The 57,671-nt window shown below is 34.4% G+C and carries 64 protein-coding genes, 4 pseudogenes and 1 riboswitch (1 of these 69 running past the window's edge); of the genes and pseudogenes, 20 read left to right on the top strand and 48 right to left on the bottom strand.

Annotated features, from left to right (window positions below; genetic code table 11):
- Positions 1-493: 493 nt before the first annotated feature.
- Positions 494-1,729: a dicarboxylate/amino acid:cation symporter gene (locus tag CQZ94_RS02180; protein ID WP_105584105.1), complete on the top strand. Its 1,236-nt coding sequence runs from the start codon at positions 494-496 to the stop codon at positions 1,727-1,729.
- Positions 1,730-1,750: 21 nt separating this feature from the next.
- Here the strand turns inward: CQZ94_RS02180 and CQZ94_RS02185 are convergent, their stop codons facing one another.
- Positions 1,751-1,906: a hypothetical protein gene (locus tag CQZ94_RS02185; protein WP_002149538.1), complete on the bottom strand. Its 156-nt coding sequence runs from the start codon at positions 1,904-1,906 to the stop codon at positions 1,751-1,753.
- A gap of 153 nt (positions 1,907-2,059) precedes the next feature.
- Positions 2,060-2,479: a MarR family winged helix-turn-helix transcriptional regulator gene (locus CQZ94_RS02190; RefSeq protein ID WP_000081440.1), complete on the bottom strand. Its 420-nt coding sequence runs from the start codon at positions 2,477-2,479 to the stop codon at positions 2,060-2,062.
- A 162-nt stretch (positions 2,480-2,641) separates the two neighbouring features.
- Between CQZ94_RS02190 and CQZ94_RS02195 the strand changes: the two genes are divergently transcribed.
- Positions 2,642-3,073 (top strand): regulatory YrvL family protein, encoded by a 432-nt coding sequence (locus tag CQZ94_RS02195; RefSeq protein ID WP_105584106.1) that lies wholly within the window; start codon positions 2,642-2,644, stop codon positions 3,071-3,073.
- A gap of 33 nt (positions 3,074-3,106) precedes the next feature.
- Complete coding sequence (locus tag CQZ94_RS02200; protein ID WP_105584107.1) at positions 3,107-3,694, top strand: thioredoxin family protein; 588 nt, start codon at positions 3,107-3,109, stop codon at positions 3,692-3,694.
- Positions 3,695-3,723: 29 nt separating this feature from the next.
- On the opposite strand, the gene uppP is transcribed toward CQZ94_RS02200, so the two are convergent.
- A complete protein-coding gene (uppP, locus tag CQZ94_RS02205; RefSeq protein ID WP_070141441.1) occupies positions 3,724-4,515 on the bottom strand; it encodes a bacitracin resistance undecaprenyl-diphosphatase in 792 nt (263 codons plus the stop codon).
- A 181-nt stretch (positions 4,516-4,696) separates the two neighbouring features.
- Between uppP and CQZ94_RS02210 the strand changes: the two genes are divergently transcribed.
- From CQZ94_RS02210 to CQZ94_RS31055, 3 genes are all read left to right on the top strand, one after another.
- Positions 4,697-6,055, top strand: coding sequence for an MATE family efflux transporter (locus tag CQZ94_RS02210; protein ID WP_105584108.1), 1,359 nt, complete (start codon positions 4,697-4,699; stop codon positions 6,053-6,055).
- A 76-nt stretch (positions 6,056-6,131) separates the two neighbouring features.
- Positions 6,132-6,305 (top strand): hypothetical protein, encoded by a 174-nt coding sequence (locus tag CQZ94_RS02220; protein ID WP_000343684.1) that lies wholly within the window; start codon positions 6,132-6,134, stop codon positions 6,303-6,305.
- A gap of 18 nt (positions 6,306-6,323) precedes the next feature.
- Positions 6,324-6,473 (top strand): hypothetical protein, encoded by a 150-nt coding sequence (locus CQZ94_RS31055; RefSeq protein ID WP_105584109.1) that lies wholly within the window; start codon positions 6,324-6,326, stop codon positions 6,471-6,473.
- Positions 6,474-6,499: 26 nt separating this feature from the next.
- On the opposite strand, the gene CQZ94_RS02230 is transcribed toward CQZ94_RS31055, so the two are convergent.
- On the bottom strand, positions 6,500-7,024 hold the full coding sequence (locus CQZ94_RS02230; protein WP_105584110.1) for a biotin transporter BioY: 525 nt from the start codon (positions 7,022-7,024) through the stop codon (positions 6,500-6,502).
- An 89-nt stretch (positions 7,025-7,113) separates the two neighbouring features.
- On the opposite strand from CQZ94_RS02230, the pseudogene CQZ94_RS02235 reads away from it, so the two are divergent.
- Positions 7,114-8,009: pseudogene (locus CQZ94_RS02235) on the top strand (aminoglycoside phosphotransferase family protein).
- A gap of 2 nt (positions 8,010-8,011) precedes the next feature.
- Here the strand turns inward: CQZ94_RS02235 and CQZ94_RS31060 are convergent.
- The 5 genes from CQZ94_RS31060 to CQZ94_RS02260 all read right to left on the bottom strand — a co-directional run bounded on the left by CQZ94_RS31060 (position 8,012) and on the right by CQZ94_RS02260 (position 11,149).
- Positions 8,012-8,173 carry a hypothetical protein gene (locus CQZ94_RS31060; RefSeq protein WP_105584111.1) on the bottom strand — a complete coding sequence of 54 codons (162 nt, stop codon included), beginning with the start codon at positions 8,171-8,173 and terminating at the stop codon, positions 8,012-8,014.
- 166 nt (positions 8,174-8,339) lie between these two features.
- Entirely contained in the window at positions 8,340-9,113 is a 774-nt protein-coding gene (locus CQZ94_RS02245; RefSeq protein ID WP_105584112.1) for a hypothetical protein, read from the bottom strand.
- 24 nt (positions 9,114-9,137) lie between these two features.
- Positions 9,138-9,584 (bottom strand): flavodoxin, encoded by a 447-nt coding sequence (locus CQZ94_RS02250; protein WP_105584113.1) that lies wholly within the window; start codon positions 9,582-9,584, stop codon positions 9,138-9,140.
- Positions 9,577-9,747 carry a hypothetical protein gene (locus tag CQZ94_RS31065; protein ID WP_181149418.1) on the bottom strand — a complete coding sequence of 57 codons (171 nt, stop codon included), beginning with the start codon at positions 9,745-9,747 and terminating at the stop codon, positions 9,577-9,579. Before CQZ94_RS31065 ends, CQZ94_RS02250 begins: the two co-directional genes overlap by 8 nt.
- Before the next feature lie 223 nt (positions 9,748-9,970).
- Positions 9,971-11,149, bottom strand: a complete 1,179-nt coding sequence (locus CQZ94_RS02260; RefSeq protein WP_105584115.1) for an amidohydrolase — start codon at positions 11,147-11,149, stop codon at positions 9,971-9,973.
- A 359-nt stretch (positions 11,150-11,508) separates the two neighbouring features.
- On the opposite strand from CQZ94_RS02260, the gene CQZ94_RS02265 reads away from it, so the two are divergent.
- The 5 genes from CQZ94_RS02265 (at position 11,509) to dltD (ending at position 15,824) form a co-directional block, all read left to right on the top strand.
- A complete protein-coding gene (locus CQZ94_RS02265; protein WP_002011626.1) occupies positions 11,509-11,655 on the top strand; it encodes a teichoic acid D-Ala incorporation-associated protein DltX in 147 nt (48 codons plus the stop codon).
- 12 nt (positions 11,656-11,667) lie between these two features.
- The gene (dltA, locus tag CQZ94_RS02270; RefSeq protein WP_105584116.1) at positions 11,668-13,182 is read left to right on the top strand and encodes a D-alanine--poly(phosphoribitol) ligase subunit DltA; all 1,515 of its coding nucleotides are present in this window, start codon (positions 11,668-11,670) and stop codon (positions 13,180-13,182) included.
- Entirely contained in the window at positions 13,179-14,345 is a 1,167-nt protein-coding gene (gene dltB / locus CQZ94_RS02275; protein WP_105584117.1) for a D-alanyl-lipoteichoic acid biosynthesis protein DltB, read from the top strand. The genes dltA and dltB overlap by 4 nt, the downstream gene beginning before the upstream one ends.
- Positions 14,346-14,412: 67 nt before the next feature.
- Positions 14,413-14,652 carry a D-alanine--poly(phosphoribitol) ligase subunit DltC gene (gene dltC / locus CQZ94_RS02280; protein WP_002011622.1) on the top strand — a complete coding sequence of 80 codons (240 nt, stop codon included), beginning with the start codon at positions 14,413-14,415 and terminating at the stop codon, positions 14,650-14,652.
- A complete protein-coding gene (gene dltD / locus CQZ94_RS02285; RefSeq protein WP_105584118.1) occupies positions 14,649-15,824 on the top strand; it encodes a D-alanyl-lipoteichoic acid biosynthesis protein DltD in 1,176 nt (391 codons plus the stop codon). The genes dltC and dltD overlap by 4 nt, the downstream gene beginning before the upstream one ends.
- 17 nt (positions 15,825-15,841) lie before the next feature.
- Here the strand turns inward: dltD and CQZ94_RS02290 are convergent.
- Positions 15,842-16,937 (bottom strand): annotated as a pseudogene (locus tag CQZ94_RS02290) (NAD(P)H-dependent flavin oxidoreductase).
- Between the two features lie 115 nt (positions 16,938-17,052).
- Between CQZ94_RS02290 and CQZ94_RS02295 the strand changes: the two are divergent.
- Complete coding sequence (locus tag CQZ94_RS02295) at positions 17,053-17,973, top strand: S66 peptidase family protein (protein WP_105584120.1); 921 nt, start codon at positions 17,053-17,055, stop codon at positions 17,971-17,973.
- Between the two features lie 27 nt (positions 17,974-18,000).
- Here the strand turns inward: CQZ94_RS02295 and CQZ94_RS02300 are convergent, their stop codons facing one another.
- The 3 genes and pseudogenes from CQZ94_RS02300 to CQZ94_RS02310 all read right to left on the bottom strand — a co-directional run bounded on the left by CQZ94_RS02300 (position 18,001) and on the right by CQZ94_RS02310 (position 18,992).
- Positions 18,001-18,399 carry an SseB family protein gene (locus CQZ94_RS02300; protein ID WP_105584121.1) on the bottom strand — a complete coding sequence of 133 codons (399 nt, stop codon included), beginning with the start codon at positions 18,397-18,399 and terminating at the stop codon, positions 18,001-18,003.
- A gap of 79 nt (positions 18,400-18,478) precedes the next feature.
- A pseudogene (locus tag CQZ94_RS02305) lies at positions 18,479-18,574 on the bottom strand (cysteine hydrolase family protein); the annotation flags it as partial.
- A gap of 4 nt (positions 18,575-18,578) precedes the next feature.
- Complete coding sequence (locus CQZ94_RS02310) at positions 18,579-18,992, bottom strand: carboxymuconolactone decarboxylase family protein (protein WP_105584122.1); 414 nt, start codon at positions 18,990-18,992, stop codon at positions 18,579-18,581.
- Positions 18,993-19,115: 123 nt separating this feature from the next.
- On the opposite strand from CQZ94_RS02310, the gene CQZ94_RS02315 reads away from it, so the two are divergent.
- Both CQZ94_RS02315 and CQZ94_RS02320 read left to right on the top strand, forming a co-directional pair.
- Positions 19,116-19,568: an Lrp/AsnC family transcriptional regulator gene (locus tag CQZ94_RS02315; RefSeq protein WP_105584123.1), complete on the top strand. Its 453-nt coding sequence runs from the start codon at positions 19,116-19,118 to the stop codon at positions 19,566-19,568.
- A gap of 101 nt (positions 19,569-19,669) precedes the next feature.
- A complete protein-coding gene (locus CQZ94_RS02320) occupies positions 19,670-19,852 on the top strand; it encodes a DUF3913 family protein (protein ID WP_000707108.1) in 183 nt (60 codons plus the stop codon).
- A 37-nt stretch (positions 19,853-19,889) separates the two neighbouring features.
- On the opposite strand, the gene CQZ94_RS02325 is transcribed toward CQZ94_RS02320, so the two are convergent.
- From CQZ94_RS02325 to CQZ94_RS02415, 18 genes and pseudogenes are all read right to left on the bottom strand, one after another.
- Positions 19,890-20,906: a CPBP family intramembrane glutamic endopeptidase gene (locus tag CQZ94_RS02325; protein ID WP_105584124.1), complete on the bottom strand. Its 1,017-nt coding sequence runs from the start codon at positions 20,904-20,906 to the stop codon at positions 19,890-19,892.
- Positions 20,907-21,349: 443 nt separating this feature from the next.
- Entirely contained in the window at positions 21,350-22,126 is a 777-nt protein-coding gene (locus tag CQZ94_RS02330) for an ABC transporter permease (RefSeq protein ID WP_105584125.1), read from the bottom strand.
- Positions 22,126-23,028, bottom strand: a complete 903-nt coding sequence (locus CQZ94_RS02335) for an ABC transporter ATP-binding protein (protein WP_105584126.1) — start codon at positions 23,026-23,028, stop codon at positions 22,126-22,128. The genes CQZ94_RS02330 and CQZ94_RS02335 overlap by 1 nt, the downstream gene beginning before the upstream one ends.
- Before the next feature lie 14 nt (positions 23,029-23,042).
- Complete coding sequence (locus CQZ94_RS02340; protein ID WP_105584127.1) at positions 23,043-23,834, bottom strand: ABC transporter permease; 792 nt, start codon at positions 23,832-23,834, stop codon at positions 23,043-23,045.
- Positions 23,831-24,529 (bottom strand): ABC transporter ATP-binding protein, encoded by a 699-nt coding sequence (locus CQZ94_RS02345; protein WP_105584128.1) that lies wholly within the window; start codon positions 24,527-24,529, stop codon positions 23,831-23,833. Before CQZ94_RS02345 ends, CQZ94_RS02340 begins: the two co-directional genes overlap by 4 nt.
- Positions 24,526-24,906: a GntR family transcriptional regulator gene (locus CQZ94_RS02350; RefSeq protein WP_105584129.1), complete on the bottom strand. Its 381-nt coding sequence runs from the start codon at positions 24,904-24,906 to the stop codon at positions 24,526-24,528. The genes CQZ94_RS02345 and CQZ94_RS02350 overlap by 4 nt, the downstream gene beginning before the upstream one ends.
- Before the next feature lie 193 nt (positions 24,907-25,099).
- The gene (locus tag CQZ94_RS02355) at positions 25,100-26,482 is read right to left on the bottom strand and encodes a putrescine aminotransferase (RefSeq protein WP_105584130.1); all 1,383 of its coding nucleotides are present in this window, start codon (positions 26,480-26,482) and stop codon (positions 25,100-25,102) included.
- Positions 26,483-27,976, bottom strand: a complete 1,494-nt coding sequence (locus CQZ94_RS02360; RefSeq protein WP_105584131.1) for an aldehyde dehydrogenase family protein — start codon at positions 27,974-27,976, stop codon at positions 26,483-26,485. It abuts the gene before it with no gap.
- 269 nt (positions 27,977-28,245) lie between these two features.
- Complete coding sequence (locus tag CQZ94_RS02365) at positions 28,246-30,375, bottom strand: sigma 54-interacting transcriptional regulator (RefSeq protein WP_105584132.1); 2,130 nt, start codon at positions 30,373-30,375, stop codon at positions 28,246-28,248.
- A 297-nt stretch (positions 30,376-30,672) separates the two neighbouring features.
- On the bottom strand, positions 30,673-30,921 hold the full coding sequence (locus CQZ94_RS02370; RefSeq protein ID WP_105584133.1) for a biotin/lipoyl attachment domain-containing protein: 249 nt from the start codon (positions 30,919-30,921) through the stop codon (positions 30,673-30,675).
- A gap of 27 nt (positions 30,922-30,948) precedes the next feature.
- Complete coding sequence (locus CQZ94_RS02375) at positions 30,949-31,239, bottom strand: SAV0927 family protein (protein WP_105584134.1); 291 nt, start codon at positions 31,237-31,239, stop codon at positions 30,949-30,951.
- Between the two features lie 330 nt (positions 31,240-31,569).
- Positions 31,570-32,919 (bottom strand): APC family permease, encoded by a 1,350-nt coding sequence (locus tag CQZ94_RS02380; RefSeq protein ID WP_105584135.1) that lies wholly within the window; start codon positions 32,917-32,919, stop codon positions 31,570-31,572.
- Positions 32,920-33,339: 420 nt separating this feature from the next.
- Positions 33,340-34,308, bottom strand: coding sequence for a class 1b ribonucleoside-diphosphate reductase subunit beta (nrdF, locus tag CQZ94_RS02385; protein ID WP_070141409.1), 969 nt, complete (start codon positions 34,306-34,308; stop codon positions 33,340-33,342).
- Between the two features lie 94 nt (positions 34,309-34,402).
- Positions 34,403-35,353, bottom strand: a complete 951-nt coding sequence (locus CQZ94_RS02390; protein ID WP_308727541.1) for a ribonucleotide reductase large subunit — start codon at positions 35,351-35,353, stop codon at positions 34,403-34,405.
- A gap of 382 nt (positions 35,354-35,735) precedes the next feature.
- Positions 35,736-36,863 (bottom strand): annotated as a pseudogene (locus CQZ94_RS02395) (ribonucleotide reductase N-terminal alpha domain-containing protein); the annotation flags it as partial.
- The gene (nrdI, locus tag CQZ94_RS02400; RefSeq protein WP_105584136.1) at positions 36,850-37,209 is read right to left on the bottom strand and encodes a class Ib ribonucleoside-diphosphate reductase assembly flavoprotein NrdI; all 360 of its coding nucleotides are present in this window, start codon (positions 37,207-37,209) and stop codon (positions 36,850-36,852) included. The gene nrdI and the pseudogene CQZ94_RS02395, both read right to left, overlap by 14 nt.
- Positions 37,210-37,686: 477 nt before the next feature.
- Positions 37,687-38,004, bottom strand: a complete 318-nt coding sequence (locus CQZ94_RS02410) for a hypothetical protein (protein ID WP_105584137.1) — start codon at positions 38,002-38,004, stop codon at positions 37,687-37,689.
- A gap of 25 nt (positions 38,005-38,029) precedes the next feature.
- Positions 38,030-38,224 carry an abortive phage infection protein gene (locus CQZ94_RS02415; protein ID WP_105584138.1) on the bottom strand — a complete coding sequence of 65 codons (195 nt, stop codon included), beginning with the start codon at positions 38,222-38,224 and terminating at the stop codon, positions 38,030-38,032.
- A gap of 264 nt (positions 38,225-38,488) precedes the next feature.
- On the opposite strand from CQZ94_RS02415, the gene CQZ94_RS02420 reads away from it, so the two are divergent.
- Positions 38,489-39,067, top strand: coding sequence for a GNAT family N-acetyltransferase (locus CQZ94_RS02420; RefSeq protein ID WP_105584139.1), 579 nt, complete (start codon positions 38,489-38,491; stop codon positions 39,065-39,067).
- Between the two features lie 60 nt (positions 39,068-39,127).
- Here CQZ94_RS02420 and CQZ94_RS02425 read toward each other — a convergent pair whose 3' ends face one another.
- Both CQZ94_RS02425 and CQZ94_RS31070 read right to left on the bottom strand, forming a co-directional pair.
- Positions 39,128-39,730: a histidine phosphatase family protein gene (locus CQZ94_RS02425; RefSeq protein WP_105584140.1), complete on the bottom strand. Its 603-nt coding sequence runs from the start codon at positions 39,728-39,730 to the stop codon at positions 39,128-39,130.
- Between the two features lie 81 nt (positions 39,731-39,811).
- A complete protein-coding gene (locus CQZ94_RS31070) occupies positions 39,812-39,970 on the bottom strand; it encodes a hypothetical protein (RefSeq protein WP_181149419.1) in 159 nt (52 codons plus the stop codon).
- Positions 39,971-40,223: 253 nt separating this feature from the next.
- Between CQZ94_RS31070 and CQZ94_RS02430 the strand changes: the two genes are divergently transcribed.
- Complete coding sequence (locus CQZ94_RS02430) at positions 40,224-40,409, top strand: YkvS family protein (RefSeq protein WP_002064385.1); 186 nt, start codon at positions 40,224-40,226, stop codon at positions 40,407-40,409.
- A gap of 53 nt (positions 40,410-40,462) precedes the next feature.
- Here the strand turns inward: CQZ94_RS02430 and queF are convergent, their stop codons facing one another.
- Genes queF through queC form a run of 4 tightly spaced genes read right to left on the bottom strand, consistent with a single transcriptional unit; the run spans position 40,463 to position 42,841 of the window.
- Positions 40,463-40,960 (bottom strand): preQ(1) synthase, encoded by a 498-nt coding sequence (queF, locus tag CQZ94_RS02435; RefSeq protein ID WP_064476718.1) that lies wholly within the window; start codon positions 40,958-40,960, stop codon positions 40,463-40,465.
- Between the two features lie 18 nt (positions 40,961-40,978).
- Positions 40,979-41,695: a 7-carboxy-7-deazaguanine synthase QueE gene (gene queE, locus CQZ94_RS02440; RefSeq protein ID WP_105584141.1), complete on the bottom strand. Its 717-nt coding sequence runs from the start codon at positions 41,693-41,695 to the stop codon at positions 40,979-40,981.
- Positions 41,688-42,179: a 6-carboxytetrahydropterin synthase QueD gene (gene queD / locus CQZ94_RS02445; protein WP_002011526.1), complete on the bottom strand. Its 492-nt coding sequence runs from the start codon at positions 42,177-42,179 to the stop codon at positions 41,688-41,690. The genes queE and queD overlap by 8 nt, the downstream gene beginning before the upstream one ends.
- The gene (gene queC / locus CQZ94_RS02450) at positions 42,179-42,841 is read right to left on the bottom strand and encodes a 7-cyano-7-deazaguanine synthase QueC (protein ID WP_105584142.1); all 663 of its coding nucleotides are present in this window, start codon (positions 42,839-42,841) and stop codon (positions 42,179-42,181) included. Before queC ends, queD begins: the two co-directional genes overlap by 1 nt.
- Before the next feature lie 93 nt (positions 42,842-42,934).
- Positions 42,935-42,978: riboswitch (PreQ1 riboswitch) on the bottom strand.
- Positions 42,979-43,186: 208 nt separating this feature from the next.
- Here queC and CQZ94_RS02455 point away from each other — a divergent pair.
- Complete coding sequence (locus CQZ94_RS02455) at positions 43,187-44,395, top strand: ATP-binding protein (protein WP_105584143.1); 1,209 nt, start codon at positions 43,187-43,189, stop codon at positions 44,393-44,395.
- Positions 44,396-44,404: 9 nt separating this feature from the next.
- On the opposite strand, the gene CQZ94_RS31495 is transcribed toward CQZ94_RS02455, so the two are convergent.
- From CQZ94_RS31495 to CQZ94_RS02475, 4 genes are all read right to left on the bottom strand, one after another.
- Positions 44,405-44,521 (bottom strand): DUF6254 family protein, encoded by a 117-nt coding sequence (locus CQZ94_RS31495; protein WP_000038354.1) that lies wholly within the window; start codon positions 44,519-44,521, stop codon positions 44,405-44,407.
- Between the two features lie 180 nt (positions 44,522-44,701).
- The gene (locus CQZ94_RS02465) at positions 44,702-45,235 is read right to left on the bottom strand and encodes a DinB family protein (RefSeq protein WP_002149622.1); all 534 of its coding nucleotides are present in this window, start codon (positions 45,233-45,235) and stop codon (positions 44,702-44,704) included.
- 137 nt (positions 45,236-45,372) lie between these two features.
- Entirely contained in the window at positions 45,373-47,067 is a 1,695-nt protein-coding gene (locus CQZ94_RS02470; RefSeq protein WP_105584144.1) for a M3 family oligoendopeptidase, read from the bottom strand.
- 160 nt (positions 47,068-47,227) lie between these two features.
- Complete coding sequence (locus CQZ94_RS02475) at positions 47,228-47,674, bottom strand: MarR family winged helix-turn-helix transcriptional regulator (protein WP_105584145.1); 447 nt, start codon at positions 47,672-47,674, stop codon at positions 47,228-47,230.
- 194 nt (positions 47,675-47,868) lie between these two features.
- Between CQZ94_RS02475 and CQZ94_RS02480 the strand changes: the two genes are divergently transcribed.
- Positions 47,869-49,365: a DUF3149 domain-containing protein gene (locus tag CQZ94_RS02480; RefSeq protein WP_105584146.1), complete on the top strand. Its 1,497-nt coding sequence runs from the start codon at positions 47,869-47,871 to the stop codon at positions 49,363-49,365.
- A gap of 29 nt (positions 49,366-49,394) precedes the next feature.
- On the opposite strand, the gene CQZ94_RS02485 is transcribed toward CQZ94_RS02480, so the two are convergent.
- A complete protein-coding gene (locus tag CQZ94_RS02485; RefSeq protein WP_002149628.1) occupies positions 49,395-49,676 on the bottom strand; it encodes an aspartyl-phosphate phosphatase Spo0E family protein in 282 nt (93 codons plus the stop codon).
- 336 nt (positions 49,677-50,012) lie between these two features.
- On the opposite strand from CQZ94_RS02485, the gene CQZ94_RS02490 reads away from it, so the two are divergent.
- Positions 50,013-50,783 (top strand): divergent polysaccharide deacetylase family protein, encoded by a 771-nt coding sequence (locus CQZ94_RS02490; RefSeq protein ID WP_105584147.1) that lies wholly within the window; start codon positions 50,013-50,015, stop codon positions 50,781-50,783.
- Between the two features lie 67 nt (positions 50,784-50,850).
- Here the strand turns inward: CQZ94_RS02490 and cbpA are convergent, their stop codons facing one another.
- The 6 genes from cbpA to phnW form a co-directional block, all read right to left on the bottom strand.
- Entirely contained in the window at positions 50,851-51,474 is a 624-nt protein-coding gene (gene cbpA, locus CQZ94_RS02495) for a cyclic di-AMP binding protein CbpA (protein ID WP_105584148.1), read from the bottom strand.
- A 125-nt stretch (positions 51,475-51,599) separates the two neighbouring features.
- The gene (locus tag CQZ94_RS02500; RefSeq protein WP_105584149.1) at positions 51,600-52,229 is read right to left on the bottom strand and encodes a class II aldolase/adducin family protein; all 630 of its coding nucleotides are present in this window, start codon (positions 52,227-52,229) and stop codon (positions 51,600-51,602) included.
- Between the two features lie 250 nt (positions 52,230-52,479).
- Positions 52,480-54,762: an NEAT domain-containing leucine-rich repeat protein gene (locus tag CQZ94_RS02505; RefSeq protein ID WP_105584150.1), complete on the bottom strand. Its 2,283-nt coding sequence runs from the start codon at positions 54,760-54,762 to the stop codon at positions 52,480-52,482.
- 452 nt (positions 54,763-55,214) lie between these two features.
- Complete coding sequence (locus tag CQZ94_RS02510; RefSeq protein ID WP_105584151.1) at positions 55,215-55,997, bottom strand: DeoR/GlpR family DNA-binding transcription regulator; 783 nt, start codon at positions 55,995-55,997, stop codon at positions 55,215-55,217.
- Positions 55,998-56,037: 40 nt separating this feature from the next.
- Entirely contained in the window at positions 56,038-57,222 is a 1,185-nt protein-coding gene (locus tag CQZ94_RS02515) for a saccharopine dehydrogenase family protein (protein ID WP_105584152.1), read from the bottom strand.
- Positions 57,219-57,671, bottom strand: the 3' portion of a protein-coding gene (gene phnW, locus CQZ94_RS02520; RefSeq protein ID WP_105584153.1) for a 2-aminoethylphosphonate--pyruvate transaminase. Its footprint extends 645 nt past the window's final position; only the last 453 of its 1,098 coding nucleotides appear in the window; its start codon lies off the right edge, out of view — the gene reads right to left on this strand; its stop codon occupies positions 57,219-57,221. Before phnW ends, CQZ94_RS02515 begins: the two co-directional genes overlap by 4 nt.

The raw sequence follows: 57,671 nt of genomic DNA on the forward strand, positions 1-57,671 counted from the left end.
GTATCGGAGCTGTTCCTCCCTAATTTATAAGACATTCCCCAGTGTCTTTGAATAGCTTCCATCCCTAATTAAATTGACATAAATTGTCCCCTTCCCTAGGCCATCCTATATGTGATGGTCTTATTTTTTTGTTCTTTCTATCTTTTATTTAAAACTCCCTCGCTCTTTCACTCTATGTTCACATCTATCTTTTATAGTATATGTATCGGAGCTGTTCCTCCCTAATTTATAAGACATTCCCCAGTGTCTTTGAATAGCTTCCATCCCTAATTAAATTGACATAAATTGTCCCCTTCCCTAGGCCATCATGTGATGGTCTATTTTATTTTCCAAATACATAATTTAACTCTCTTCGCTTATTTCAGCAAAATCGGTCTATCTATATTCAAACAGATATTTTTATACAAAATATTCAGAAAATATTGTCAAAATAGGTATTTTTTCGGTACAATTAACTTAGAAAGTACTTTTACAAAAACAAGGGGGGCTTTTATTGAAACAAACAAAAGCAATCTTAATTGCATTATTTCTCGGCCTAGTAGTTGGACTCACTTTAAATTTAGCTGCTCCATCCATTTTCGAGCCACTAAATCAATATGTGTTCAATCCACTTGGTCAATTGTTTATTCGACTCATTAAAATGCTAGTTGTTCCTGTTGTATTCATTTCTATCGTACTTGGGGCTGCTGGTCTTGGAGATCCGAAACAGCTTGGAAGAATCGGCTTAAAATCAATTTCATTCTTTCTCGTAACAACAGCAGTTGCCATCTCCATTGCGGTTACATTCGCACTTATTATAAAACCAGGGGCTGGCGGTAATTTTAAAACAGAAGGGCTTAAGTATGAAGGTGCAAAAACTGAAACATCTTTCGTCGATACATTGCTGAATATTGTACCGGATAATCCAGCAAAAGCGATGGCTGACGGAAACATGTTACAAATTATTGCCTTTGCCGTATTGATCGGACTCGGTATAGCTGTTTTAGGAAAACGAGTTCAAGGTATCCATTCATTACTTGAACAGGGCAACGAATTAATGATGTATCTTGTTAATCTCGTTATGAAATTAGCTCCAATCGGAACATTTGGGTTGCTCGCTTCATCCGTTGGTAAAATGGGTCTTGCAGGTGTCGCTGCGATGTTCAAGTATATGATTGTCGTTATGTTGGTACTCATTATTCACGGTGTCTTCGTATACGGCGGCTTATTAAAGGTATTAGCCAAAGAAAGTATTATTCGTTTCTTTAAAAATTTCGGGCCGGTAATGGCAATTGGATTTAGTACATCTAGCTCTAATGCGTCCCTTCCATTTGCCATGAAAACCGCCCAAGAAAAACTCGGAGTTCCAAAAGCGATAAGCTCTTTTGTACAACCACTAGGTGCAACGATTAATATGGATGGTACTGCCATTATGCAAGGTGTAGCAACTGTATTTATCGCTCAAGTATACGGCGTTGAACTTACATTACCGCAATTAGCTATGGTCGTATTAACTGCTGTACTAGCTAGTATTGGCACTGCTGGTGTACCAGGTGTTGGACTTGTAATGCTTACGATGGTTTTAAATCAAGTAAATCTACCAGTAGAGGGTATTGCTTTAATTATTGGTATTGACCGCATTCTAGACATGTCTAGAACAGCTGTAAATATTTCTGGCGATGCAATTTGCGCAATGATTGTTTCAAAATCAGAAGAAAAATATAATACGGATCAATCTGCAGCATCCTAAATCAAAAAGGAGTGAAATGATTCACTCCTTTTTTGACTTGCTTCCTTTTTTCGAACGATATTCTTTTCCTTTGTTATCATTACCTGTTTCAAATTCAGCACTAAACTCCTGCTGAAATTGCCCTGATTTTGGTGAACCTTGATTTCCACTTCCTTGACTACCATTACGATTCGTCATATTTCTCCCTCCTTCCTTTATTAGTAGTATGGCGCTCTATCTTTTTTCATACACATTTTATTTTTCATCATCTATTACACACAGAAGAAGACCTTCCGTATATGAGGAAGGTCTTCTTTGTTATTAAGTAAGCGTTTTCTTATTTATAACTACTTAAATAAGTTTTTTAGAAATAGATATCATTACATTCATTTCGTCTTCTGAAAGTGCGGAGAATCTTTCTTGTAAATATTTCTTTTTCTCACCTTCCATTTTCGCAACTAAATCTTTCCCTTGTTCTGTAATCTCTAAATATACAACACGGCGATCTGATGTAGAACGTGAACGGGTTACAAAGCCTTTATTAATTAGTTTTTCTGTGACAGCTGTAATATGGCTATTCGATACATTTAACTCATTAGCTACACGTGATACCATTTCTTTATTCGTGCGATTCAATATTCTAAGGACAATGAACTCATTCCACGGTATGTAACCACCAAATATTTTTCCAATATCATTACGCAACGTGCGAAACATTGCAAAAACATTTGTCGATAGTTCTTCCATTAATTGTTCTCGATTTTGAGACAAATTTGACAGCCCCTTTTATTTAATTTAGTTAAATAAAAACCTTATTAATAATTCTACATGAAATCTTACTTTTTGTCACCTTATTTTCCCATAATTCGTAGTTTTTTAAAATATATTTCATGATACAATGAAATTGATTTCCCAGAAAAAGGAGTGCTTTTAATGAATGATGAGGACAAGTTCTCTAATTTCAGCCTAAAAGATAAAACAATTATCATTAGTATTATTGCTCTTTTTCTCATTATATTTTTTGCATTTATATTTTTTGTATATGTAGGAATCTTTCAAATTACAGGTATAGAATACTCATCACGAACTGCTTTACTACTCTTTTTTTTATTTATCCTCCTCTTAGATGGCATTACATACTTTATCTTAATCTTCTTTAAAGTACTGTTATATCCAATGACGACAAATATGCCAAATTGGCTCTCACTTGCACTTTTCTCACTCATTGAAATTACGCTAGATTGGTTCGTCATTCATACTGCCGATGATTGGATAGAAAGCGTGCAAATGTCCAACATAGCTGAATTATGTGTCGTACTATTCTTGTTCGTCTTAAATAAATTATTAAGCGATAAGAAAGAGTAAGAATACAAGCTTTTCTATATAAAAATTGGTACAATGAAAGCAAATCATACTAAAGAGGTGTTAATTATGAATTTAAAACAATGGGCTGATAAAGGCATGTCCTTTGATACATATGTAAATGAAATGCAAGTAAACCAATATGAGCTATTACACATCTACAATAACTTTTTAATTCCAAATGAATTACTTCCCGTTCTAGAAGAACGTCAAAATGATGGCTGGCGTGTTATCGTATTAACAGCTGACTGGTGCGGCGACGCTCTTTTATGTGTACCTGTTATGAAACGAATTTCTGAAGTTGCAAACATTGATATGAGATTATTAATTCGTGACGAAAACTTAGAATTAATGGATCAATACTTAACAAATGGAACAGCACGTGCAATTCCAATCTTTATTTTCATTGATAAAGACGGAAATGAACAAGCCGTCTTTGGACCACGCGCTCCAAAGGTACAAGAATTAGTAACTTCCATGCGCGCTACATTGCCTGAAAAAGAAGATCCAACATTCGAGGAAAAACAAAAAGAAATGTATGCTAACTTCCGTGCTACATTAGCTGATGATACTTCTCTTTGGGAACATGTAATGGAAAGCATGATTGAAAAAGTAGTAAAATAAAAAACCTGCCGAGTTCGGCAGGTTTTTTATTACATAATGAAGAAATAGAATACCGCAGCTAAAATGAAACGGTAATAAGCGAACGGTGTTAGTTTTACACGACCTAATAATTTTAAGAATGAAACAATTGCAAGCATCGCAACAACGAATGCTGTAATAAATCCAGTTGCAAATAACGGTATATCTGCTGCACTTAATATATCCCAGCTTTTAATTAAATCTAAACCACTTGCAGCTACCATCATTGGTACTGCTAAAATAAACGTATATTCAGCTGCCGCTGTATGCGAAACGCGAGCTAATAAACCACCACTTATTGTAGACCCAGAACGAGAAAATCCTGGCCAAAGTGCTAAACATTGGAACATTCCGATTGTAAATGCTTGCTTATATGTGATTTCATCTAACGTTCTTGCTGTACTTGGTTTTGAAAACTTCTCAGCAACAATCATTAAAATACCACCAGCTACTAAGCTAATAACAACCGGTCCTGGGCCGAATAAAACTTCTTTAATTGCACTATGGAATAATACACCGAGTATGCCGGCAGGAATCATCCCGATAATAATATGTAATAAATTTAACGATGGTCCATCAGTTACTTTCCCTATTCCAACTAATGACCATAGACGTTTCCAAAATATAACAACAACTGCTAAAATCGATCCCAATTGGATTACAACTTCAAAAACTTTCGCTCTATCGTCTTCAAATCCAATTAAGTGTCCTGTTAAAATCATATGTCCTGTTGATGATACTGGTAAAAACTCTGTTAACCCTTCAACAGCACCCATGATTAAACCAATTAACCAATCAGCCACAAGTAGTGCCTCCTTAATAACGAATATGTAATTTTTTCACACCTTATCATAATACCTTATCCCTTTTCAAAGCGCATCCTTTTTTATTGATTTCATTTATTGTATACGCGTATTTCTTTTCTATTTTTTGATTAAATTGTATGATAGTAAGAGTTTGTTTTTTACGTTGAAAGGGGATTTTATGAAAGAAACTACTTCATTCTCACAAAAGTTAAAGCAATTTTTATTACTCTTTTTCCCGATTTTTGTAACGCAAATGTCATTATTTGCGATGAGTTTTTTTGATACGACAATGTCAGGGCACGCGAGTCCTATTGATTTAGCGGGTGTTGCTATCGGAACAAGTATATGGCTTCCCGTTAGTACCGGCTTAACCGGAATTTTAATGGCTACTACTCCTATTATTGCACAGCTCGTTGGATCAAAGAAAAAGGAGGACGTTCCCCACATTGTCATACAAGCAGTATATTTAGCAATTTGTGCTAGTTTTGTTGTTATCCTTATCGGATTCTTCGCTGTTTCACCTATTTTAAATGGCATGCAATTAGAAGAACCCGTGGAACATATTGCAGCACAATTTTTAAGTATTATCGCGATTGGAATTATCCCTTTATTTACTTACACCGTCTTACGTGGATTTATTGATGCATTAGGAAAAACTCGAACAACGATGATTATTACATTACTATCATTACCAATTAACGTAGTATTAAATTACTTATTAATTTTTGGTCACTTTGGCTTTCCAAAACTCGGTGGTGTTGGTGCGGCAATCGCTTCTGCAGCAACATATTGTTGTATTTTAATTATTACCGTCATTATTATTCGTACGAAAGAGCCCTTCGCTTCTTTCAATATCTTTAAACAGTTATACCGCCCTTCCTTTACGAGCTGGAAGGAATTCCTGAAACTTGGCGTCCCTATCGGATTTGCTATCTTTTTTGAGACGAGTATTTTCGCTGCGGTAACACTTATGATGAGTAATTTTAGTACGACAACAATAGCAGCACATCAAGCAGCTATGAACTTTGCTTCCTTGTTATATATGACTCCTTTAAGTTTAGCAATGGCAATGACGATAGCAGTTGGATTTGAAGTTGGAGCAAAACGATACAATAATGCGAAACAATATGGATTTATCGGAATTGGATTAGCTCTTGCTTTCGCTCTTTTATATTCAATCCTTCTTTATTTCTTTGATGACGAAATTGCTTCTATTTATACGACAAATGCAAATGTCCATCATTTAGCAAAAGAATTTCTTATATTCGCGATTTTATTTCAAATTTCAGATGCGATTGCAACTCCCGTTCAAGGAGCACTACGTGGCTATAAAGATGTAAATGTTGCCTTAATTATGACATTAATCGCTTATTGGGTAATAGGCCTACCTCTTGGATACATATTAGCAACTTATACTGACTGGGCAGCGAAAGGTTATTGGATCGGTCTTATTATCGGTCTAGCATTTGGAGCAATCTTCCTGCTTATCCGTCTCTTTCAAGTACAAAGAAAATATACAACGCAAAACAGCCGCTAATGATATAACGGCTGTTTTCTTCATGCATATTTTTTCTTGTAACGTGTAACATAATGAAAAAGAAAGGTGGATACATATGGACGAAAAACAAAAGAAACAATCATTCGATGAAGAATTCGCCCCTGAAATTTCACCTGGATATCGGCAAGATGTACATAAGCCACCTAAATATAAAAACACTTCTTTTTTAATGGGCATTACCATTTTCGCAGCCGTATTACTCGTACTCATCATTTTCGTTTATTTTTAATGGAAGGTGGTCTATTATATGAAGAAACAAGAATCTAATCGTTCAAAAAGAACTGTTAAAACAGAAAAAGGATATGCAGGAGATTCTGTTCATACACTGAAACAAGTTGAGCAAGGAAACTTATACATTGCTCAAAAAGAACTTGGGCAACAAAATGAAAATCCTTAAAGTCCCTCTTCTCCTTGAGGGATTTTTCATTGTACGTACTGTTTTTGATCTAACACCCTAAATATACTATTAACCTTTACAATTTTCATGTCATAATTTAATTTAATTTCACTCCTCTTACCATTTTCAGTACCAGCAACGTACACTACAGCATGATAGCGAAAACTCTCATCCGTCACTTCACGTATCTCCTCGTTTGTAAATTTATACTCTAAATCTCGAAAACGATTTAGATAATAATTTTTCATTAATTGTTCATACCCTTTATTTACAAATAGCTCTTCGCTTTTTTGCTTTACATCATTTTTATTATTAAACTCAAACACTGATAGCTGCGCTGTCACAAAACATTCTCCTACCTTTTTCATTTCTTTATGAGTTAAAGTTTCTATACTCTTGTTCTTTGTTTTCTGATTTAACTCGTACTGATCTATCGGTTTAAAGGTAGCAAAAGCCGTTTCTTTATATGACCCGAACAAATAAAAAACGATAAATAACGAAATGATTAATATTCTTTTCTTCGTAATACACACCACACCCACCACCTTCATAATGATAGTCATATCTTAACATATAGAAAGAAAATTCTGATATCATAGAGTGGAATATCCTAACTTTAACTTAGAAACGAGGAACGACTATGGACTCTTACGAACAATATATAAAAGAAGCTCTACCAGATCTTTCTATACATTCATATATGCAAAATGAAGAAGGGTGGGATAATATAACGGTTATTATAAATGACGAACTACTATTTCGTTTCCCGCGAAAACTTGAATATGCACAGCGAATTCCGTTAGAAAAAGAATTGTGCATACTTCTCTCTCATTCGCTACTAGAAATCGAGATTCCAAAGTATCACCTATTATATAAAATGATGCTATTCCGCTTTGTAGTTACTATACTCTCATTCATGGTGAACCATTAAAACCAGAAATAGTTACTACGCTAGAGAAAAAAGAAATAAAAGCACTTATTACACAATTAGCGACTTTCCTTGCGGCTCTACATAGTATTCCTCTACAACGTGTTACAACGTTAGGATTCCCTATCGAAAAAACTCTCACTTACTGGAAAGAGCTACAAACAAAATTAAATCAGTATGTTACTAGCAATCTTAATTCATCCGAGAAATCAGCGTTAAATCGTTTATTCAAAAATTTCTTTGCGTGTATAGCTACATCCACTTTTCAAAATACAATTATTCACGCTGACTTTACACATCATCACATTTTATTTGACAACCAAAACAAAACCATTTCAGGGGTTATCGATTTTGGAGATGCCCAAATTGGCGATCCCGCTTTTGACTTTGCTGGGCTATATTATGATTTCGGACGTGAATTTACTACATCTGTATACGAACAATACAGTACACTTAGTTCTCATCATGATCCATTACTCATTCACCGCATCACTACCTTTTATCAATACAGCCCTTTACTACACAATATTATTTATAACTTTGAAACAAAGAATGCGCTTGAATTCATAGCTGGTACAAAACAGCTAAAGGTGATATTACAGGAATGAGATTACATTCTCTCCTTATATTCTCTCTCCTCATACATCATTAACTTTTTATCCATTTCAACAATAACTTTATACAATTGAAACGCCTGTAAAATTTGCAGTTGAATTCCAAAAGGAGCATTTTGTTCTTTTAACCATTGAAATACTTTCGTTTCATCTTTCATTGATTATTCCTCCCCTTATAAAGTGAAACTTTAATCAGCCCTCACCAATAGGGCGTTTACGGACAGCCCGACTCCCAAATAGCGGGATTAAAATCTGCTACAAATATACCGTAAATGATGAAAAGCTTTTCATGTCAATAATAAAAAGGATGCAACATTGCATCCTTTAATGTACGATATTTTTCTTCTGCAGCGTTTTCTCTTTTGCCTCTTCCACTTGGCATTCAGTACGAAAGGCACAGCTCATGCACTCAGAACGAAAATTACGCTCTGTGTAGTGCTCAGGTTGTTGCAGCATTTCTTTCATTCTAAATAAATCATCCATTCCAGTTATAATATCTTCCTGTTTTGGAATGTACTCATACTTAGTTCCTTCTATTAAATTAATCACTTCGATTTTTCCTGGAAGAATGCCGAAAGCTTTATAACTAAACACAGTCATTAACTTCTGACAAAGAGCTAGCATTTCTTCATTTGCATCAATAACATACTTTTTAATTGTAAATGATTCTGTACTCCACTCACCAACTTCAAATGTCAATGAAATATGAACACCTAACTCTTCCATATACGTTTGAAACTTCTCATATAAAAATAACGGCGGCGCCTGACTCTCATCTCTTTCAACAAACTGTAATAAGTGATCTGTTAGCTTCGCTAAAACAATATAACACTCCGCCTTTGAAGCAAACATATTAACCCTTATTTTTTTCCAATACTTTTCTAAAAGTATTAAAAGCAAAATTTTTGTTTGTTGCCCGGCAGGTACCGTGTAATATTCATTAATAATTTGATTTACAATCATTTGTGCTATTTGTTGCCATTCAAATGAAGATGGTTCTCTTCTTTTTATATGACGGAAATAAAATTTGTGTGGACAACGCATAAAATCATACAAATGGTAATCTGTCATCGTTTTGATTGCGATTTTTTCATGCAATTGCTCTTCATCTCCCTTCTGCCATTAAGAAAGGTGTTTTACGAATTCAGCTCCAAACTGTAAACATTTTTCTACATCTTCATCTTCTGGCGTTAATTCTACTTTCAATCCTTCTAACACAACTCCTGCCCCACGCTCTTGTAGCTTTTCTATTAAAATATCAACCGCTACCCCGTATTTCGGATAAGCAGAATCACAAGAGCCGAATGCTGCTGCTTTTTTATCCGTTAAATCAATAGAATCCATTGCATCATAAAAATCTAAGAAATCATCAGGAAGGTCACCATCTCCCCATGTGTAAGCGCCTAAAATAATACCATCATACTGTTCTAATATAGAAGCTTCTGGTGAATCCATAATATCAATGACTTCAATTTCATTTCCTGTTTCACGAATTGCACCTGCAATATGATCGGCCATTTCCTCTGTATTTCCACTCATACTTGCATAAATCATTACTAACTTACTCAACTGAATCTCTCCCTTTACTATGTATCGCTTTTTCTGTTTTAGTTGTGTTCTTCTCACCTACATATTCGGAACGAATTACATTTTGTTGCCATTCAATATGCTTATCTATATCTTTACTTTTATCTTTTAATCCCCTTCGTAGAAGGTGAAATGTTTTTCTCATTAATATTCCTCATTTATTTCATTGATAATAATAATCAATTTCAACTATACACTTAGATTAATTGAAATTGATTATCAAAGTCAATAACTATTTTTTAAAAAATAGTTAAAATGTACAAGCTTGTCCGTTAGCTATTCATATACTATAAATGAGCATAGTTCTTTCTCAGCCCTCTCTGACGGAAGAAATAGAAGCAACTGCGATAGAGCGCAGTTGCCTTTTTTTATTCCTTATGGATTTCTAGTAATCTTATAGTCGTCTCTAAAAACAATTCTACTCCATAAATTAGGGCTGATTCATCTACATCAAATTTGGGATGATGATGCGGATAACAAGTATTTTCCTTTTGATTCCCTGTTCCTAATTTAATGAAACAACCAGGTGCTTTTCTTAAATACGCTGAAAAATCTTCTCCTCCCATAGAAGGTTCAAGATGCACAATACGCTGATTTCCGAACAATTTTATCGCACTTTTTTCTACTATTTTCGTAATGTACTCATTATTAACAACTGGATCATATCCGTAACGATACGTATATGTATAATCCCCTCCATGCGCTTCTGTAATTCCTTTCACAATTTGCTCAATTTTCTCTTTTGCTTCCTCTCTTAATGTTTGATTAAAAGATCGAACAGTTCCCATTAAAGCTGCTTTGTTTGGAATGATATTATCGGCCATCCCCCCATGAAATTGTGTAACTGACACTACTCTATGCATAAAAGCACTTGTATTTCTTGATACGATATGTTGTAAATTTGTAATAATTTGTGCTCCGATAGCGATAGGATCTATCGTTTCTTCTGGTCGTGCTGCATGACCGCCCTTTCCTAAAATTTCAATTGTAAATACGTCTGGTGCTGCCATCATAGGGCCATATACAATCCCTACCTTCCCACTTTCTAATCCAGACATAACATGCAAACCTATTACATAATCGACGCCGTCCATAACACCGGCCTCCACCATTTCTTGTCCGCCACCGGGATACACTTCCTCTGCGTGTTGAAAGAACAGACGGATTTCGCCTGCAAAATCTTCCTTCATATTTGCTATCGTCTCTGCTGTACTTAATAAAATAGCTACATGTGCATCGTGCCCGCATGCGTGCATTACACCTTTATTAACCGATCCATATGGCTTTAGTGTCTCTTCTTGAATTGGTAATGCGTCTATATCCGCTCGAACAGCAACTACTTTTCCTTTTTTCACGCTCCTTTTAATTGCTAGTACACTATGCTTAGTCGGTCTTGTTACTTCAAAATAAGAAAATGAACATAATGTATCGTATATAAATTGCGAAGTTTCTTTTTCATGAAATGATAATTCTGGATATTTATGGAGATACCGTCTCCATTTAATGATATTTTCTTCTGAAATAAAACTCCTCCACTCTCTTTTCATAATAATTACCTCCTTTTAAAAGGCTCTATACCTTGACAATGTACTAAGTACCCAGTGATTATTAGCCCACTCCAATTCAGGAATAACAAAACAAATATTATATTTTTACGTCTTCTCACAATCCACTTTTATGTATTCACACAATCCACTTTCTATTTACATGTCAAACCCATTACAAATTCATGCTGAATGTAATATAATTGCTAAGTTAGGGATTTTCTTTTTTAGTATTTAGTGCTAATATCAGAAAAGAGCCTTCTGTCTTATTTTTACCTAAAATGTGGAATTTTGTTTTTTTCACAATAATGTAGGACATGATACCTACAAAGAGCTATTATTTCATTAAGAGAGGGAAAGACATGGAAAGATTAAAAGAGATATGGTCTCAACCACTCACACAATGGGTTGCAAAGACGGTTTATTACCTTGCAATTTTATTTGCATTGCTTTGGTTGTATGGATTCCATGATACAAACACAAGTACATTTATTTACAACGAATTTTAGGGTGGGAACGTTATGAAGTTATTAGAACAAATTGAAAAGTGGGCTGAAGAAACGCCTGATCAAACCGCTTTTGTTTGGCGAGATGCGAAAATTACGTACAAACAATTAAAGGAAGATTCTGATGCGTTAGCACATTGGATTTCTTCTGAGTATCCAGATGATCGTTCACCAATTATGGTTTATGGCCATATGCAGCCTGAAATGATTATTAACTTTTTAGGATGTGTGAAAGCTGGGCATGCTTACATTCCTGTAGATTTATCTATTCCAGCTGATCGTGTACAACGTATTGCTGAAAGTTCTGGTGCGAAATTACTTTTATCAGGGACAGAAGTAACTGTAACTGATTTACCAGTTCGCATCGTATGTGAAAACAACTTAAAAGATATTTTCTTTACTCATAAAGGGAAAACTCCAAATCCTGAACATGCGGTAAAAGATGATGAAAACTTTTACATTATTTACACGTCAGGGAGCACAGGTAATCCGAAAGGGGTTCAGATTACTTATAATTGCCTTGTTAGCTTTACAAAATGGGCTGTTGAAGATTTCAACTTGCAAACAGGACAAGTATTCTTAAATCAAGCACCTTTCTCATTCGATTTATCTGTGATGGATATTTACCCATCGTTAGTAACAGGCGGTACACTTTGGGCAATCGATAAAGATATGATTGCACGTCCAAAAGACTTGTTTGCTTCTTTAGAGCAATCGGATATTCAAGTATGGACTTCGACACCATCTTTCGCAGAAATGTGTTTAATGGAAGCCTCTTTCTCTGAAAGTATGCTACCAAACATGAAAACATTCTTATTCTGCGGTGAAGTGTTACCAAATGAAGTAGCTAGAAAATTAATTGAGCGGTTCCCAAAAGCAACAATTATGAATACGTACGGTCCAACAGAAGCTACTGTTGCTGTAACAGGTATTCACGTTACAGAAGAAGTGCTTAATCAATACAAATCACTTCCAGTTGGCTACTGTAAATCAGACTGTCGCCTTCTTATTATGAAAGAAGATGGTACAATTGCACCCGATGGTGAAAAAGGTGAAATCGTAATTGTCGGTCCAAGCGTAAGCGTTGGATATTTAGGAAGCCCTGAATTAACAGAAAAAGCATTTACTATGATTGACGGTGAGCGCGCCTATAAAACAGGCGATGCTGGCTATGTAGAAAATGGTCTTCTATTCTATAATGGTCGTCTTGATTTCCAAATTAAGCTTCATGGTTATCGAATGGAATTAGAAGAAATTGAGCATCATCTTCGTGCATGTTCTTACGTAGAAGGAGCAGTTATTGTTCCAATTAAAAAAGGTGAGAAATACGATTATTTATTAGCGGTTGTTGTTCCTGGAGAGCATTCGTTTGAAAAAGAATTCAAATTAACATCTGCAATAAAAAAAGAACTCAATGAGCGATTACCAAACTACATGATTCCACGTAAATTCATGTATCAATCTTCTATTCCAATGACACCAAATGGAAAGGTAGATCGCAAAAAATTATTGAGTGAGGTTACAGCATGACCGCATATGGATCATTTTATTTTTTCGCTATAGTGGGCATTTTATTAATACCTACTATCATAGCTGGATTAAAAGGTAAAATGTTGCGTAAATATAATGCCGTTTTAACATTAGTAATGCTTGCTATTATCTTCTCTGATAAACCGAAGCAAGCAATGATGTTAGCTGTATTTATTATTTGGCAATATGTCCTTATTAAAGGCTATTTATTATTAAGAAAACAAAATAATAATACGTTCATGTTTTGCATGGCTGTTATTTTGTCTATTTTGCCACTTATTTTAGCAAAAATTGCACCGTTTGTACCTGAGCTAAAGTTTGTTGTATTTTTAGGAATGTCCTATGTAACATTTAGAGCAGTACAAATGGTATTTGAAGTTCGTGATAACTTAATTAAAGAACTTTCCTTCTTTAATTTCTGGGAATTCGTTTTATTCTTCCCAGCTATATCAACGGGACCTATCGATCGTTACCGCAGATTCCAAAAAGATATTCAAAAGTCACCTAGTGCAGAAGAATATCAAAATTTACTATATACAGGGATAAACCGTATTTTCCAAGGTTTCTTGTATAAATTTATTATTGCTTACTTAATAAAGCAATATTTTATGGATCCGGCATTCACTCAGCAAGATACAATCCTATCAAATATGATTTACATGTATAGCTATAGCTTATATTTATTCTTTGACTTTGCTGGTTATAGCTCATTTGTAATTGGTGTAAGTTATATGATGGGAATTAAAACTCCAGAAAACTTTAATAAACCATTCATTAGTCGTAACATTAAAGACTTCTGGAATCGCTGGCACATGAGTTTATCATTCTGGTTCCGTGACTTTATTTACATGCGTTTCGTCTTTTTCGCAACGAAGAAAAAGTTAATTAAAAACCGTTACACAATTTCGTATATCGGTGCATTTTTAAACTTTTTCATCATGGGAATATGGCATATTACTGGTGAGCATGTGTATCAATACATTATTTATGGTCTTTATCACGCTGCCTTGTTTATCTTGTTCGATATTTTCGAACGAAAAAACAAGAAGCATAAGTTTTGGCCAAACAATACATTTACACACGTCCTTGCTATTGTAATTACGTTCCACGTTGTATGTTTCGGTTTCCTAATTTTCTCTGGACACCTTAACAGATACTTTTAATGCACCCTTCTTATTCTATTAAGAAGTTGCACATATAATATATTCGGATATAAAGGAGATTTTAAAAATGGCAGAATTCAAAGAGCAAGTATTAGATATTTTAGAAGAAGTATGTGAAAACGATATTGTGAAAGAAAATTTAGATGTTCAATTATTTGAAGAAGGTATTCTTGATTCTTTCGCTGTAGTATCTTTATTAGTAGAATTCCAAGAGCGTTTAGAGATTGAAGTTTCTATTTCTGATTTTGACCGCGATGAGTGGGCTACACCAAATATGGTTATTAAAAAGTTGGAAGAAATCCGATGAACAAAGTAAAATTTGGTCCGATGCTTTTAGCATTGGCCCTTTTTGCTGTATTCTTACTTATTCCTACGCGCTTCCTACTCCCACTTTTAAGTGATGAGAAAGTAGAACAAGCTGCGACTTCTTTAAAAGAAGAAAAGATTCAAAGTATGATTTTACAGCAAAAGATGTTAGCAGACCCGAAATATCTTCCGATGTACGGTTCATCGGAATTCGCACGTATGGATGCTTTCCATCCATCGAATTATTTCAAAGTAAAGCCTGAAGGATTCACACCATTCCTACTTGGACGCGGCGGAACACAAGACCTTGTACATGTATTAAACTTCGCATCTACAATGGATCAATTGAAAGATAAGAAAATGATATTCGTTCTTTCTCCGCAATGGTTTGTACCACAAGGTATTGATGAGACACACTTTGCACCTAACTTTTCAAAACAACAAGGTTACCACTTCATTTTCAACGATGATTTAAAACCTGAAATGAAAAAACAAATTGCAAAACGCTTATTAAACTTTGAGATTGTTAAAAAAGAAACTTTATTAAAAATTTCGCTTGAAGGTATCGCCTACGATGATACAAAGTATAAAGTAAAAGCACTTGCTGCTAAACCTTTCGCTTATATTTATCGTAACATTCTAGATCGTAAAGATTTATTTACAGTTATGTTTGATATTAAGCCGCATAAAGAAAAGCTTGATCCATCATTGAAACAAATGGACTGGGAAGAAGCTCGTAAGCATGCTGATCAAACAGGTGCAATAGAATCAAGCTCTAACGAATATGGTATCGAAGATGATTACTTCAATAGCAAAATTAAGAAGAAATTAAAGCAACGTGAAGGTTACTTAAAAAATGATGCTTATGACCAATCACCAGAATATGAAGATTTGCAAATTGTACTTGATTTATTAAAACAATCAGGCGCAAAACCGCTCTTCATTTCTGTTCCTGTAAAAGGTCCTTGGTATGATTACGCTGGCTTCCCGAAAGAAAAACGCGAATTATACTACAATAAAGTTCATGAGCAAATTGAGAAAGCTGGTTATCCAATTGCTGATTTCTCAAATCATGAATATGATAAGTACTTCTTAAAAGATCATATGCACTTAGGTTGGAAAGGCTGGGTTTACATCGACGAAGCCATCCAACAATTTTATAAAGCAAACTAACGAAAAGACCGCTTGAATTATTCAAGTGGTCTTTTTCTATATACATCTTGTAAATTGTTCAATTACGTTCTCTGCTTCTTTCATGATACGTTTCACTACGTGCTGAGCTGATTCCGTTCGTGCTAATGATGATGCTTGTCCCGCCCAAAGCGACATATACTCTTCCTTATTTTGCTTCGCTGCTTCTTTACGTATTTTTGAAGTTAATACGTTTTGCACTGGATACATCGGTAAATTCTCTTCTCTTCCTTCATGTTTCTCTATAAATTCATTACGAATACCCCGTGCATATTTCCCGGAAAACGCACGAGTTACCGTTGTACTCGTATCTGTACTATGTAAAATCGCTTCTTTATACAGGTCATGCGTAATACTTTCTTCGCTCGTTAAAAAGGCTGATCCCATTTGAACAGCTTCTGCCCCTAACGCAAATGCCGCAACAAGCCCTTGCCCATTCATCACGCCACCTGCTGCGACAATCGGGATATGAGGTACTTCCGCTACTAATTGCGGGATTAATGCAAATGTACCAATCATCGCATCTTGTTCTTTCCCAATAAACGTTCCTCTATGCCCACCAGCTTCACTGCCTTGTCCAACAATAATATCCACTTCTAATTCTGCGAGTGCTTTCGCCTCTGCAACATGAGTAGCTGTTCCGATGACCTTTATTCCTTCCCTTTTTAAAGCATCTACTTCTTCTTTTTCTAACATTTGAAATGCAAAACTAACGACTGGTACTTTTTCTTCTAATAGTACTTGTAATTGCGCTTTATAGCTTTTCGGCAGCTTTAGCGCCTGCTCTTCTTCTATACCCAATTCCTTATTCACTGCCGCAAGTAATGCTTTCGCCTCTTTTATCTTTTCTTCTTCTATCTTCAACTCTTTTGTTAAAAGTAAATTAACACCAAATGGTTTATCAGTTAACTTCCTTATCCTATAAATAGCTTCACGAATTTGTTCTGGGCTCATATATCCAGCTCCAAGCGTACCTAATCCACCGCTATTACTTACAGCTGCAACGAGTTCTGGCGTCGTAATGGCACCTGCCATACCTGCCTGAATGATGGGATACTTAATTTGCAATATGTCTATTACTCGACTTGTAAACATCATTTCCCCTCCTATCCCCCTTATATCTTCTTTATTTGACAAGCTTTCCCCTTCTTTTACAAGGGTTGAACTTCATATGAAACGAATATATTGAAAGAGAAGGAGGCTGAGAACAATGATTTATCCAAATGCGTTAAAACAAGGTGATACAGTAATGATTATTGCACCGTCTGGTCCACCTACAATTGAAAATGTATTAAAAGGTGTGAATGTATTACAAGAGATGGGATTATCCGTAATAATTGGGAAGAGTATTTATGAAAAGTATGGCTATTTAGCTGGAAGTGATCAAGTTCGTCTTGATGATATACATGAAGCATTTACAAATAATGAAGTAAAGGCAATTTTCTGTGCACGAGGTGGTTACGGAAGCGCTCGTCTCCTCCCTTATATTCAATATGAAATCATTCAACAGAATCCAAAGATTTTTTGGGGATATAGCGATATTACGGCTTTACATACTGCCTTTTCACGTTATGCAGAGCTTGTTACGTTTCATGGTCCAATGATTGAAGAATTAGGAAAAGGTATAGATTCTCTCTCTTTATCTTCTTTCAATCAACTATTCCATCCGTATTCATCTATCTTATCTGCATCAGAATGTATTATACCTAGCTCCCCATGTACAGTTACAGGCACATTAGTTGGAGGGAATTTAGCTGTGTTAACGAGTATAATCGGCTCGCCCTATGAAATAAATACAACCAATAAACTTTTATTGCTTGAAGATGTCGGAGAAGAACCGTATCGCATTGACCGGATGTTAAATCAACTACTTTTATCTGGAAAGTTTAATGCATGTAATGGCGTTATTTTTTCAAGTTGTCATGACTGCACTCCTTCTAAACCATCCCAATCATTACAAACAATATTATATGAATATTTCACGCCATATAATATACCTGTGTTATTCGGTTTACCAATTGGACATATAAGTCCAAATATCGGTATTCCCCTCGGAGCTACAGCAACAATAAATACAAATAACAAAACTGTTTCTATTTCTTCTGGTATAGCCACTCCCTGTTCAAATTAAAAAGGAAAAGCTACTAAGCTTTTCCTTTTACTTATAATAATTAAAGATCCGTCCTGATGCTATATCTGTAATTTCTTCTGGAATAAATGTTTTACTCATATCTGTTCCAACATTTAATACAGCTGTTGCATCTTTATCGATACTTCCAAACAGTTCTTTTCCACGTATCGTAATAAGGGGCGTCCCTTCCGGCAACACATCTTTTACAAATTCCAATTGTGTAAAGAACGGAACGATCCATCTACCATCTCCTTGGAAATGGCGTAAACGAAGTGTCCCTTCTGTCGCCGCATCCTCTGCCTCTACCGAACCAGCAACATAAAACTCAGTTGATAAGAGCAATTCATAAAATTCCTTTTGCTTTTGTTCATCATCCCCTGCTAAAACGAGTACTTCTTCTATTTTCTTTACTGGAATTTGCTCCATATGATGACACCCCTATTTTCAAAATGATTATACTTAGATTATACGAAATATTCTTATTTTTTTCTACATAATTCTGCAATTATTTTATCAAAATAGTTTTTAATATTTCTTTCGTCGTCACGATAGCAGCAAATTCATCATGCAAGTTTACAAGCGTCATATTGTGAATATCCTCCTAGTTAATTGGGCTGTAATTGAAACAGAAAACCAAGTTGCTGTGACGCAGTAATAAAACAAATATAGGCACAAAGCTCTACAATTTCTTTTTCAGTCCAATATTGTTTTAATACATGAAACATATTATCATCTATCGCCTTTTGGTCATGAACAAATGCATGTGCAAAAGTAACTGCTACGCTTATCTCCTCTATTTTTTGCACGTCATCTGGTCTTCCCTTTGCCATACAGTACGGACATTCATTCCCAAACGCTAATGTTCTTCTTACTTGCTCCTTTAACTCTGCGGAAAGCGTCCCTGTACTATACAGTGTATTCTCTAACGTACTCCACGAATTTAATATATCCAGATTATGCCCTAATAATTTTTGAAACTTTGTATCTCCTATATTTGATAATGTAATTCTCTCCATCATTTTCCCTCCTATTCCCTTCTTTTTTATTGTAAAATAAATAAAGTTCACTTTACATTTCATATGAATCTTAATTTATATTTTTCCTTTACAAAAATCATCATTTTACTGGAGGTATATTTACAAATGCAATTAGACCGTGTTGATCGAAAAATTTTAAATGAATTATATAATGATAGTCGCCTTTCGATGCGAGAATTGGCAAAACGAGTAAACTTATCCGCTCCGTCTACTACAGAACGTGTTCGTAAACTTGAAAGTGAAGGAATTATTCAAAAATACACAATCGATATCAATTATAAAAAAGCTGGACTTGTTTTAGATTGTATTTTAGAAATCACTTTAAAAAATGGTGATACAACACGTATGCAACAGTTTATTCAGTCTTATCCATCTGCAAGTTTTTGTTACCGAGTAACAGGAAGCTTATGCTACATTGTAAAAATCTCTGTTCCTTCACTCGTTGAACTTGAAGAATTTATCAATAATGTTTCTTCATATGCAACGACAGTTTCTCATATCGTATTATCAGAAGTAGCTCTTACTCCGGATATTGAACATATCTTCCCAGAAGATTAATTCATCTTTATTCACAAAAAAGAGTTAAAACCTCTTACATTGAGAATAAAAATGATATATCATGTATTAAAATACACAAAGTTCGAGAAAGGGGCTTTACATTGAAAATCTGGTTTTATGAAAAAACGGCACAATTAGATGACTTGCTTGGTATTTGGGACAATGTTCCGACCATCCCTCGAATTGGTGAAAAAGTTGAACTTCTAAAAACCGTTCGGATCGTTACAGATATTAAATACGTGAAAAATGGAAATAACTTCCGTGTAGAAATTATTACAAATTAAAAAGCAGCTCTCCTTTTCATACTGGAGAGCTACTTTTTCACGGCCTATAATCCGCCTTTTTTATAATAATCTTATCTTCTTCTACAGCTATTGTTACATACTCATTTTCTTCTAACTTGAGCTGGTTGACAGCCTCATCTGGCAGTTCCACCGCCATCAATCTATTCGTTAGTATAACTTGGCTATACATTTCATTTTCACGTGATGAATTCATCACTTTTTCTTCATTTATTAAGCGAATCGGTGGTACACCTACTTCTTTTACAGTACGCCATTGTTTCCAGGTAAAAGGAATTAACCATAATAAACCGATAATCACAAGACCAATGCCGATCCATAAATTACTTTGTGCTTGTAATTCAGTACTCGAGATTGCGTCACTTCCATCTCCACCTACAAAATGCATACTCGTTGCAATCAAATTATTTAGAGCATGCACAGCAATATTCGTCCATATATTTTTTGTCTTTATGTATAGAAGGCACATAATAACACCGAACATGAAAGCACCGATAACATCAAAATGCCCTAGTCCAAAAATAAGAGAGGATATAATAACCGCTCGTTTAATCCCCCATTTGTAAGCCATTCGTTGTAAGAAAAAACCTCTAAAAATAACCTCTTCCATTATTGGGGCTAGTACACATGCTGAAATGAAAGTAAATATCGTCATGTATATGTTACTCGTATTAATTACATTTCCATCTTCTAACATGGTAACTAAGAAATTAGGTAAAGTATGTGCTAAAATATAAAATTGAATTTGGGATATACCGACTGCAAAAATCATTCCCATTATCGTTGCTAATACAATTAACCCCCAATGTAAACGTCCGGGCTTATCAAAAAAACTTTTAAAAACAACATTATTTTTACTTGTTTTTAAATGTAGCCACAATAGTGGAAATGCGAAAAATATTGATATTTGTGACAGGAACTCTATCGTATTGTCAGAAGCACCTGATAAACTTAATGGAATCATCGTCAGGAACATCCCTATAATCATCCATCCAAAAAAACTACGTAGCCTTATACGTGAAAATGCATATTGCATATTGAACACCTCCAGAGATGATATAAAGTGAAACTTTATTCAGTGTTTTATGGGTAGCCCTTCTCCCACAAATGGCCGAATAACTAAATTATAATATGAATATAGTTGAAAATCTTCCTATTTTTCTCAGATAATTTCAAACAACATATCTATTAAAATAATTTTATTGATATAATGTATCACTATAATTGACATGGTATTTTTAAGTTCAGTCACTACAATTCAAGTAGTATAGGATTTAGCTGATCTATTTATCGGTGTTATAGCAGTCTTCAACTTAGTGACAGTTATATCCTTAAATAAATATGTGGTCGCTGCATTTTATAAACCAAAAAGAAGCTGAAAAAGACCCAATGTTTTATGCTGACAGCATGTTAGGAACGTGAAACGATTGAAGAAAGAACTGGTTAATAAAAATCCCCGTGTTAACGGGGATTTTTATATTATAATACGTCACGTTTTTGGAATAATACACTTGATGCTACAAGTAATACAGCAAAGTATGCAACTACAAGTAATAATGAAGTTGTAAACGTAAATTCTGTAAATGTTGGTTCCATTCCACCGCTAACCAATTTATTGCTGTCGTAAACACTTAAATTCAAATGGAAAAATACTACAAATTTCGCTACACCTTTTGCAAACATCATTAGCACCATATTAATTGCTCCTTGTAAGAAAAATAGGAACATCGTAATAATTAATGGTAATACAGAGTTTCTAAATACGTTTGCTAAGAAAAATGCAAGCGTTGCAAAGAAAAATGGTGATAAAAGCTGATATAAAATCGTTTTTAAAACAATTCCTAACGTTAATTCTGTTTTACTACCGTCCATTACAATCCCGCCAATGATCATGGCAATTAACGTACTAGCAAGTACAATAAATAACATCGTTAATAACACCGTAATATATTTAGAAAATAAAACGGTAATTCGTTTTCTTGGGCGAATTAATAATTGTTTAATCGTTCCTTTTTGAAATTCATCTGTAATTGTGCGAGAGGCTGTTGTGATTCCAAAAATCGTTGCGAATATCATAATTAAGCCGATATCTGAACTTACAAAATCTAAGTAAGATCCACTCAAACTACCAGCTTCACCCCATTTGGCCGTTACTACGGCCCCTAAAATCTCCAATAAGGCGATCACACCGATTAAAATATACATACCTTTTTTCGCATGTAACTTTAAAAATTCATTTTGAATTAATTTAAACATTACGCTTTCACTCCCCCAGTAATCGCTAAGAATTCATCCTCTAACGTTTTATTTTGTACAGTAACACCATATACAAGTACATCAGCATTCACTAACTGTTTTACAATTTGCGGAATCTCTTCTTTCATTACAGATGTCACAGCTACATTTCCTTGTACTTTACCTTTAATAATTTCGTTCGCTTTCTGAACTTGATCTACTTCAAATGCGACTACAACTGTTTCATCATGCTTCGTTTGTTCATGTAAGTTATACTCTTGTACGAACTCACCTTGCTTTATAATAACAACACGATCACACATTAATTCAATTTCACTTAGTAAGTGACTTGATACGATTACAGCAATATTTTCTTCTTTCGCTAATCGCTGCAAATAATCACGAATTTGACGAATACCAGCAGGATCTAATCCATTTGTCGGTTCATCTAAAATTAAGATTTTCGGCTGATGAAGTAACGCCTGTGCAATTCCTAGACGTTGTTTCATACCAAGTGAGTATGTTTTCACCTTTTTATGAATCGCATGCTCTAATTCAACAAGCTTTACAATTTCAGCGATGCGCTCTTTACTAATAGGTGTAATTGCCATGTTTGCAAAATGCTTCAAGTTTTGCATACCGGTCATATAATCATATAGTTCAGGATTCTCTACAATCGCTCCAATTTGTTCTAACGCCTTTTCACGCTCTGTACGAATACTATGACCACAAATTGTAATATCGCCTTCTGTCATCGAAATAAGACCTGTCATCATACGGATTGTCGTCGTCTTACCGCTACCGTTCGGTCCAAGGAACCCGTAAACTTCCCCTTCACGAACTTCAAATGATAAACCGCGAATAATTTCTGTTCCACCAATCCTTTTTCGAACATTTTCTAATTTCACTACTACATTTCCCAATTGTGATTCCTCCTTTAAACTTCTAGCTTTTTGTCGATGATGCGACCTGTAACTATTAATAATATAATTGTTAATAAACAATTAAAACATAGATTTAAAACTGTAATCTCTGTACCAGAATAGAATGATATATTTAAAAAGCCGTTTTGATCTATAAATCCAATATTATTTATAGCAAACACATACTTTTCTATTTGCTGAAAGATATACATTACTCCCAAATAAAATGCGCTAAAAGCGATGAATAAGACTACACAAATGACCTTACTCATTGATGATTTTATATTGAGTAATTTCACAATTACTATAATTAAATAAACAGAAACTAGCATATTAACAAAATCTAGTCCCCATAAGCAAATAGATATCATATGCTGTAATATTCCATAATCATATAAACTGTGGATTGCTTGCTGGACACCTAAGTCTGTTTTTTCTTTGTAAATATTTAAAGAAAAATAATATAGAAAAATGATTCCTATTCCTAGCAAAATCATAAAGAGTAGTACACAAAATAAAATATTTGCACATATATACTTTTGTGCTGAAATAGAAGTATAACGAAGCATAGAATTTTTTAGCATTTTCCGAAAAGACGATATACCTGTTAGAAGAATTGCAAATCCAGATATACATAGTACAATCAAAAATATAATAATTATTATATCTTGCCTCCCTGAAATTCTAACTCCTGAAACTCCCTTCATATTAAATAAAAGAATTAGTGAAATAGTTATAAAGCCAAAGTAAATAATTGCTATCTTCTTCTTATTACAATTAAACAAATATCGAAAAAGCTGACTCATTTCTCATAGGCCTCCTTAAACAGCTCATGTACCGCTTTACCTCTTTGAAATCGTAGTTCTTCTACATTTTCATACAAAATCATTTCTCCATCTTTCAAAAAAATCACTTCATCAAATATATTCTCGATTTCTTCTATTAAATGAGTTGAGATAAGCATTGTGCAATCTTCTCTGTAAAATTTAAGGATAAGTTCCAATACATGTTCTCTAGAAACAAGATCTATACCACCGAGTGGTTCGTCTAAAACATACAACTTAGCTTTTCGTGAAAATGTTAATATAATTTGCAGCTTCTCAATCATTCCTTTTGATAATGCTATAATTCTTTCTTCTAGCGGTATTTTAAATTCAACTATCGTATCTACCGCTTTTTGAATATCAAATTCTTTATAAAAATCCCGATAGAAAAATAAAGCATCTTTTACAGTCATCCAATCATCAAATACCGGCTTATCAGACATAAAAGAAACGATTTCTTTCGTCTCTAACCCAACTTTTTTACCGCTAATTGTAATGCTGCCTTCAGAAGGATGCTGCAAGCCTGCAATCATTTTCAATAACGTCGTTTTCCCGCTCCCGTTATCTCCAACAAGCCCAACGATTTTTCCTTCTGTAATCTCTATGTTTAATTCCCGGATTACTGCTTTCAATCCGTATCGCTTCCATAGATTTTCTATTTTTAATAGCTCAGTCATTCGTTCTCCTCCCTTTTCTCATGTAATGAAAAACGAAGAATTGAAAGAATTTCTTCTTCTGAAAAACCTAAATTGTCCATTCCATCTATAAAAGAATGAAGTAATTCTTTCGCCATATCTTTTCGCAGCTCCATAATTTTCTCCCCTTCATTCGTTACATATCGCCCCATTCCTCTACGTGTTACAACAACTCCATCCCGTTCTAGCTCTTGAAATGTACGTTGAATCGTATTTGGATTTACTTGCAATTCACTCGCTAATTCACGTACGGAGGGAATTTTATCACCTGACAATAAATGTCCTGTTACAATTTCCTTTTTTATGCATTCCATTACTTGAATGTAAATTGGTGTGTTTGGAGAAAACTCGATTTTCATTTCTCCCCTCCTGTCTTAGTGTGTTAGTTAAATAGTACACTAAGACAAATTATATGTAAATACTTACCACGTAAAATGTAATAAAAAGGCAGTGTAACTTTTCGTTACACTGCCTTCCTGTAATAAAATACAGGTAAATCTATTCTAATTATAGTTTCAATCGTTTGAATTCACATATAACCTTTTGCGAAATTTATTTTACTTTTACTTGAGTTAGCACAGATTTAAACGTATTAATAACTGTATCTACTTCTTCATAACTAATTGTAAGGGATGGTTCAATACGAATTGTTTTTGAGTTAATTAATGTTCCCGCAACAAGAATTCCTTGATCAAACATCGCCTTTGACACTTCATAACCAATCTCGTCTTTATGGAATTCAATCCCAATCATTAAACCTTGACCACGAATTTCAAAGATTTTATCTTCTTGTCCTTCTGCTACTTGTTTCAATCCCTTTAAGAAATACTCCCCAACTTCCATAGCTCGTTCCGGTAATTTCTCTTCCAATAATACATGGATTGTTGCAATTGCAGCAGCACATGCAAGAGGATTTCCTCCAAATGTTGTTGTATGCATAAATGGATTTTCAAACCAACTTTTGAATACTGTTTCTTTCGCAACAATAGCTCCCGCTGGCATTACCCCTCCACCAAACGCTTTCGCAAGACAAATAATATCCGGCACAACATCATATAATTCTGCAGCAAACATTTTTCCTGTACGTCCCATTCCAGTTTGTACTTCATCAAAAATAAGGAGTGATCCAAACTCATCACAAAGCTCTCGCACTTGTTTCAAATAATTTTCTGGAGGTAAAATAATACCGCCCTCTCCTTGAATTGGTTCTAAAATAACTGCTGCAACATCTTCTCCCACTAATGCACATGTCTCAAATGTTTTTCTCATCATATCAATATCGCCAAATGGAACATGACGGAAACCCGGAATTAATGGTAAGAATGGCTTACGGAACATTCCTTTTGCCGTCCCAGATAAAGAACCAAGGCTCTTACCATGGAAAGCACGAGTTGTAGCAATGAATGTTGTTCGTTCACTATACATTTTTGCTAGTTTTAATGCTGCCTCTACGCTTTCTGTTCCACTATTTGTAAAGAAGGAGTATTTCAAATCACCAGGTGTAATATCCGCTAAAATCTTTGCAAGAATCGCTCGAAGTGGATCAAGTAAATCCTGACTGTGCAATGCTTGACGCTTTAATTGATCTGTCACAGCTTTTACTACTTTCGGATTACGGTGACCAACATTGTAAATTCCAAATCCACCTAAACAGTCAATATATCTTTTACCATTAATATCCATGAAACAAGATCCTTCATCTGACCATTCTACTGCTGCAAATTGTCCATCTTTTGTTACTGTTTTTCTATAAGCAAGAAAACCAGGGTTTACATGCTCTCTAAATCCATCTACTGTTTCTTTTTGAATCCAGTTTGCCTCTTCTTCAGTAACCTTTTCTTTTTCAATTAACTGTAGTACTTTCGTAATATACTCATTTATATTTGAATCTTTTTTATCTTTCTCATTCAATTTATTTTTCACGTTCGTTTCCATCTAATTCACCCCTACGTTTTTTTTATTTGCAAACCAACCTATTGGTTCTACTTCTAGATTTATATTAATCTGCTTAATTTCTTGAAATTCTTCTAAACCAAACGTTCCTAGGCTACGTCCAATACCGCTTTGCTTATATCCGCCCCAAGGTGCCTCATTATATGTTGGATGATAACTATTAATCCACGTAATTCCTGCGCGAAGTTTACGAATCACACGCATTGCTTTTGCACCATCAACTGTAAATACCCCTCCAGCCAAGCCATAGTCCGTACCGTTTGCCAACTCAATTGCTTCCTGTTCGTCTTTAAACTTTTGAATTACTACAACAGGACCGAAGATTTCTTCCTGGACAATGCGCATATCAGGTTTTACATTGACAAAGACTGTTGGTTCAATAAAGAAACCATCACCTTTTCCATCCTCCATTATTCGTCTACCTCCGCAAGCAACGTTTGCACCTTCGTCTTTCCCAATTTCAATATAACGTAATACTTTTTCCATATGTTCTTGACTTACAAGTGGCCCCATTTCTGATTCTGGATTATCACCAGGCCCAACGTTAATTTGCTGTGCTCGCTCTACAAAACTATTAACAAATTTATCATAAATATTTTCTTCTACAAGGATTCTTGATCCTGCTGAACATACTTGTCCGCTACCTGCATAAATACCGAATAGGGCATAATCAATAGCGGTCTCAAAATCTGCATCTGCAAAAATAATATTTGGAGATTTCCCTCCAAGTTCTAACGAAATCTTTTTCATATTATCTGCCGCTGTTCTCATAATGTGCTTACCTGTTTTTGTTCCACCTGTAAAGGAAATCATATCCACTTTATGACTCGCTGCAATTTCATTTCCTACTATTGGACCGGCACCCATTACCATATTGGCAACACCTTTTGGTAGCCCTACTTTTTCAAGGATTTCGAATAGCTTTGTCACAGTGATTGGTGTCACTTCAGAAGGTTTAAACACAATTGTATTTCCAGCTGCTAAAGCAGGTGCAATTTTCCATACACTCATCAGTAACGGATAATTCCATGGAACAATTAATCCACAAACACCAACTGGCTCTCTTACAACCATTGCTTGCATTGGATCGGCTACATGATATGTTTGACCATCTGGTTTTGTAATCAATCCGGCGTAATAGCGAAAACAAGCCGCTGCATCTCCAATATCTCCTTCTGCCTCACGGTATGTTTTTCCATTATCCATTGTTTCAAGATACACTAACTCTTCCATATTTTTATCAATTTCATCTGCTATTTTAAATAAATATGCTGCCCTTTCAGCAGTGGATGTTTCTGACCAAATTCCACTATCGAAAGCCGCTCTTGCCACTTCGATCGCGTATTTTGCATCCTCAATTGTTCCCTCAGGTGCATATGCTATACCCTTTCCATTCGCAGGGTTAATAATCGTTCTTTTCTCTTGATTACTAGACTCTCTCCATTCACCGTTTACATACATTTTTAAATCTAGCACTATATTGAATCCCCCTTCATCGATCGTTTATATATTTATAAGCAATTTTCATGCCAATATTTAAAATGCAAAGGAATCATACATAAACTGACTATTTCCTTAAAAACAATAAACAATTTATGCACTCTCGCATACACTATTCCATTTTGCATAAAACGGAACGTTAATCATTTCCGCTCCCGCCTTCACCACTCGGGACTTGAATCCTAGAGAATATGTATATGCTGAGCGCACACAAAAAAGAGAAGTCTATGTGACTTTCTCCTTTTTTAGAAATAAGAGATTATATCAGTTGGTATTTCTTTTTCACTAACAATTCTTTGATATTTTCGACTCACTGAAGATTGGCTGATGCCAAGAGCTTTTGCTGCCTTAGTCGTTGTTTTATACTGCTTCATTGCAAGTAAAATCAATTGTTCTTCTACAGAATGTAGTGCTTCTTGTAACGGTAATACTCTCGTAATAACTGGTTTTGATTTTTTAAAGTCATAACCGGGGGTTAAAAACTTACTAACAAACTCAGCTTCAATTACTGGATCGTCTGCTGATACTACTAAACGTTCAATCATATTTTGTAATTCACGTACATTTCCTGGCCATGAATAAAACTCTAGTAAGTTAAGTGCATCCGGAGTTAGATGATAATTTTTATTATATTTTTCATTTAACTGTTGTAAAAAATGAAAGGCAAGTACTGGAACATCTTCCATTCTCTCTCGTAGAGGAGGAACTTCCAATGGAATTACATTTAAGCGATAAAATAAGTCTTCACGGAACGTTCCTGCCTCTACCATCTTTTCAAGACTCTTATTTGTAGCAGCAATGATTTGCACATTTATTTTCGTAGGTATTGTACTTCCGATAGGAATTACCTCTTGTTCTTGTAGGACTCTAAGTAATTTCACTTGCAAATGTAAAGGCATTTCTCCAATTTCATCTAAAAATAAAATACCTTGATCAGCCCGCTTAAAATAACCTTCTTTTCCATTTTTATCCGCCCCTGTAAAGGCACCTTTCGTATAACCAAATAGTTCACTTTCTAGCAAAGTTTCTGGAATTGCACCACAGTTTAATTTTAAAAATGGCTTTGAAGATCGATTTCCAAGTTGATGAATTGCTTGAGCGATTACTTCCTTCCCGACGCCCGATTCTCCAGAAATAAGAACGTTGGAAGAAAAATCTGCTATTTTTTTAGCTTGGTTAATAATTTGCTCCATTTTCGGACTACAATAAATAAGCTTCTTAAGAAAACGATCTTTATTTTTAAAGTCATCTAATTCCTTCTTATATTGCTCTGATATCTTCTTTATTTCATGTAATTCCGTCTTCAATCTCGTTGCTTCTGTAATATCTCTTGAGGCAATAATAATGCGATGAAGCTCTCCGTTTTCATTAAATACAGGATTTCCAACCGCTAATATTTTTCTTCCGCTTTTTGTTTCTTGTACAACTGATACCTTTTTTTGTTGTTCCAGCACTAATCGTGTAACAGATGGACTAAATAACCCTTTCTTTTCTAAGTCTAAAAGATTTTTTCCTAAAAGATCTTTCAAATTACTCCCCCAGAAATCATTGATAACGGTTTCACTGTAACGAATTAATTCCCCTTTATGATTAACAACTAATATTTCATCATAAATACTAGACAAGATTGCATGTAAATCTTTATTTAAATCCTTTATATATTCAATTTCCATCGCCATATCCTCAACCATCGGCAAATCTTGTACGATAATAACCATTCCTTCAATGCTTTGATCAAAGTTTGGAATAGGACTGTAGTCAACTAATACACCCATCTCATTTGTGATTTGTAATTGATTCAAAATTGTCTTTCCCGTTGCAAATACGCTATTAATATATTCTTCATTAAAAATTTGTTCTGCTGGTACATTCATCACTTTTTCAGGTGTAGATTTAATCATCTTCAAACCAGATTCATTGCAATTTACAATTTTCTTTTCACGGTCCACTACAAAAATCCCCATTGGAATAGACGTTAAAATAATTTTCAATATATCAACACTCTGATTTTCTTGTTTAAATAGTTCTGCAAAAATATCTTCTCTTCTTATATATCCTATTAACTCATCCATTTCATTTTTCACTATGGCAATCGGCGCTCCAATAATTTGAAAAAGAGCTGTTAAAGAAATATTTTTACTAAAATAACATATTGTATCTAGCGAAACTGCATTTGAAAGCAATGCCTTGGAATTTAATTCCTTACTGTTTGATAGCAGATCCTTGACATGAACGTATGCAAATAATTTCTCTCCTCTTTTTAAAAATAGAAAAGGTTCTTTTATATTTTCAACATCTATATTCCATTCCTTTTCGGATTGATCGATAGGTAGAGAAACAATGGGTCTAATTTTATTACGAGCAATGGAAAACATTCTGCTATTCCTCCTTTGGGATACTTAATTTGTATTGTATCATTAAATGCAGAGTTTTTTAATTAATCTGATAATAATCTTTTTCCTTTATTTAATACAGCGAAACTTTAATCAGTGGGGGGTTTTGTCCAGCCCCCACTGATTATCATCCCTCACCAATCGGGCTTTTACGGGCAGTCGATCTCCCACCTAACCCCCTCGCATTCGCCGACTTTTGAGGTGGGAGTCTTACTGTCCACAAATAGCGGGATAAAAAAAAGGAAGATGAGCACCTCCATCTTCCTCATTGTTCTATCATTAATCACTACCACTAACGAAAAGGTCTTCTTGAATATAAGCTAATACCATACCTGGAATTACTTTATCTCCTGCCTCTACTTCTAAAGATTGAACTTCTCCGCTACATCCCATCTTAATTACTTCCAGTTTACCATTCATATCTTTAATCGAAAATAATGGCTCCCATTCATAAACTCGAGAATCCTTAACAATAGACACTTTTTCAATTATTCCATAGCATGGACTCGTAATAATATCATAGTACATAATCAATCATCCCCTTCTTTTTTTCTATTAATATTGTTCTTCTAACCTTTGTGACTGAAGAATCATATAGAAAAAGCTTTGAAACTCTTCTATGTCTTCTATCTCAATTCCTAACCTTGGTGCCCAATATTGTTCCTCTACAGTATCTTCTTGACTTAATAAAATCATTCTCCCATTTTGAATAGAGGTAACCATTGCTTTTCCAAGAAACTGTTGTGAATACGTAACAGCTATATCGTAACGATGACTTTTCGACAAAATACAATAATAACCGATTGGTTGTCTCTCCACTTCTTCTAATAAAATATCCAGTTTCATTTGAGCCCTCCTTTAGGTTAAAAATGCAACTAGCATATTAGACGTAATATTCCTACAATTGCGCAACCACCTTCAGTGAAATGATTTTCAAGTTCAACTGTATTTGTTTTCTGCTTGGATTACGACCATAACACCCCGCTTTTATATTTTTACTAATTGTACAAAGCAATAATTGTGCCAAATGAAAATACTATATTGATCATCTTTTATCAGCCATACTCCCTAGACTTGCCCCTCTTCCTTATGAATCTTTGAATAACTTATGCAATACTGCATGATTATCAAATAAAAAGAAAAAGACATCGTAATTTATCCGATGTCTTTTTCTTTTTACATTTCCTGTACTTCTTCAAAATGCATTTGCGGAGGGGCTGAACGAAACATATTTGTAATATATAAAAGGTATCCCATTCCAATAGCAGCCCAGCAAATACCGAGAATAAGTGAATGAATATTGAGGTTAAACCATAGTACTGCTACAGTACCAGCACCTAAAATAGGCATAACTAAGAAATTTAAACAGTCTTTTATCGTTTTATATCTTTTTTTCTTAATTACATAGTAGGAAATTACAGATAAATTAACAAATGTAAATGCAATAAGCGCTCCAAAATTAATAAGTGATGCTGCCGTTTCTAAATCAATGAATATAGCAGAGAGTGAAATAACCCCTACAATAACGATGTTATATACTGGAGTTCGCCAGCGAGGATGAATGTATCCGAATATTTTCTTCGGAATTACATTATCTCGCCCCATAACATACAATAATCTAGATACACTTGTATGGGAAGCTAAACCAGACGCAAGTGTCCCCATAAGCGTTCCTACTAAAAAGAAAGCTTGAAATAGTTTTCCGCCAACATATAGCGCAATTTCTGGAGACGCTGATTCTTTATCTTTAAATACAGATGTATCTGGAAAGAAAGATTGTGTAAAATACGTAGTTGTAATGAATAAAACTCCACCGATTAAAGCAGTAAGAAAAATAGCTCGAGGAATTGTCTTCTTCGCGTTTGGTGTCTCTTCCGAAAATGTAGTTACTGCATCAAAACCTAAAAATGAAAAACAAAGAATTGTCGCACCTGCAACTAACGGTGATATTTGTATATCTGATTGAAAAAACGGCTGAATGGAAAAAACTTCTCCTGTTCCCTCTCCCGCTAATAAACCTTTTATAACTAGAAAGACAAATATGGCCATTACTAGCACTTGAAATATTACTAAAAACGTATTGAAGTTAGCAGTAACATTTACGCTAATAATATTTATAAGTGTAATCAGTAGAATAAAACCAATGACCCATATCCAATTAGGAACACTTGGAAAAAATGCTGACAAATAAATTCTCGTTAATAGTGCGTTCACCATCGGTAGAAACAAATAATCCAATAACGCGGACCATCCAACAAGAAATCCAAGCCTTGCACTAATTGTTTTCTGTGTATACGTATAAGCTGATCCTGCGGTAGGAAAAACCTTTACCATTTTGCCGTAGCTTGCAGCGGTAAACAACATCCCTGCTAATGCAATCAGATAAGCTCCTGGAACATGCCCACCTGTTTTTTCCGAAACGATTCCAAAAGTATCAAATCCAACCATCGGTTTCATATACCCGACCCCTAGCATAACAATTGACCACAGCCCTAACGAACGTTTTAAACCAACTACTTTTCCCACCTATCATTCCCCCTACTTTCTCTATCTAATTTCCATTTAAAAATTGACAGTAAAAAGGAAACGCTTTCGAATAACTGTATACACCACACCAACTATTACAATCTCCTTTTATTTTTAAATATTCATGCAATTTTCGAGCCAAAACTTCTGTAATTAAAAAATTCAATCCGAAAAAGAACATATAGGTGGAATGAGGCCTCATTTCTTCTCATTTTTTATTCATTTTGACATAAGTTATTCAATCTCTCATACGACTAAATATGAAAAATAAAACTTTAATCCTTGTTTTTTATTCCCACTTCCTCAAAAATTGGGCTTTTACAAGATCAAAATATTTCCATGAAATAATAACATTATGTAAACTATTCATAGCAAAAAAGCTGTCTTTTCTATAAAGACAGCTTTTTCTATAACACTATATTAAAAATTGAATACGAAGTCATCGTCTGCTAACTTTTCAACATTCGTTGCTTTTACGTAACCATTTCCTTTTACAGAGAAGAAGTCATGGTTTTTCGTATCTGTACGTAAACCATTTAAAACGATTGGATTAATTTCTTCTTCTTCAAACTTCGGCTCAAGCCCTAAGTTCATAAGTCCTTTATTCGCATTGTAACGAACGAAACGATTTACATCCTCTACAAGACCTATAGAAGTGTAAATTTCTTCTGTATATGCCAATTCAATTTCATACAGTTCCATTAATAACTCTTGCGTTTTCGTTTGTACTTCTTGTTGCTCTTCTGCAGAAAGTTCCGCGAAGATTTGTTGTGCTAAAATACCGACGAATACGCCGTGAATGGACTCGTCACGAATTATTAAGTTAATAATCTCACCACTTGCCGTCAATTTACCTTGACCTGCTAAGTAAAGTGGATAGAAGAATCCACTATAGAATAAGTAACTTTCTAAGAACACACTTGCTACCATTGCCATGTATAACTCTTTTTTCGTTACTTCAGGCTTTAATAAACGACGATAGTAACTAGTAACAATACCAGCTTTTTTCTCAAGTAATGGATGGTTATCTACCCATTCAAAAATATCATCAATTTCTTCTTCAGTAGCTAACGTTGTGAAAATATGACTGTAACTCTTCGCATGTACTTCTTCCATAGCGCCCATGAAAGCTAATACACTTTTCGCTTGTAAATTTTCAAGATGAACAAGTACAAGAGGCATCCCTTCGCCGCCTTGTTTCGTATCTAAAAGTGTTAAACCACCTAATACACGCTTATACGCAATTTGCTCTTCTTTTGATAATTGTGCCCAAGTATTTTTGTCAGAAGACACTGCGATTTCTTCTTCTGTCCAAAACTGAGCGATGTTTTGCTTCCAAAACATTAAACTAAAATCATCTTCTTTTTTGTTCCAGTTTACCGCACGCATTAAATCGCCCCTTCTCTAAATAAACATAAAAAATTGATAACTAAGCATGAGCAGGGTTCAGAAAAACCCTGCTCATAATGTCTCACTTTTTATATTAAACGGTACAAGCCACGCACTCTTCCACGCTTAATTTACGTGTTCTCGTATAATAAAGACTCTTCAAGCCTTTTTTATGTGCATAAATGTAGTAACGTGCTAACTCACGTGTTGAAATATCACTATTAACATAAAGAATGGTACTAATTCCTTGGTCAATATGTTCTTGAACTTCTGCGATTAAATCAATTAATTTAAACTGATTCATATCGTAAGAAGATTTATAGTACCAGAACGTATCTTTTGATAAATATGGCATTGGATAATATGTTGTCGCATTTGCATACGTTCTTGATTCAATTTGACTTACGATTGGCATTACGCTTGAAGTTGCATTTTGAACGTAACTGATCGATTGTGTCGGAGCGATTGCAAGACGATATGAGTTGTATAAACCATTCTTCTGTACTTGCTCTTTTAAACCTGTCCAATCTTCTTTTGTTGGAATATGAATTCCTTCAAATAATTGCTGAACTTTTTCAGTTACTGGGCTGTAATCTGTCGTTTCATACTTTTCAAAGTACGTGCCGTTTGCATAATCAGACTTATCGAAGTCTTTAAATGTTTCGCCTTTTTCTTTAGCAATCTCCATACTTTTCTCGATTGAGTAGTAATTTAACATCATAAAGAATGTACGAGCGAATTCTTTCGCTTCAGCACTTTCATAAGCGATTTTATTTTTTGCTAAATATCCATGTAAGTTCATTGCTCCAAGTCCAACTGAATGAAGCTCATCATTTGCTTTTTTCACAGTTGGGGCATTCGGAATGATTGTCATATCAGAAACAGCTGTTAAAGCTTCCATTCCCGCATGAACTGCTTCACGAATTTCTTTATTTTCCATTACGTTTACGATATTTAACGATCCTAAGTTACAGTTAATATCACGACGGATAATGTCTTCTGTACCGTAATCATTTATTTCAGAAGTTTCTTGTAGCTGGAAGATTTCTGTCTCGAATGTTCAACCGAGTTCGCTACTCCTCAGTCCGTTGCTCATGCAACTGCTGTATGTCACCATACAGGACAGACTATATCATCACCTACAGCATTACCTGGTTAGGTGCTCCGCTTTTCGAGCGCCAATCGCTTGCGCTCTACTCCCAAATGGGATAGTCGTTAGGCTTTTACTTATCTTAATCTTTCAGAAAGTCTCTTATTACTTTATGTTGTTCAATAACTCTGCTATACAAAATAATAAGATACATTCTGAACTTTTATATTTTCATTCTAAGATAAGATTTAGCACGGTAGGTTACCTCAAACTTGAGGCTTTCCCCGTTTAACGGAGTTTTCGACTAGCATTTCTACTAGAAGGTGCTACATATTTAACACAAGTTCGACATCTTCACAGTTCCAATATCCTTCAGTGGATGTTGGTTATTTGCATTTGATTTAAACATTAAGTATGGGTAACCAGACTCAAGCTGAATCATAGCAATTTTAATAAGCATATCACGCGCACTAATATCTAGTGGCTTCTTCTTCACTTTCGGATTGCTCATTAATTCATCGTACATTTCGTCGATATCTATATCATCTAAATGTTTTCCGTACTCTTTAAATACTGTATAAGGCGCGAAAACATGGAAAGGTTCGTTTTTCTCAGCAAGCTCAAAGAACTTACTTGGAACGATAATTCCGATTGATAGAGACTGAATACGGCTCTTCTCATCGGCATTTATTTTTTTTGTATCAAGGAATTCAATAATATCCCAATGGAAAATGTTTAAGTATACAGCGCCGGCACCTTTTCGTTGGCCAAGTTGATTCGCATATGAAAACGAATCTTCAAGTAATTTCATAACAGGTACTACACCACTTGCGGCGTTATCAATACCTTTAATTTGCTCACCACGTGCGCGTAGCTTAGATAAGTTTAAAGCTACTCCACCACCGATTTTCGATAATTGCATTGCAGTATTAATGTTAAAGCCGATTGAATTTAAGCTATCATCCATCTCTAACAAGAAACAAGACACCATTTCTCCTCTTCTGCTTCTTCCCGCATTTAAAAAGGTTGGTGTCGCTGGTTGGTAGTTTTGTTTTACAATCATGCTTGCGAAGTGTTTTGCCTTCGCAACATCACCGCGTCCTAAGTATAATGAAACAATTGCTACACGATCTTCATAGCTTTCTAAGTATTGTTTTTGATCATTCGTTTTTAACGCATAATCTTTATAGAACTTAGATGCTGCCATATAAGATTGGAACTCGAAGTTTTCACCATAAGCGATGTTATAAACTCCTTCTACTTCCTCCAAGCTATACTCGTCCAGAACGTTGTAATAGTAATCATGTTCTTTCATATACTCCATTCGCTCTGCCACGCTATTAAAATGAACGGTATTCTCTCTAGCTTCTTCCATAAAGACTTCTAATGCCTCTTTATCTTTATGAAGCTGATAAAAACCGTCCTGCATTTGCGTGATTTCATTATTCAGTTCAATGTGTCGCAATCTCCCGCACCCTTTCTTTAAAATATTCTACATCATTATTTGTTCCAGATAACTCAAATTTTGATACAATAGGCACTTCATATTTAGTAGAAATTTTGTCAGCACTTGCACCAAACATGTCTCCCCAATTACGATTGCCACTTGCAGATACGCCTTTTAATTTTTCATTATTGCGCTCTAAAAAGTCTAAAACACGTTCCGGTACATTGCCAAAACCTGTTGTATACGTAATAAGAATAAAGTCTTCATCTAATACTAGAGCTTCTTCAATTTGAACGGCCGGCATATTTAATTTGTGGATGAAACGCTTCACGTTTCCTGTCATAGAATCATATGCAACTAACATTTCCGACCCTCCCTCTCCAATCTATATTCTCTGTATGTCGTTTCTTGATTTCTCTATATATTGTATTACGTTTCAAAATAAGACACAAGATATATGTATAAATTCTTTCTTTTTTTAACTTTTACTTTTCGACATGACCGTCGATTTTTTTCAATACAAAGACTATGAAACAACATTCTAAAACTCATGTCAATAAAGTGCTTTTCAAAAAAGTTGTCAACGAATTTAACCTTATTTTAAAAAAAGTTAACAATATTTTTTGTCATAAAACAGTAAATGCTGGAGTAATATATTTCTCCAGCATCACGCAAAAAAGAACAGACCTTAAACGATAATCTGTTCCAAAAAACGATTACATTTATCAATTTTACTTTATTAAATATTATACATACTCTTTCGTTCCTCGTTACATACTAAAAGATAACTATTATAGAAAAAGATTATTATTATGGAACTTCAATTTATTTATGAAAAAAATTATTCAGGGTGCTCAATACGCAAAATGTCTTTTACAAATATATGATGTGGATTCTCATCTTTATCAATCATTGTACATACAGGTGCTTCTTCATCAAAGTATACGATCATTCCTTCTACGTACTGATATGTATGTTGAACTTGTACAGTTACTTTAATTTCTACTGCTTGCTCATATGCTCTTTTTATTTTCTGAAGCATTTTTGCTGAACATTTTCGTTTCTCTGGATACATAACCATTCCCATAAACCTATTCCCAGCTCTATCTTTCCACATATAATCCCAATGTGGCAATATGCCTTGTTTAAAATCTCCCATAATTCTCCTCTCCTTTATCTTCTATTTATGAACGTGGTGTTTCTGAATATGTATAAATTACCTGTCCACCGCGCTGTGCGTTCCCGATAATATGTTTAAAATCTTCTCGATTTACAACAACTTCCCTGAACGTATAAAATACATCTTTCGTCGCAACATACTCCTTTATTTCACCATTTTTCAGCTGATCCAAAATTGTATTTGCTAATTGTTTATCCATGTATTTCACCTCTCTGCAATAGTTTATTTTATCGCATCTTCTATAGGTCGACAACGGTAAAATTATCCCTTTTTTATTATTATGTAATTCACTTTCATTATTTTTATAGCTATATCACTTTATTATATTCGCACTAAATATCATATACTAACATAGCTACTTCTCTATATCAAACTTTTTGACACTCTGTATAACAAAGTTCCAAGTCACTGTTTGTTATTTTATTTTATGCTACAATATACACATAGAACTAGGAGGGATACTATGATTCGGAAAGCAAAAAAGACAGATGCGGTAGGGGTAGCACCTTTACTGTATGACGCTCTGCACGAAATTGCTGAAAAAATCACAGGTAGCACAATTGAAGCAAAAGTAATACTAGGACTTGAAACATGGTTCGCAAAAGAAAATAATCGATTGAGCTATGAAAACTGTTTAGTGGCTGAACAAGATGGAAAGGTAGTTGGGGTTATTGTCGTTTATCACGGTAGTGACACTGAACAACTTGATGCACCAATCGTACACTACTTAAGAGAACTACATGAAGACGAATCCATTACGTTAGAAAAAGAAGCTGAATTTGATGAGTATTATATTGACACGTTGTCAGTTTCAAATATGTACAGTGGACGTGGCATTGGCTCTAAATTAATCGATGCAGCTGAACTTCATGCAACTGAAAAAGGGCATGAAAAAATTGCCTTACTTGTTAATTTAGAAAACAAACGCGCTTTTTCACTATATGAAAAACTTGGTTACAAAGAAGATAAAACCGTTATGCTCGTTGGTGAACCGTATGCCCATCTAATAAAACCATTACGGTCATTGGTTTCTATATCTTAAAAGTACAATTCTTTTTTACTTGTTATGTAGAGAAAGAGGCTGCCAAAGGGACAGCCTCTTTTAAATTAATTTTGTATTTAATATATTTCCATCCATCGCCTCATGAAATGTATACGTTGTACATCCCCATGGCTTCCTATGGAAAATAGGCGAACCAGACCACCCCATTGCCCTCAGTTCAGTCCCAATCATCGCATTAAAATAACTATGACCTACAAGGGCAATACGTCCATGTACGAGCGCATAGCGGTGCAACATATTAGCAGCTTGCCTTGCTCTTTCTCGTACTTCCTTATAGGACTCCACCTCTTTACTATAACCAACTATCCATCGTGTACGTCCAATAAACATCCATACATTTGGTTTACATTTCAACCATTTTGGAGCATAAAAACTCGTTGGAACTTCAGCTTCCCTAAAAAGAGGATTTTGCACAAAAGATAGGGAATCCAATAACTCAGCCGCTGACTGTACAGCGCGCCTTTGATCACTCGTTACAACCAGCTTCGCTGATTCAATCGCCTCAATTGTTTCAATTGGTATAGGAGTTTCTTTTACTGTAGTCCCTAAATCATATTGCTTCATCCATTCACGAAATGAAATAATTGTCATTGGCTCTATAGTACTGTCCAAACGACCATGATGAATAAAAGAAATTCGCATTCTTTCCACTCTCCATTCATCACTTACGAACTATATTACGTACTATTTCTTATTGCCATCATACCATGCATAAAAAGAAAGTTATATATCCCCACCACTATTATGTGTTATCGAAGTGTGCACACCATCCAGTCCATCACAATATGTAGTTGTTTCATGATGACGCACTTTCTTCAACTGTATATAAGAAAATAAAAATAATAAAATCGCTATAAAGCTCCCCACAATTTCAAAAATCATTTTACCGCCCCTAATTTCCCCCACTTTAGTAGGTCATTTTATCTTTTATTATACTCCCATATAAAGATGTATGTATTTTCATCATTCCTCTCCTAAACAATATTTTTTACATATTTTCTTACAAAAAGTGAATATTTTTCGAATTTTTACTTTGGAAACATTTACAAAGTAGTAAATATAGTTCAAAATAAGAGGAAATAAAAAAGCCTAAATTATTCTTTTTTTGGGAAAACTGGAACAAGGAGAGTTGCTTATGCAGATCGCAGAAACTGGAGATATCATTGAATTTAAAGGTGGAATGCAAGGCCGTGTTCAAAAGGTAAATCAAAACTCCGTTATTGTTGATATAACAATTATGGAGAATTTTAGAGAACTAGATATGGAACCGCTTACAGTTGTAAGCCATAAAAACTATACTGTCATTAATCAACATGCATAATATAATAGAAAGAAAGGATCTGTATATCATACAGATCCTTTCTTTCTATTATATTAACGATTATCGATCGTTTCTGGATATAAATCGTGATTCATCATGCGGTAGTCTGCCATTTTCTCATACTTAGTTCCTGGGCGGCCGTAGTTACAGTAAGGATCGATTGAAATACCACCACGTGGTGTAAATTTCCCCCATACCTCAATATAGCGTGGATCCATTAATTTAATTAAATCATTCATAATAACGTTCATGCAATCTTCGTGGAAGTCACCATGATTTCGGAAGCTAAATAAATATAGCTTTAAAGATTTACTCTCTACCATTCTTTGTTCTGGAATGTAGCTAATATAAATTGTTGCAAAATCTGGTTGTCCTGTTTTCGGACATAAACTTGTAAATTCAGGACAATTGAATTTTACAAAGTAATCACGGTTTGGATGGTTATTATCAAATACCTCTAAAATTTCCGGGCTATATTCAAATAAATATTTTGTATTTTGATTTCCTAATAATGTTACATCTTTTAAATCTTCATCTAATCTTCCTGCCATTTTAAACATCCCTTCTCATTATACCCCTCGTTTATTTCCCCATACTAACGCATGAAGCTGAGGCAGTACTTTCGCATCATTCATTTCTTTACAATTCACAGCTTTTTCAATAAGCCACTCATATTTTTCTAATAGTTTTTTTATAAGCACCGCATCATCCACTGTTTTCGTATCATCATTCCCTACTTGTAAGAAAAACGGTACATTCGGATAACGCTCGTGCATCTTAACTGCATATTCAAAATCTTGATTATCGAATACTACTACTTTTAAACTAAAATCTTTCCCTGCTAGTTTATGAATAACAGAATCTAACATCTGAAAATCTGTTTTCATAGTTGAACTTGGTGGTTTTGGAGAAATCGTTACCTCATCAATTTGAAGCAACCAATCTTGCCATTTACTCCCTTGCGTTTCTACCGCTGTTCGCATTCCATTCTCCGTTAATATAGAAAGAAGAAATTGCATATTTTTCAGCAAAACAGGATTTCCACCCGAAATCGTAACATGAGAAAAATTTTCTCCACCAATTTCTACAAGCTCATTCCAAATGTCTTCCGGTGTCATTTGTTTAATTTGATCTTTGGCCGATCCATCCCATGTAAAAGCAGAATCACACCAAGCACAGCTATAATCACAGCCTGCTGTACGGATAAACATTGTCTTTTGTCCTACAACCATCCCTTCTCCTTGAATGGTCGGACCAAATATTTCTAAGACGGGGATTTTACTCATCGAGCATCCACTCCCGTCTTACTTCCGCATAACTAGTCGGCGTCTCAAAAAGACGAACAAATTCAACACGAGCTCCCTTGTATTCGTTCGCACGATTATCTTTCGTTAATGCTTCTGCCATCTTTTCATAAATCCAAACGACCATATTTTCAGCAGTCGTATTCATTTCTGGCAATGTTTCGTTTAAATAACGATGATCTAAATAAATTTCTATTTCATTTTTCCAAATCTCTTTTATATCTCCAAAGTCAATTGCAAGGCCTATTTCATTTACATATCCGCTAATTCCAAATACGACTTTATATGTGTGACCATGTAAATTTTTACATTTCCCTTCATAGCAGTGTAAATGGTGCGCTGCGTCAAATGTAAATTCCTTGCTGACCATTACTCTTTTATTATGATATTTGAGTTGTTCACGTTGAATATCCTTGTCCATTTTTTGTAAATTTTCTACGATGCGAAATCCAAAAAAGTTATCCATTAGTTGCTCGCTCCTTCGCGTTCTTGTAGATACGTATCTAATCCTGCTTTACGAAGTTGACATGCTGGACATTCACCGCAACCATCACCAATGATTCCGTTATAACATGTTAATGTTTTTTCTCTAACAAACTCAAATGCTCCAAGTTCATCAGATAATTTCCATGTCTCTGCTTTATCAATCCACATAAGTGGTGTATGAATAACAAACGGATAATCCATAGATAAATTTAATGTAACGTTTAATGATTTCACAAACACGTCACGACAATCTGGATAACCACTGAAATCAGTTTCACATACACCCGTTACAATATGACGTGCTCCAACTTGTTTTGCTAATACAGCTGCAAATGATAAAAATAGTAAATTTCGTCCATCTACAAATGTTGATGGCAATTCACCTTCTTCATGTGTAATCTCCATATCCGTTCTCGTTAACGCATTTGGAGCAAGTTGATTTAATAAACTCATATCTAGTACCGTATGTTTAATTCCTAACTCTTTCGCGATTTCCGTTGCACAATCAATTTCTAACTTATGACGTTGATTGTAATTAAACGTTACAACTTCCACTTCTGCAAACTGTTGTATTGCCCAAAATAAACATGTTGTACTATCTTGTCCACCACTAAAAACAACAACTGCTTTTTCTTTTTTCATTTCACTCATTCTCCTTCTCTACTACGAATAAGAAGAAAGAACGTTCTTGAACTGTCACAATAAAAAAACAAGACAATACCTAAGGATATTGTTGTTTCCATAGTTTTTTATAGAGGGAGTTCGCGAACCTCTCCCATGCAGTGCACGGAATTTCTTCTTTCATTGACAAAGATTATTGTAACATATTGTATACTACCAGAAAAAATTTCTGATTTTTTCCGCTATTTCATATTTTATTTCTTTCATTTTATAGTATGATTAATTTAATGTGAGAAGAGAGGAGGCATCCCACTGAAACTCTTTATTATTTATCTCTTTTTAAATATATTATCCATCCTTGTTACAATGCTTGTATATCATTTATTTTGGAATCAAAAAGGGAAACGCTCTCCTAAATTAAATTCAGCTATGTTTATTGTATTATGTTGCCTCGCTACCATACTATGTATCACTTTCGCAGCAAAAACAAACTATGGATTTCAATTTGATATGCGTCATATCGTATTAATTGTCGGTACATTAACAGGAGGTCCTATTGCCGGTGCTTCCATCTTAGCTGTATTAAACATATACCGCTTCTTATTAGGAGGAATAGGTGTTTTCCCATCCTTTATCGCTTCGGTTCTACTATTCATTGTTCTACTATTAACATACAAACTGTTTAACCGAAGTTCTAATCGTATAAAAATAGCACTCGCTATCTTTTACAGTCTTATATTCGGATTTGGCTGGATACCATTTTTCCTTTCAGAGGTTACAAATACGGCAGATTATATACCACATATTATCGTGTACGAACTATGTACGATACTTGGTACAATCCTTATTTTATATTTGCTACACATATTACAAACGCAAGTTCGTCTCCAAAATGAACTTATGAATGCTGAAAAATTTCATTTAATCGGTGAAATGGCAGCTTCTATCTCTCATGAAATTCGCAACCCTTTAACTTCAACGAAAGGATTTTTGCAACTTTTACAGTCAGATACATGTTCTGAGAAGGAACGAAAATTATATATCGACATAGCCATTAATGGTATCGAACAAGCAAATCATGTTCTTACAGACTACTTAACTTTTGCAAAACCGAGTATTGAAAAAGAACAACAATTACAAGTAGAGGAAGAATTACTTCATGCGTTATCTTTAATTACACCTCTCGCCAATTTAACAAATGTTCGTATACATTACATAAAACAAAGTACATCTTTCTTTATAGCTGGTGAAAAGCAAAAGCTGAACCAATGCTTATTAAATATTTTAAAAAACTGTATTGAGGCTATGCCTAACGGTGGTGACCTTATTCTTACATTAGTTCCAGACCATAAACATATACAATTATATATAAAAGATACAGGTATTGGTATGGATCAAGAACAAGTAAAACGCCTTGGGTCACCTTTCTACTCGACGAAAGAAAAAGGGACCGGACTCGGGATGATGGTCGTCTTCAGTGTTATTCAAGCAATGAATGGAAAGGTTGATATTATTAGTGAAAAAGGAACAGGTACAACATTTTTATTAACTTTCCCAATCATACAAAAAACGTGATGAAGTTCATCACGTTTTTTCTGTTCCTTCAACTAATTCTGCAAAAGCTTTCACCTTTCCATGCGGCTTTTGATTTTCTTTCCGAGCTTTCCAAGCGCGCTCTTCTTCTCTCTTTTTCTTTGACATACTTTTCAACTCCTTTTTCTCTTCCTCATGTAGTATTCCAAAATAAGAAATAAAACTATGCATGAGTAAAAAAGGAAAAGAAGCGGTTCGCCGCTTCTTTTCCTTTTTCTCGTTATTTGATAGCAGCCCGATTGTTGCGGACTAATAATCAGTGATATGCCCCCTGATTAAAGTTTCACTTTACCGCTGTAAAATTGCATGTTTCGCTTCTTTTAGCTGTGTAAGATGTCTTTGTTCGTGTAAATCCAGAAATTGAACCCATTGATATAAATTCAAATCATTAAAAATAGGATGTTTTAATCCATTTTCAAATAATTCTTTTTCATCTATCACACTATGAAGTGCATGAAATAATTCTTGTCGTGAATGCTCTAGTAATTGAATTCCTTGCAGTTTTTTCATTAATGTTTCTGTTGGTTTCATTTGTTGAGGAGCTTCCCGTTTATGTGTGCGATCAAGCGTAAGTTGGAGGTCTTTAAATGGAGCAAGTTTTCTTTCTTTTTTTTGCAAAGCATATACAAGGGCAGATGTGACAGACTGTTCAACTAAATGCAAATGATGCAAAATTTGAATAATACTCCATTTATCACGGCGTGGCTTTACATTCACCTCCGTATCATTTAACATTTCAATTTCTGATAACAGCGTGCTTCGTGTAGACTGTAATGAGTGAACTAAAGTTTCTAAACTAACATCCATATTAGATTGAAGCATAGTGCTTTCCCCCCTTTTGTTGGTGAAAAGGGGTGCTCCCCATTAGAAACACCCCTAAATGATTCTGAATTTTCTTTTATTATCTCATCATTTTTCCATTATGTCGATGTTAAACATGTGAAAAAAGTGCATGTTTTTTACAATTTTGTGTCGTCAACAGCACGTAACCACGCTTCAATTTCTGTAATTACACTTTTTACACACCCCTCAGCGAATGGTGATGTTAAATTTGCAACTTCTACTAATTCTAAGAATGATTTACTTCCACCTTGTTGACAAAGATTTACATAATCTTCCCAAGCCTCTTGTCTATTATCTCTTGCACGTTTCCAAAATTGCAGTGCACAAATTTGAGCTAACGTGTAGTCAATATAATAGAATGGTGAGCTATAAATATGGCCTTGACGTTGCCAGAAACCACCACGCTCTAAATAATCATTATCTTCATAATCACGATGTGGTAAATACTTCTTCTCTATGTTACGCCATGCTGACTTACGTTCTGCTGGCGATGCTTCTGGATTTTCATATACATAATGTTGATATTCATCTACAGATACACCGTACGGTAAAAATAGAAGTGCTGAACTTAAGTGTGAGAAGTAATATTTATCCGCATCTTCTTCAAAGAATAACTTCATCCATGGCCATGTAAAGAATTCCATACTCATTGAATGGATTTCACACGCTTCATATGTTGGCCAATTATATTCTGGAATTTCATACTTACGACTTTCATATACTTGGAAAGCATGACCAGCTTCATGCGTTAATACATCAATGTCACCAGACGTTCCATTAAAGTTTGAGAAGATGAATGGTGCTTTATAATTCTCGATATATGTACAATATCCACCACCAGCTTTTCCTTTTTTCGCAACTAAATCTAATAAATCATTATCTAGCATGAAATTAAAAAATTCATCTGTTTCAACTGATAATTCTTTATACATCGTTTTCCCGTGATTAATAATCCAATCGGCATCGCCTTTTGGATTTGGATTACCTGTAGCAAACTCAAAGTTTTCATCATAATAAGCGAGCTTTTCTACACCAATGCGTGCTTTTTGTCTATTTCTTAACTCGGTTGCAACCGGAACGATATAATCTAATACTTGCTGACGATAGTTCGCTACCATTTCAGCATTATAATCTGTACGATACATTCTTGCATATCCTAATTCAACAAAGTTTTTAAAACCAAGTGTTTTTGCGATTTTCGTTCTCACTTTAACAAGCTCATCATAAATACGATCTAACTCTTCCTCATTCCCAGCTAAAAATCCGTAGTATGCTTCACTTGCTGCTTTACGTTCGCTTCTTTCTTTTCCTTGCATAAACGGAATAAGTTGCGATAACGTTCTTTCTTCTCCTGCAAAGTCAATTTTTGCAGATGCTAATAACTGTGTATATTGTGAAGACAATTTATTCTCTAATTGTAAATCTTTCACTACTTCATCTGAATATGTTTTTAAATCACATTTAGCTAGAGCAAATAATTGCTTTCCATAATACGCTTCTAATTCTTCACGGAATGGCGAATTAATTAACGCCTTATAATATTTTGTTCCATAGCCTTGTACAACTGGTGAGTATTCATCAAAGAAATCTTGCTCTTCCTTATAAAAAGCATCTGTCGTATCAACAGAATGGCGAATGTAACAAAGATTCCCCATTGTACCAAAATCATTACGAATTTCATTAATTGAATTAATTAATTGTTTTTGTTCTTCAAGCGTTTTTGCCTTATCGAACTTTTCTAAAGCAACAATAAACTTCTCTTTTAATTCTTCAATATTTGGCCGTTTATATTCATAGTCTTTAAATGACATGAACGAGCCCCCTCTCCATTATATGCATCATTACTATAATTCAATTCTTACTTACAAATCTCCTCTTATTCTTCAGCAAAATGCGGTAGATGATGTCATAAATACATGCACACAAAAAAGCCTTGGATTTCTTTATCCAAAGCTCCTTTGGAACATATCATCATTTTTCATACTTTCCAATTTTTTTCAATAGCTCGAGTAATTCATCCTTCTCATCCTTCGTTAACATTTCAAAAGACTGATGTATAACTTGCTCATGACCTGGAAAAATAGAAGCAATAAAGCTCTCTCCAGACTCCGTTAATTGTGCATAAATAACACGCCTGTCATTTGGACATGGAATTCGTTTTACAAGCCCTTTTTTCTCTAGCTTATCTACAACGTATGTAATGCTGCCACTAGCTATTAAAATACGTTCACCGATTTGCTGAAGTGGTTGGCCTCCTTTATGATATAGTAATTCTAATACAGCAAACTCAGTTGGATTTAATCCGTTACTTTGTATGGATTTATTTGTAGTATCCATAACAGAACGATGTACACGGGATAATGCAATAAATACTTTTAAAGATTGAGAAATGTCTTCTCGCTCATTATTTGATATCATACCATTTCAACCCTTCACTTAAATTCTCCGCAACAAAAAGAAAAGCAACGTAGCACTTCATTACAACTTCCGAATGAATATTCACTCATCCCTTTTCCTTTCCCTAATGTAATGCAAATGATTCTTGAATAAAAACATGACAATTTTAACATAGTTTATATATAATGATAATAAAAAAAGAAGGAGTACCAAATTTGAAAGTCAAATTACAAAGCATAGTTTTTTACATACTGCTTGTTATACTGCCAACGATAGGGATTGGTGCCACATTTTTTTCGTATCACACTTATCAAATGAAACAGGCAAACAACCTATCTGCTCACACTGTTCTCTTTTTATATAGAGACTATTTAGACCATCACCTTGGTGAAGCTATATCTGCCTTAGAAATGCTCGCAAAAGTCGTAGGGACCGAAACTGGAAACATCAATGGGATTAAACAGATTGTACATGATACCGATGGAAATGATGAACGTTTTTCCGGTCTATATTACGCTACGATAGATGGGATGATTACAATCGCATCCCAAGGCGATTCGCCGCCTATTGACGTTTCTGACCGCCAATACATCCAAGATGCATTGCAATCTAAGGAAACAACTGTATCATCAGTTATTACAGATCGCGTTCTTGGACATCAAGCTATTATGATTGCCTCTCCAATATTTAATAAACAAAAGGAACTCTCGGGCTTACTATTAGCAAGTTTACGCTTTGACTACATTTCAGCCTCTTTAAATGCTATTAAACCACAATATCATTTCGAAGTGACTGATAAACATGATGTAGTTTTTCTAACCGATGATAATAACGAAACAAGCGATGGGCATTCTAACATGCTTACTACCCCACTCCAAAGATTAAATTGGAAAGTCTCTGTTTCTCCGTTACCTATTCATCAACAAACTTTATACCAGTTAGTTTCAATAGAGTGTATAGCTACTTTATTTTTAATGTCTATTTTATTTTTACTTGTTCAATATATGTTATTAAAACGTCAAACAAAACTAGAAAGACAACAAAATGAACTACAAAAAATTGAATTGGTTGGAACTTTTGCAGCTAGTACAGCTCATGAAATCCGTAACCCTCTTACTGGAATTAAAGGACTCGTCGCTCTGTTAAAAGAGAAATATAAAGATGAACAGGATCAGTTCTACTTTTCCATAATCGAACAAGAAATAGAACGGATTAATGAAATTGTAAGCGAATTTCTTATTCTTGGAAAGCCAACTGCCATCATTGAACAAACATATGATGTAAGAACGATTCTTAATGAGGTAGCATTAATTATCCAATCTGAAGCGAATCTACATAACATTGTATTTCATTTACATTTGCCAGACCACCCTGTTCATATACGTTGCTCAAAAGACCATATGAAACAAGTGGTTTTAAACATTACAAAAAATGCAATTGAAGCTATGGCTTCTGGTGATACATTAACCATTGTAGTAACAAACAACGAAAAACACGCACAACTGCAAATTATTGATACTGGAAAAGGGATTCCAAAACATATTCAAAAACACCTCTTTCATCCGTTCTTTACTAATAAAGATACTGGAACAGGTCTGGGGCTTGTTATATGTAAACGAATTGTAGAGATGTACAATGGGCATATATTTATTGATAGTAAAGAAAACAAAGGAACGACAGTTCATATAGAGATTCCATTACACATAGTATAATTATCCTTATCCTAAAAGGGTAATTATACTTATTTCATAAAACCAGCCACAAACATTCTCCAAAAATTGCTCGATTTCCCTTCATACCCAATTTGAAAAATAGGAACCTTTATAATTGAAAACCATTTCGGTGTTTGTTTTTCTTTGTAACGCTGATACTGTACGATAAGCTTGTCCAATTCTTGACTAACTTGAATTGTCTCCATACTATTTAACCCACTTGTTAATCCTAAATGAATCATTTCTTCACGTTTCATATGAATATCATGCGAAAGCTTTTCTAATGTGTACTTCCTTTTTACAGTAAACATCCATATCCCCCTTATTTTTCTTCCATACTCTCAACGTCTCTTCTACTTTAGCCCTTTAAACACTTAATCTTATTTGAATTTGAAGAATCAGAAATTTTAACATTTTCCCCCTGTAATTTACAAATCTTTACCCTCACTTTGAGAATTATTACAAATTATTCTATCTTTGTAAATACATTCGCAATAATAGACATTTTTTTCATCTTCTTTTTTGTAAATACTCAGTAAACAGTGGGTTCTCTATTTTTAATGTACTTTTCTTCGACATTTTTTGTTTAATTTATATAAAAACGCAAAACATAATGATGATTGATAAAATAGAAAGGAAATATTTATATGCGCAAATATACCATTGCATTTCTCGTCTTCACCCTGTTCATACCCTTCTTCTTATTTCCTATTCAAGCAAACGCTCATACGAATAAGGTTGCTATTGTCATCGATGATTTCGGCAATAATATGAAAGGCACAGATAAGATGTTATCACTTCCAATTCCACTCACTGTTGCTGTTATGCCATTTCTTCCTTCTACTAAGCAAGATGCAATAGCTGCCCATAAAAAAGGGCATGAAGTTATTATACATATGCCCATGGAACCAATTAGAGGAAAAAAAGAGTGGCTTGGACCAAAAGCGATTACAACAGATTTAAGCGATGAGGAAATAAACAACCGACTCGAACAAGCAATTCAAGAAATACCTCATGCAATAGGAATGAACAATCATATGGGATCAAAAGTAACCGCTGATGAAAGGATTGTACGTCTTATACTTTCTGCCTGTAAAAAACACGGTTTATTTTATTTAGATAGTAAAACAAACCCTAATAGTGTTGTCCCAAAAATCGGTAAAGAATTAGGCGTGCCTATTATTGAAAATCAATTATTTTTTGATGATGTATATACGGTAAGTCACATTTCAAAACAAGCACAATTACTCATAAAAAAAATCCAAGACAAACCCATTATGGTAGCTATCGGACACGTTGGGGCTCCAGGTGAAATTACATCACGTGTTATAGAAACTTCTATTCCTAAAATTCGTGAGCATGCAGACTTTATTTTTTTATCTGATTTAGCATTGTCTCCACCTTCTGTTTCAAAATAAGATTCATTTCTCGCACTAAAAAAGATACCTATCTACACATAGCAGATAGGTACCTTTCCTTTTCAACTTAAATATAATCTACATGACTCACCCTGAATCCCTTTTTCTCTATCTTTTCAATTAATTGCTTTAATTTTTTTTCATTTAACTCATCCGATATATTTACGATAACACGGCGAATATATTGATCACCGTTATCAAGCGTAAACAGTCCACCGATATTATATGCTTTTAATAATGTCCCAAGCTCTTTAATTGTTCCCTTACAATCTTGTGTTGCAATTGTTAATATATAACCACCCGTCCGCATACCGAACGAATCCTCAATAACATCAAATACATTAGAATGTGTTAAAATGCCGACAAATTCATTATACTCATTTAAAACCGCTAAAAACGGGAGACGACGAATAACGTAAAAAGCTCTAAAAAAAGAATCCTTTTCAAAAATAAACGAATTTGGACTTTCCAGTACATCTTTTGTACTTACATCCTCTAATCTGCTATTACACTTCTTTTCTAAAAGATCTACTTTATAAATAATCCCCGTGAATTCCTTCTCATTTTCTGCTAATACAGGGATTGCGCGAAATCCCGTTTCATTCATAATTTGTAACGCCTTTTCACCAGAATCATTCGTTTTGCAAAATGTCACCTGCTGTTTTGGCAGAAAATGATATTTAACTCGCAAAATATGTTCCTCCTTACATGTCAACATGTAATCTATATATAATAAGGAGACCTATATTTTATGAGTGAAATTTACTTTTAAAACGCTTTCATTTTTATGGGATTTTAATCTCTGTGAATACATCTTTATATAACAGAACTTTTTGCCCCTTTTATCATTAAAAGCTTTACGTGATAGTTCATTAAATACTCTATACCTTCCAACCATTTTTTCGCTTCTTCTGGGGTTTTCCCCCACACGATCATTCCGTAATTATGAACAAGGACTACTCCTCCACCTTCAATAAAATTTGGAACATTATTTTCTAATAAATTAGCGAATTTTTTTTCATCTTCTACAATTGGAATTGTCATTTCTGTAATACCATCTTTTCCAAAAACACGTTCCACACTGCGTTTTTCGAATGTTACTTCTCCTTCTTTCCCATATAGCTCTGACATTAAATGACTATCTACAGTCTGTACTTGTAAAATGCATTCTGCACTACTTTTTTTATAAATATCCGCATGCATAAATGACTCTGTAGCTGGTTTTTCTTCCTTTTCAAATACTGGCTCACACATGCAATTTACGACAATAAAATCTTCGTCAGAAAATACCCCTTTATCTCTTCCCTCTACATTCACTAAAAATGTTAATGGCTCTTTTGACGTACACATCGATAAACTAATTTTTGTACCATAAAACCAATCGCGAAGTGCCAATTCTGCTTTCACATCTTTTAATTCGTTCCATTTCTTCAGAAAAAATAACATTTCGTCACCCCCGGCGTAATATTAATATAATGTTCAAATCCTTTCTATATAAAAGGATTATTTTTTTGATTATTCTAAAAATTTAATTGAATTATCACACGAGAATGCCTTTTTGTCAATATGGTTTCAGCACCTATCGGAAAAATAGGCCTATCACATGTAAGCACTCCTGTCTATTTAGTACTTGATTTTGTACATATAAAAAATACGTTATTCTTCTTATTAAAGAATAACGTATTTTTCTCATTTATTATTTTTTTATTGCCTTATACAGAAATTGCGCATATTGCTCACGTGTTACGAAATCATCCCCTAAAAAGTTCCCATTCCCGTCACCTTTTGATATATTATTATCCACTAAAGCTTTCACATATCCTTCTGCCCAATGACCTGTTGGTACGTCTGTAAAGTTCTCCAAATCATTTTCATTTTCATTTAACTGAAATACTTTTTGTAATACTACTGACATCTCGTACCTAGTTAATACTCCTTCTGGACGAAACTTCCCTGTACCATCTCCTTGCATAATTCCAGCTTGTGCAACTGTAGCAATATCTTGCTCAAACATATGCCCTTTCGTATCAGTAAACATCTCTTTCTGCTCTACTTTATTTTCTAATTTCAAGTACCTTTGTACTAAAGACGCAACTTGTCCACGAGTAATATTATCCCCAAATCCAAATTGTCCATTTCCATATCCTTTAAAAATATCTTCTTTCGCTAAATAGTTAATTGCTTTTTCTGACCAGTGACCCTTTGGCACATCTTTAAATTCTACTACTTCTATTTTCTCATCTTCTTTAGACGTATTGTCCTCTTTACTTTCTACTACATTTTGAATAACAGAACCTGTGAAAAAGATTCCTGTATCTGCAAATGGGTCTTTCACACCAAATTCATATACTTTCTCACCCGGTGTACTCCACTTAACTACATCGTTACTATACGTACCATCTTCACTCTTCAAACGAATTTTTGTAGAGATTTTACCATCTTTTTCGTATACAGGTACTTTCACTTCTTTATTTACTTCTGTTTCCGCTAAAAATATTTTTTGATTTTGAACATTAATGTAAGCTGTCTTACTTAACTCCACAACTGGTCTAACATCGCGAATTTCATTTGCAACAAAACTTAGAAATACTAACTTTTTCAAATTGCTAACTGGTGTTAAGTCTGAAATATAATTTGCTTCTAAATCAAGTTTTTGTAAGTTTACTAGACTTGATAATGGAGTAATATCCTTTAACTCATTGTTAGGTAAGTTTAAAACTTTCAACTGTGTCATCTTACTTAGAGGAGTAACATCTTTTATTTCATTTTTCCCAATCCATAACTCTTGTAATTGATTCAATTGATCAATTCCTGATAAATTTTTAACTTTATTACGCGTTAATACTAAATCTTTTAACGGTAACGTATAAAGCGGTGTAATATCTTCAATTTGATTTCCTGCTAAAGATAAGTATGTTACATTTTTTAACTTACTTAACGGAGCAACGTTTGAAATTTTATTGTTTGCCACATTCAAGTAATCTAATTGTTCCATTTTCGCTAATGGTATTACATCCTCAATTTGATTTCCTGCTAAAAATAAACTTGTTACATTTTTCATTTCCGTTAGTGGTGCAACGTTCGTAATTTTATTATTACTTAAATCAAGAGAATCTAAATTATCCATCTTAACAAGTGGTGTTACATCTACAATTTCATTAGCGCGTAAAGCCAAATGTTTCAATTGCTTTAAGCTCGTAAAGAACGACGGATCTTTTATCTTCGCATTTGCAACTGTTAAAGATTTTAAATTTGGCATATATTTCAATGCACTATAATCAAGAATCTCATTCGTATTTAAAAACAAGTCATTTACTTGTAATAACTCTTCTTTCGTAATTGGTGTATTTAAATCTTTTCTATTAAATACTTTTTTATTAACAAGTTCTCTTAGTTTCTTATCTGTTATCATGTTTTGACTATCAACTGGAGTATCCGTTTCCGTATTGCCTGAATTAGAGTTATCATCTGGTTTCTCTGTTTCTTTGTCGCCTAAAGTTGGATCTTTAATTTCAAATTGAACTTGATATTTATGATCATATCCAATAGCCGGAATAAGTATATGCATTTGCATATTATGCTTCTTCTCAAATTCACCAATTTCAAATTGAACTACTTTCGTCCCATTTTTCCTCTTATCTTCTGACAAAACTTTCACATCATGAAATACACCTGGTTGGTTTCTATCTTCTATTCTAAGATATTGAAAATAATCACTATCTTGTACTGTTGCAGTAACAACCTTTTTATTGTTTTCAATCGTCACTTTAGGATCTTTTATGTATTGAGAAACCATAGATGGTTCATCTTTTTGATCTTTATATATTTTAATTTCAGCATCATATATACGATCACTTACTGTTACTCCTGATTTAGTTGCTTCCATTGTAACTGCTGCTAATGCTGGAGTAGAGTATGCAGCAAATGGAATAGCTAATGATGTGGCTACTAATAGAGCCCTAATATGACTTCTTTTCAAAATAATATCCCCTTATCTTATATATATTTTAATTGATAACCAATATCAATTATATACAAATAAATGATAATGAATATCATTTTCAATGTCAATAGTAATATTACAAATGCTTTTATTTTCTTTTAATGCGCAATAAAAAAACCCTTTATTCAAAGGGCCTTTTTACCTATCGTATGAAGGATTTCACTTTTTTCTTTCTCATTAATAACACCAATCTTCTGCAAAATATTCGTGTAAACTACAAGCTTATTATATATTCGTTCCGACATTCCCGTCCCCTCTTTCCTTCAGCCAACTTTTTTTCTATTGGTAAATTATATGAAGGAAGCGAGAAAATGTGTCCACTTTTTTTGCACGAATACAAACCTTTATTACTCATTATTCATGAGCATCTCAACATTCACGTTAAACATTACTAATAATTAAAGAGAGATGGAATTTCCCACTGATTGTTAGCAAACTGTCCATTGAATATTATGCTTTTTGACTTCTTCTTCAAAACTATAGGGCATTTTCTTATCACAAATAACATGTTGAATACGAGAAAATCCTGCTATTCGGTAGTTCCCTTTTACGCCTACCTTTGTATGATCACATAAAATATACGTTTTCTCCGATAATTTAATCATCGCTTCTGACAGTTTCGCTTTTTCTAATTCAAAGCTGGAAACCCCAAAGCTAGGTAACAATCCATCAATCGAAACGAATGCTTTATGAAAATGGAATTGATGAATTACTTGCTGTGAAATAGACCCCGACACACGTGAATGTTTTGGAGATACTTTCCCGCCTATAAATAAAACTTCACCGTGAAACAACTTTTTATTAATAGAAGATATTAATTGTGTCGCTACTGGAAAAGAGCTCGTAACAATCGTTAAATTTTTACGATGAACAAGATATGGCACCATTTGAAGTGGTGTACTTCCATCATCAATCGCAATAACATCTCCATCTTCGACAAACGTTGCTGCTTTATACCCAATTCTTTTCTTCTCTTCTATATGCAGCATCTCTCGTTCTAACATCGGTGCCTCTATCCCAGCTCCCGGAAGTTGAACGGCTCCACCGTATACTTTCTTCAATTTTTTTTCACGATCTAATTCTTCTAAATACCGACGAATCGTCTCTGTTGATACTGCGAACTCTCTCGCCAATTCTGAAACTTTTACTTTCCCTTTAAACTCTACCTTTTCAAGAATTGTCCTCTTTCTTTCTTCACCTACTACAGACATAGACTCACCCCATTTATATCTACCTCATAAACTGCCTTACTTATACAAAGTTATAATTTTCTTTTTCAGTGAAAATCTCTTCATGAATATAAATACCGCGCTTTTCTAGTTCGTCAAAAATAATTTGTGGATTTTCGAAAGCTTCTTCAGGAGTAATAACACCGACTTTATTAACTACTCCTTTTGCAATTAACTCTGTAGCGATTCCAAATGGGATACCAACATTTCTTGTATAGGCTCTTAATTTCTCCCAACCTACTACAGAACCGTCAGATAGCGGATGTGTATGGTATAAGACATGTCGCTGTTTTTGATTATTTTTCATACCTACTACTTCTACATGAAGTGCATAACCATAAAGCTCTGTTGCTTGCCCTTCTTTCGATTTTAATAGATACTTCGAAATACAATCCATAATACCAATTTCTTTACCGTTTATTTCAATTTGATCATTACGCAATATACCATAATCATATAAAGCACGAACGAGCTGCATATTTTGCTCTGGCCAAGTACCTCTCGTTTCTATTAGCCCAACACCTTTATCCTCCAGTGCCTTCGCTAACGTAATCGTTTCTGAATGCGGGATTATATACTGCATTGTTTTTCCGTAAGGTGCTGGTAATTCAATTTCTCTCGGGCGCGCAAACGGAGGTACTTGCTGAAATTCACCTTCCTCATACACTGTACGCGTCGGCAAATGTGGATCATACTCATATGTCGTTGTCTCTGTAATTGATGCAGAAAAAGCAATTGGACGATACGAGCCATGACTTACTCGAACTGACTCTACAGTATCTAACTGATTTGCTGCATGCATGGCCATCATTTGCGTTACACCTGGTGTCATACCAAATCCAGGTAAACATGTTGTTCCATGTTGAACAAATTTAGAGTGGGATTCATTTTCTTCACCAAATCCATTTAAGTTCACACCGTGACAGCCGGCATCTGCGATACAGCGAGTAGACAATCCATTTAACTTTATCGTCGTACCATCCATTACAATGTCATACCCTTTCATTTTTGCGACCGTATCCTCATGATTTGTCACATCGACTTTCACAAAATCAACACGAGAATCATTTAACCACTCTACTACTTTTCGGCCTTCCTCTTCATTAAAATCGGCTACCGTAATCGTCTCAAAAGATGAAAATTGAACTAAATCTAAAATTGCTTCACGACAAATTTTACCTGCTCCACCTAAGCAAAATACTTTCACCCTATAACAACCCCTTTAGCAATACTATCAACTAAGCGAATAATATCTTCTTCATGTACATCACCGATATTTCCAATGCGGAACGTATCTACTTTCGAAATTTTACCTGGATAAATAACAAATCCATATCGCTTTAATTCATTATACAACTGCTGAAATTCAAATCCTTCACCTGGGTAAATGAAAGATGTAATAATAGGAGATTGATATTTTTCATCTACTAATGGCTTAAATCCAATTTCATTCATTTTGTTCACTAGTAGTTTTTGATTGCTATAATATCGATTGTAACGAGCTCTTACCCCGCCTTCTTCTTCTAATTCCAACAATGCTTGATAGAAGGCGCGTACAATATGGGTTGGTGAAGTAAAGCGCCATTTCCCATTTTGCTCTTCCATCGTTTCCCACTGATCATATAAATCTAATGATAAAGAACGAGCTTGCCCTTT

It is taken from the genome of Bacillus sp. MYb209, assembly GCF_002975175.1.
GTDB lineage: Bacteria > Bacillota > Bacilli > Bacillales > Bacillaceae_G > Bacillus_A.

Excerpts from the sequence above, each read along its gene's own strand:
- CQZ94_RS02260 (WP_105584115.1), bottom strand. The coding sequence starts at position 11,149 with ATGAAAAGAGAGTGGAGGAGTTTTATTTCAGAAGAAAATATCATTAAA.
- CQZ94_RS02325 (WP_105584124.1), bottom strand. The coding sequence starts at position 20,906 with ATGCAATATGCATTTTCACGTATAAGGCTACGTAGTTTTTTTGGATGG.
- CQZ94_RS31060 (WP_105584111.1), bottom strand. The coding sequence starts at position 8,173 with ATGAAAGATGAAACGAAAGTATTTCAATGGTTAAAAGAACAAAATGCT.
- CQZ94_RS31055 (WP_105584109.1), top strand. The coding sequence starts at position 6,324 with ATGAAGAAACAAGAATCTAATCGTTCAAAAAGAACTGTTAAAACAGAA.
- CQZ94_RS02200 (WP_105584107.1), top strand. The coding sequence starts at position 3,107 with ATGAAAGCAAATCATACTAAAGAGGTGTTAATTATGAATTTAAAACAA.
- CQZ94_RS02330 (WP_105584125.1), bottom strand. The coding sequence starts at position 22,126 with ATGTTTAAATTAATTCAAAATGAATTTTTAAAGTTACATGCGAAAAAA.
- CQZ94_RS02490 (WP_105584147.1), top strand. The coding sequence starts at position 50,013 with ATGCGCAAATATACCATTGCATTTCTCGTCTTCACCCTGTTCATACCC.
- CQZ94_RS02220 (WP_000343684.1), top strand. The coding sequence starts at position 6,132 with ATGGACGAAAAACAAAAGAAACAATCATTCGATGAAGAATTCGCCCCT.
- dltD (WP_105584118.1), top strand. The coding sequence starts at position 14,649 with ATGAACAAAGTAAAATTTGGTCCGATGCTTTTAGCATTGGCCCTTTTT.
- CQZ94_RS02415 (WP_105584138.1), bottom strand. The coding sequence starts at position 38,224 with ATGGATAAACAATTAGCAAATACAATTTTGGATCAGCTGAAAAATGGT.
- CQZ94_RS02370 (WP_105584133.1), bottom strand. The coding sequence starts at position 30,921 with ATGTACTATGATATTATTACGAGTCCATGCTATGGAATAATTGAAAAA.
- CQZ94_RS02355 (WP_105584130.1), bottom strand. The coding sequence starts at position 26,482 with ATGGAAACGAACGTGAAAAATAAATTGAATGAGAAAGATAAAAAAGAT.
- CQZ94_RS02475 (WP_105584145.1), bottom strand. The coding sequence starts at position 47,674 with ATGATATCAAATAATGAGCGAGAAGACATTTCTCAATCTTTAAAAGTA.
- CQZ94_RS31070 (WP_181149419.1), bottom strand. The coding sequence starts at position 39,970 with ATGATTTTTGAAATTGTGGGGAGCTTTATAGCGATTTTATTATTTTTA.
- queC (WP_105584142.1), bottom strand. The coding sequence starts at position 42,841 with ATGAAAAAAGAAAAAGCAGTTGTTGTTTTTAGTGGTGGACAAGATAGT.
- CQZ94_RS02500 (WP_105584149.1), bottom strand. The coding sequence starts at position 52,229 with ATGTTATTTTTTCTGAAGAAATGGAACGAATTAAAAGATGTGAAAGCA.
- CQZ94_RS02210 (WP_105584108.1), top strand. The coding sequence starts at position 4,697 with ATGAAAGAAACTACTTCATTCTCACAAAAGTTAAAGCAATTTTTATTA.
- CQZ94_RS02485 (WP_002149628.1), bottom strand. The coding sequence starts at position 49,676 with ATGTTTACTGTAAAAAGGAAGTACACATTAGAAAAGCTTTCGCATGAT.
- CQZ94_RS02310 (WP_105584122.1), bottom strand. The coding sequence starts at position 18,992 with ATGATGGAGAGAATTACATTATCAAATATAGGAGATACAAAGTTTCAA.
- CQZ94_RS02300 (WP_105584121.1), bottom strand. The coding sequence starts at position 18,399 with ATGGAGCAAATTCCAGTAAAGAAAATAGAAGAAGTACTCGTTTTAGCA.
- CQZ94_RS02510 (WP_105584151.1), bottom strand. The coding sequence starts at position 55,997 with ATGTCTGTAGTAGGTGAAGAAAGAAAGAGGACAATTCTTGAAAAGGTA.
- CQZ94_RS02365 (WP_105584132.1), bottom strand. The coding sequence starts at position 30,375 with ATGTTTTCCATTGCTCGTAATAAAATTAGACCCATTGTTTCTCTACCT.
- CQZ94_RS02420 (WP_105584139.1), top strand. The coding sequence starts at position 38,489 with ATGATTCGGAAAGCAAAAAAGACAGATGCGGTAGGGGTAGCACCTTTA.
- CQZ94_RS02230 (WP_105584110.1), bottom strand. The coding sequence starts at position 7,024 with ATGAAGGTGGTGGGTGTGGTGTGTATTACGAAGAAAAGAATATTAATC.
- CQZ94_RS02295 (WP_105584120.1), top strand. The coding sequence starts at position 17,053 with ATGATTTATCCAAATGCGTTAAAACAAGGTGATACAGTAATGATTATT.
- CQZ94_RS02470 (WP_105584144.1), bottom strand. The coding sequence starts at position 47,067 with ATGTCATTTAAAGACTATGAATATAAACGGCCAAATATTGAAGAATTA.
- dltB (WP_105584117.1), top strand. The coding sequence starts at position 13,179 with ATGACCGCATATGGATCATTTTATTTTTTCGCTATAGTGGGCATTTTA.
- CQZ94_RS31495 (WP_000038354.1), bottom strand. The coding sequence starts at position 44,521 with ATGTCAAAGAAAAAGAGAGAAGAAGAGCGCGCTTGGAAAGCTCGGAAA.
- CQZ94_RS02410 (WP_105584137.1), bottom strand. The coding sequence starts at position 38,004 with ATGGGAGATTTTAAACAAGGCATATTGCCACATTGGGATTATATGTGG.
- CQZ94_RS02195 (WP_105584106.1), top strand. The coding sequence starts at position 2,642 with ATGAATGATGAGGACAAGTTCTCTAATTTCAGCCTAAAAGATAAAACA.
- CQZ94_RS02265 (WP_002011626.1), top strand. The coding sequence starts at position 11,509 with ATGGAAAGATTAAAAGAGATATGGTCTCAACCACTCACACAATGGGTT.
- CQZ94_RS02350 (WP_105584129.1), bottom strand. The coding sequence starts at position 24,906 with ATGAAAATCGAGTTTTCTCCAAACACACCAATTTACATTCAAGTAATG.
- CQZ94_RS31065 (WP_181149418.1), bottom strand. The coding sequence starts at position 9,747 with ATGAGAAAAACATTTCACCTTCTACGAAGGGGATTAAAAGATAAAAGT.
- nrdI (WP_105584136.1), bottom strand. The coding sequence starts at position 37,209 with ATGTTAGTTGCATATGATTCTATGACAGGAAACGTGAAGCGTTTCATC.
- CQZ94_RS02340 (WP_105584127.1), bottom strand. The coding sequence starts at position 23,834 with ATGAGTCAGCTTTTTCGATATTTGTTTAATTGTAATAAGAAGAAGATA.
- CQZ94_RS02425 (WP_105584140.1), bottom strand. The coding sequence starts at position 39,730 with ATGCGAATTTCTTTTATTCATCATGGTCGTTTGGACAGTACTATAGAG.
- dltC (WP_002011622.1), top strand. The coding sequence starts at position 14,413 with ATGGCAGAATTCAAAGAGCAAGTATTAGATATTTTAGAAGAAGTATGT.
- CQZ94_RS02430 (WP_002064385.1), top strand. The coding sequence starts at position 40,224 with ATGCAGATCGCAGAAACTGGAGATATCATTGAATTTAAAGGTGGAATG.
- CQZ94_RS02455 (WP_105584143.1), top strand. The coding sequence starts at position 43,187 with ATGCTTGTATATCATTTATTTTGGAATCAAAAAGGGAAACGCTCTCCT.
- CQZ94_RS02315 (WP_105584123.1), top strand. The coding sequence starts at position 19,116 with ATGCAATTAGACCGTGTTGATCGAAAAATTTTAAATGAATTATATAAT.
- queF (WP_064476718.1), bottom strand. The coding sequence starts at position 40,960 with ATGGCAGGAAGATTAGATGAAGATTTAAAAGATGTAACATTATTAGGA.
- nrdF (WP_070141409.1), bottom strand. The coding sequence starts at position 34,308 with ATGCGTGCGGTAAACTGGAACAAAAAAGAAGATGATTTTAGTTTAATG.
- CQZ94_RS02375 (WP_105584134.1), bottom strand. The coding sequence starts at position 31,239 with ATGAAACTGGATATTTTATTAGAAGAAGTGGAGAGACAACCAATCGGT.
- CQZ94_RS02465 (WP_002149622.1), bottom strand. The coding sequence starts at position 45,235 with ATGCTTCAATCTAATATGGATGTTAGTTTAGAAACTTTAGTTCACTCA.
- queE (WP_105584141.1), bottom strand. The coding sequence starts at position 41,695 with ATGAGTAAAATCCCCGTCTTAGAAATATTTGGTCCGACCATTCAAGGA.
- CQZ94_RS02345 (WP_105584128.1), bottom strand. The coding sequence starts at position 24,529 with ATGACTGAGCTATTAAAAATAGAAAATCTATGGAAGCGATACGGATTG.
- queD (WP_002011526.1), bottom strand. The coding sequence starts at position 42,179 with ATGGATAACTTTTTTGGATTTCGCATCGTAGAAAATTTACAAAAAATG.
- CQZ94_RS02185 (WP_002149538.1), bottom strand. The coding sequence starts at position 1,906 with ATGACGAATCGTAATGGTAGTCAAGGAAGTGGAAATCAAGGTTCACCA.
- dltA (WP_105584116.1), top strand. The coding sequence starts at position 11,668 with ATGAAGTTATTAGAACAAATTGAAAAGTGGGCTGAAGAAACGCCTGAT.